The organism is Acidocella facilis ATCC 35904, assembly GCF_000687875.1.
Classification (GTDB): domain Bacteria; phylum Pseudomonadota; class Alphaproteobacteria; order Acetobacterales; family Acetobacteraceae; genus Acidocella; species Acidocella facilis.
Genome location: NZ_JHYG01000007.1, coordinates 1 through 55,459, shown reverse-complemented (window position 1 = coordinate 55,459; position 55,459 = coordinate 1). Strand labels below are relative to the sequence as shown.

Below are 55,459 nucleotides of genomic sequence, written 5' to 3'. Positions count from 1 at the left end.
AGCAGCGGCACACCCAAGGCCGGACCGGCGGCGAACAGCTCCTCGACGAAACTATCCTCCGAGCCGCGGATCGCCTCTGGCGTCAGCCGCGAGGCCTGCAGGAACGCCTCCGGATAGACCCGGCCGGAATGCGGCGAGGTCAGCACAAGGCCGGCCAGCTGCTGCGCCGGGCGGTGGAGGGTGATCGGCGGTGCGTCCATGGGTGCCGCCATTCAACCAGCATGGGGCCGGTTGGGCAAGGGAAACAGTGCCAGCCGCAGCCGTCGCGCCAAGGCCCGCAGCCGCACCGGCGCCAAAACCAGCACGATGCCGATGAAAGCCAACGCCGCAATGCCCGCCTGCAGGATCAGCGCCTGCCCCAACGCCGCCGGCAAGAGCGGCGTGACCACCCAGCCCGCCAGCCGCGCGCCAAGCAGCCCGGCCAGTGGCACCAGCAGCAGCCGGAAGAGCGGCCAGGCCAGATCGCGCTGGCCCTGGCGCAGCGCCAGCAGAAACAGCAAGGAGGAAGCCGCCCCGCGCGCCGCCAGCGCCCAGGCCAGCGCCGCCAACCCGAACGGTGCGGCCAGCCAGCAGGTCGCCAACATGCTCAGCGCATTCACCCAGGCATACCAGGAGACGAGCCCCACCCGCCCCAGCGCGGTGAGCAACGGGTTGATGATGCCGTAGAGGGCGAGGCTCGGCGCCACCAGGCTGAGAATGGCGAAGACCGGCACCGCCCTTGCCCAGCCCGGCCCGAACATCAGCAGCACCAAAGGCCGCGCCGCCGCCCCGCTCACCGCGCTGACGAAGAAGATCAGCAGGCACAGCGCATCGAGAATATGGCGCAACACCAAAGCCCGGCGCGGCGGGTCGTCACGCACCGCCACCAGTACCGGCAGCACCAGCTTGCGGGCGGGCAGAAACGCCACCTCCTGCAGCACCTCCAGCAGGCGCTGGGCGATGCGAAACTGCGCCAGCGCCACCAGCGGCAGCATCAACCCCAGCAGCAACACATAGCCGGTGAGGGCGATGAAATCGACAAAGGCCGCCTCCATCAGCGGGCGCGAAAAGGCGAAGCCGGCGCGCAGCACCGCCCAGCCAGGCGGGCGCGGCGGCACCCAGCGCGCGCAGGCGCTGGCCACCAGCGCATAGAAGCCCACCCCGACCAGACGCTGCGCCACCAGGGCCGCGACGCCCTGCCCGGCATAGGCCAGAGGCAGCGCGCACAGGCCCCCGAGCAGCGTGCTGCCGAGCGAGATCAGCCCGATGGTACGAAACCGGAATTGTGAGCTGAGCCGCGCCGAGGGGACGATGAGACAGCAGGTCATCACCACGCTCAACGCCATCACCCGCAGCACCGCCCGCAGCAACGGCAGATGATAGAGCCGCGCCGCCCACGGCGCGAGCAGCCACAACCCGGCCATGAACAACAGCGCGGTGAGCAGCTGGCTCCAGAACGCCCCGGCCTCCACCGCGCGGTCGCCAGGGCTGGCCTGCACCTGTTCGCCGGCGCCGGAATTGGCCACTATTTTGGCCAGCTCGGACATCGCCGAGGCAATCGCGATCAGCCCGACATCACGCGCCGGCACCACCCGCAGCAGCAAGGCCAGGATGGCAAACCCGGCTGCGCGCTCGGCCAGCACGGTCGCGAAATTCCAGGCCGCCCCGTGCGCGGTGCGCCGTGCCAGGCTCATCCCCGCCTCCGTTACAGAAACGGCATGAAACCAGCACAACCAGACGCTGTCAAAGGGTCAGAGACTCGCCCACAAGCCGAGCAGCGCCAGTGCCAAAGCAGGCGGCATCATCACCGCGCCCAGCGCCAGGAACCGCCAGGCGCTCATCGCCAGCCCCTCGCGGCGCAGCGCATTCAGCCAGAGGATCGTCGCCAGCGAGCCGGTGACGGAGAGGTTTGGCCCCAGATCCACCCCGATCAGCGCCGCCGCCTTCGCCCCGGCCGGGGCCTGGGCGAAGAGATGCGCCGCCAGCAGCCCGACCGGCAGGTTATTGGCGAGATTGCTGAGCAGCCCCAGCCCGGCACCTATTGGCCCAATCCCGGCATGCGCGAAGCCGGAGAGCACCCGCACCAGCCCGGCCTGGTCCAACGCCGCCACCATCACGAACAGCCCGGCCACCAGCGGCAGCACACTCCAAGAGACGCCGCGCAGGGCCTGCCAGGGTGGGGTGCGCGTCAGCAGGCTGACCAGCACCAGGCACCCGGCCCCGAGCAGGAAGGTCAGCGTGCCCAAGGCCCAGCCAAAGGCCGCCGCGGCGATCAGCAGCAGCGCCGCCACCCCGAGCCCGGCCAGCGTCCAGCGCCCGCCGGTGCGCAGTGGCACGCTCTCATCCGGCACCTGCAACCTCTCGCGCAGATGCGCCTTCTGGGTCAGCCACAAGGTCGCGTAACTCGCCAGGATTGCCAGCACCGAGGCCAGACCGAACAATCGCAGCCATTCCCCCAGGCGCGGCATATGCCCATCGAACAGCACCAGATTGGCCGGATTTGAAATCGGCAGCAGGAACGAGGCGGCATTGGCGACGAAAGCGCAGATCAGCAGATAAGGCAGCTTGTCCCGCGCCCCCGCCGCCCCGGCCATGGCGGCAACGGCCGGGGTGAACACCACCGCCGTCGCATCATTGGAGAGCAGCGCCGTAATCACCACCGCCAGCGCGTAAACCAGCGTGAACAGCGCCAGCGCCGAGCCCCCGGCCCAGCGCGCCAGATGCGCCGCCGCCCAGTCGAACACGCCTTCCAGCACCGCCAGCTCGGCCAGCAGCATCATGCCGATGAGAAACAGGTAAACCTGCGTCCCCTGCCCCACCGCCGCCAGCGCGCCACGCGGCGAGAGCGCGCTTAGGCCCACCAGCAGCAATGCCCCGGCCAGAGCCGGCCAAGCCTCCTTCATCCCGAAGGGCCGCGCCATGATGCAGCCCAGGCTGACCGCGACGATCAGCAACACAAGACCAAGGCTCATCTCCGGCGCACGCTGAGAAAATAGCCCAGCCCCACCAGCCCCAAAGCCCCGCCGGCGATGCACAGCCCAATCCAGCCACCTTGCGCCAACAGCACGCCGCAAGCGGCCGAGCCCGCCGCGCCGCCGAGAAAAAACCCGGCCATGAACACGCCATTCAGCCGCGAACGCAGTTCAGGGGCGAGAATATAGATCGAGCGCTGGCTGAGCACGAGATTGGTCTGCACCGCCGAATCCAGCACGATGCCGGCCAGCGCCAGCATCAGCACCGAATGGATCTGCGCCCCCAAAGCCGCGATGAGAAAGGCCAGCATCACGCCCAGCAGCGCCAGGATGGTGCCGGCGCGCGTATGGCCGCGATCCGCCATATGCCCGGCCCAGGGCGCCACCAGCGCCCCCGCCGCGCCCACCAGCGCGAACACCGCGATACCGCGCTGGGTGAAGCCGAACTGTGCGGCCAGATAAAGCGGCACCCCGGTCCAGAACAGCGAGAACCCGGCAAAGCACGCGGCATGCACCAAGGCGCGCTGGCGCAGCACCGCGAAGCGCAGCGGCAGCGTGAACAAGGAGCCCAGCAGCGCGAAATAATGATGGTTCGCCGCCGGCTGCCGATGCGGCAATTTGCGGCTCAGCAGCACCGCCATCCCGGCCATCGCCGCGGCGGAGAGAAAGAACACCATCCGCCAGGAGGAGAACGCCGCGATGGTCGAGGCGACAGGCCGCGACAGCAGGATGCCGAACAGCAGCCCGGAGGTCACCATCCCCACCACCTTGCCGCGCTGATGTTCAGGTGTCAGGTGCGCCGCCAGCGGGATCAGCATCTGCACCGCCACCGAGGTCACCCCGATCAAGGCCGAGACCACCAGCATCACCCGCGCATCCCAGGCGAATCCAGCCAGCAGCAGCGGGATGATCGCCGCCGAGATGGTCAGCACCACCAGGCGCCGATTCTCCACCAGATCCCCCAGCGGCACCAGGAACAGCAGCCCCGCCGCATAGCCGAGCTGGGTCAGGGTCACGATCAGGCTTTCCGCCTGCCCGCCCATATGCAGCGCCGGGCCGATCAACCCGATCAGCGGCTGCGCATAATAAATATTCGCCACGACAATCCCGCAGGAGGCGGCAAGCAACCCGACCATTTGTCGGGACGGAGATGATTCAGACATGGGCCTCGACTTAACGGCGCGGGAAAATTCTGCGAAGCAGCAAATGGGGCGTCCGGCTTGACCGCGCCATAGCTGAGGGGATGATTTCATGGATTTATTGCATGCCGTGCTGTTTGCCATCCTGCAGGGGGCGACGGAACTCTTCCCCGTCAGCTCGCTGGGCCATGCGGTGGTGGTGCCGGCCTTGCTGCATTGGCATGTGGACCAGGCGGCGCCGAGCTTCCTGCCTTTCCTGGTGATGCTGCATCTGGGCACCGCCTTCGGGCTGATCGCCTATTTCTATGTGGAATGGCTGGTGATGGCGCGCGGCGTGCTGGGGCTGGGCTATGAGGCCGAAAACGCCTCCGCCCGGGCGCTGCTGGGCAAGCTGATCGTCGCCACCATCCCGGCGGTGATCATCGGCGCGCTGCTGAAGAAACATATCGCCCATCTCTTCGCCAGCCCGATGATCGCGGCCGGCTTTCTCATCCTCAACGCCATCGTGCTGCTGGCCGGCGAGCGCCGGCGCGGCCAGCCTTTGCGCGGCACCACCATCGGCTATGTGGACGCGCTGATCATCGGCATCTTCCAGTGCCTGGCCTTCCTGCCGGGAATTTCGCGCTCGGGGGCGGCCATCGTCGGCGGGTTGCAGCGCGGCATCTCCTATGCCGGGGCGGCGAAATTCTCCTTCCTGATGGGCACGCCAGTGATCCTCGCCGCCGCCGCCGCCGAAGTGCCGAAGCTGATCAAGGCGCATGAGCTGCATGCGCTGTTCGGCATCTCGCTGGTGGCGGCCATCGTCTCCGGCATCGTCGCCTATGCCAGCACCGCCTTCCTGATGCGCTATTTCAAGGACCATGATGAGTGGGCGATGAAGCCGTTCGCGATCTATTGCGCGCTGGCCGGCGTGGCTTCGCTGGCGCTGCTGTGGGGCGGGCTGTGAGGCGCGCTCTGCTGGCGGCCGCCCTGCTGCTCGCCCCTGCCTTCGCCCCCACCGCCGCCCAAGCCAAGGTCAATCTCGCCGAGGCGCCGATCGGCCGCACCGACCTGCCCTGGTGGAATGCCCGCTGGCACGCCACGCTGGTCGAGAAGGCCGCGCATCCCAACGCCAGGCTGGTCTGGCTGGGCGATTCGATCACCTATTACTGGCAGCGCCAGGGCGGGCATGGCTATGACGACATCAAGCCGGTCTGGGACAAATATTACGGCCCCTATGACGCGCTGGATTTCGGCTTCATCGGCGACACCACCGCCTCGCTGATCTGGCGGCTCGACCATGGCCAGGTGGCAGGGCTGCACCTGAAGCTCGCCATCATCCTGATCGGCGCCAATAATTTCGGCCGGGTACATTGGGACGCCGCGATGACGGTGCCCGGCATCGAATCCGTGGTGGCGAACACCCAGAAGCGCCTGCCCGGGGCGCATATCCTGCTGCTGGGCGTGCTGCCCTGCATTCGCGGCCCCTGGGTGGATGCGCAGACCATCGCCACCAACGCCGATCTCGCCAAGCACTATGAGGGGAATGAAGGCGTCACCTTCGTCGATCTGCGGCATCTGTTCATCAAGGACGGCAAGGTGGACGCCTCGCTCTTTGTCGATCCGCATCTCACCCCACCGGAGCCGGCCTTGCATCCTGACCGTGAGGGCATGACGATGATCGCCCAGGCCATCGCCCCAATCGTGAAAAAATACGAGAACTGACAGCGCTCGGAGTCCACCGCTGCGCCGGCCCATAAAAAAGGCGCCCCGCGAGGGGCGCCTTAAGGTTACTCAGGGAGCAACGTAAAAATTTCAGGCCGCGGGCGCGAGCGCCACGCTATCCACCATCGCCTGGGCGGAGATCAGCGTATCTGAGGCTTCGCGATAGGCGTCGGCATCCTGCAGGTTCACCGCCGCGAAGGCCGCCTCGGCCTCCGCCAGCTTCGCCTGCGCCGCCGCCGGATCGAGATCAGCCTGGCGGATGATCTCGTCCGCCAGCACCGAGCAGCGGCCTTCCGTCACCTCGGCGAAACCGCCGGTGACAAAAAAGCGGTCGGTGATCTTCCCGGCCTCGTAGATATCGACCAGCCCGCCGCGCAGGCTGGTGACCAGCTTGGAATGGCCCGGCAGGATGCCGAGATCGCCTTCCGTCCCCGGAACCACGACCATGTCGACCTCACGGGCCAGCAGCAGCCGCTCCGGGCTGATGATTTCCAGGGCCAAGGGCATGGATCAGGCCTTCGCCGCCAGGGCTTCGGCCTTGGCGATCGCCTCGTCGATGCCGCCGACCATGTAGAAGGCCGCTTCCGGCATATGGTCGTAATCGCCATTCACCAGGCCCTTGAAGGAGCGGATGGTGTCCTCGATGCCGACGAACACGCCTGGCGAACCGGTGAAGACTTCGGCGACATGGAACGGCTGCGACAGGAAGCGCTCGATCTTGCGGGCGCGGGCCACAACCAGCTTGTCATCCTCGGAGAGCTCGTCCATGCCCAGGATGGCGATGATGTCCTGCAGGCCCTTATAGGTCTGCAGAATGCGCTGCACGTCGCGCGCCACCTTGTAGTGCTCCTCGCCGACAATGCGCGGGTCGAGCGAGCGGGAGGTGGAGTCCAACGGATCCACGGCCGGGTAGATGCCCTTTTCGGCGATCGCGCGGTTCAGCACGGTCGTCGCATCCAGATGCGCGAAGGTGTTGGCCGGGGCCGGGTCGGTCAGATCGTCGGCGGGCACGTACACGGCCTGCACGGAGGTGATGGAGCCCTTCTTGGTGGAGGTAATGCGCTCCTGCAGGGCGCCCATATCCGTCGCCAGGGTCGGCTGATAGCCCACCGCGGAGGGGATGCGGCCCAGCAGCGCGGACATTTCCGCACCCGCCTGGGTGAAGCGGAAAATGTTGTCCACGAAGAACAGCACGTCCTGGCCTTCCTGGTCGCGGAAATACTCGGCCATCGTCACGCCGGAGAGGGCGACGCGGGCGCGCGCACCCGGCGGCTCGTTCATCTGGCCATAGACCAGCGCGACCTTGGAACCGTCGGTGGTGCCGTCCTCGTTCAGCTTGATGACGCCGGCATCGATCATTTCATGGTACAGATCGTTACCCTCACGGGTCCGCTCGCCAACGCCCGCGAACACGGACACACCGCCATGGCCCTTGGCGATGTTGTTGATCAGCTCCTGGATGAGCACGGTCTTGCCCACGCCGGCGCCGCCGAACAGGCCAACCTTGCCGCCCTTCAGATACGGAGCCAGCAGATCCACCACCTTGATGCCGGTGACCAGGATCTCGGCGGAACCGGCCTGCTCCTCGAAGGAGGGGGCATCGTTATGGATCGGCGCGCGGGCGGTCGCCACGATCGGGCCGCGCTCATCGATCGGCTCGCCGATCACGTTCAGGATGCGGCCCAGCACACCCGGGCCGACCGGCACGGAGATGGCGGCCCCGGTATCGGTCACGGACTGGCCGCGGACCATGCCGTCGGTGCTGTCCATGGCGATGCAGCGCACGGTGCGTTCGCCGATTTCCTGCGCCACTTCGAGCACCAGACGGCGCTCGCCGATCTGGGTCTCCAGGGCGTTCTGAATGAAGGGCAGCGCGCCGTCGAACTGAACGTCGACAACAGCGCCATTGATCTGGGTCACACGGCCGGTGTTGTTGCTTGTCATGTCTATGTCCTCAAACGGCTTCCGCGCCGGAAATGATTTCAATCAGCTCTCTGGTGATGTTCGCCTGACGGGCCCGGTTATAGCTCAGCGTCAGCTTCTTGATCATCTGGCCGGCATTGCGGGTGGCGCTGTCCATCGCGGTCATCTGCGCGGCGTAGAAGCCCGCGGCGTTTTCCAACAGTGCCGCGTAGATCTGCACCGCCAGATTGCGCGGCAGCAGGCGGTCCAGCAGCGTGCCGTCATCCGGCTCCACCTCGTAATTATGCTCCATCGCGTTATCGTTCGCGCTGGGGGCCGCGGCGGGGATCAGCGGCTGCTCGACCGGCTTCTGCGTCATCACATTGTGGAAGCGGTTGAAGATCAGCGTCACGGTGTCGTACTCGCCGGCCTTGAAGCCGCGAATGACCTCCTGCGCCACCTCTTCCGCATCCGCGAAGGTCACGACCTTCTTGCCGACGAAGTTCTTGGTGCCGGTGATGCTGGCCCCCATGTCGCGGCGCAAACTGTCATTGCCCTTGCGGCCGAGCGCGAAGATCTTAACGGTCTTGCCTTCGGCGGTCAGCTGCGCGGCCTTCTGGCGCACCTGCTTGGCGATATTGGCATTGAAGCCACCGGCCAGACCGCGATCCGCCGTCACCGCCAGCAACAAATGGGTCTGGCGCTTGCCATTGCCCACCAGCAGCTTGGAGGCGTTCGGGTTGCCCGCCTCGGAGGCGGCCAGGGCCGCCAGCATCTCCGCCATGCGCACGGCATAGGGGCGCGAGGCCTCGGCCTGGGCCTGCGCGCGACGGAGCTTGGCCGCCGCCACCATCTTCATGGCGCTCGTGATCTTCTGCGTCGATTTGACGCTGTTGATCCGGTTGCGCAGGGTTTTCAGCGAGGGCATGGGCTTATCCGAAGGTGCGGAGCAGGGTCTCGATGAACGCGATCAGCGCCTTTTCCGTCTCGGGCTTGATCTGCTGGTCGGCCTCGATCGCGTTCACGATCTCGGGCGCGTTCACCTTGATGTCGGAAAGCAGCTGCATCTCGAACTGGCCGATCTTGTCCACCGCGACGCCGTCCAAATAGCCACGGGTACCGGCGAAGACGGAGATCACCTGCTCGGCAACCGAGAGCGGCTTGAACTGCGGCTGCTTCAAAAGCTCGGTCAGGCGCGCGCCGCGGGCCAGTAGCTTCTGGGTGGCGGGGTCGAGATCGGAGGAGAACTGGGCGAAGGCCGCCATTTCGCGGTACTGCGCCAGGTCGAGCTTGATCTTGCCGGCCACCTGCTTCATCGCCTTGATCTGCGCGGCGGAGCCGACGCGCGAGACCGAGAGGCCGACGTTAATGGCCGGGCGGATGCCCTTGAAGAACAGCTCGGTCTCCAGGAAGATCTGGCCGTCGGTGATCGAGATCACGTTGGTCGGGATGTAGGCGCCCACGTCGCCGGCCTGGGTTTCGATGACCGGCAGCGCCGTCAGCGAGCCCGCGCCATACTCGTCGGACATCTTGGCGGCGCGCTCGAGCAGGCGCGAATGCAGGTAGAACACGTCGCCCGGATAGGCTTCGCGGCCCGGCGGGCGGCGCAGCAGCAGGGACATCTGGCGATAGGCGACCGCCTGCTTGGACAGATCGTCATAGCCGATCAGCGCATGCATGCCGTTATCGCGGAAATATTCGCCCATGGCGCAGCCAGTATACGGGGCCAGATACTGCATCGGCGCCGGGTCGGAGGCGGTGGCGGCGACGACGATGGAGTATTCCATCACGCCGTATTCCTCCAGCGTGCGCACCAGCTGGGCGACGGTGGAGCGCTTCTGCCCGACCGCGACATAGATGCAGTACAGCTTCTTGCTCTCATCGCCAGAGGCGTTGACCGCCTTCTGGTTGATGATGGTGTCGACGATCAGCGCGGTCTTGCCGGTCTGGCGGTCGCCGATGATCAGCTCGCGCTGGCCACGGCCGACGGGCACCAGCACGTCGATCGCCTTGATGCCGGTCTGCATCGGCTCATGCACGGATTTGCGGGGGATGATGCCCGGCGCCTTGGTCTCGACCAGGCGGCGCTCGGCGTACATCACCGGGCCCTTGCCGTCGATCGGGTTGCCCAGCGCGTCAACGACGCGGCCCAGCAGCCCCTTGCCCACCGGCACGTCGACGATCTGGCCGGTGCGGGTGACGGTGTCGCCCTCGCGGATGGTCTTGTCGTCGCCGAAGATCACCACGCCGACATTGTCGGCTTCCAGGTTCAGCGCCATGCCCTTGAGGCCGGAGCCGGGGAAATCCACCAGCTCGCCGGCCTGCACATTGGCGAGACCGAACACGCGCGCGATGCCATCCCCCACGGAGAGGACCTGGCCGGTCTCGGCCACATTGGCTTCGGTGTCGAAATCCGCGATCTGACGCTTCAGGATCTCGGAGATTTCGGCGGGACGGATCTCCATATCAGGCAGCTCCCTTGAGAGAATAATTCAGCCGGTTAAGGCGCGATTTGAGGGTGGTGTCGTAGAGCTTGTCGCCGATCTGCAGGCGCAGACCGCCGAGCAGCCCGGCATCGAGCTTTTCAATCAGCCGCACCGTGCCATGGCCAGCTTCGGCCAGGCGGGCGGTGAGCTGGGCGCGCTGGGTATCGGACAAGGCGTGGGCGGAGGTGACCACCGCGACGGCCTCGCCACGCTTGGCGGCGGCATAGGCGCCGAAGCCCTGGATCAGCATCGGCAGGTCGCGCAGGCGGCGATTCGCGGCGACGACTCCGACAAAATGCCGCACCAGTGTCGACACGCCCTGCGCCGCCAGCGCCTCATCCAGCGCCTTGCCGGCCTGGGCGATGTCGGTCAGCGGGTTGGCGATCAACGCGGCGAGAGGCTTGCTCTCCTTGATCAGGCGGCCCAGCGCCGCGATCTGCTCGACGGTCTGGTCCAGCGCGCCTTGCTCATGCGCCAGCGCGTACAGCGCCGCGGCGTAACGCCCGGCCAGGCCAGTGACACGATTATCCGTGATATCGACCAAAGTTTATCCTGCCTTGTTGCCGTGCTCTGAAATATAATGCCTCTTGCAAGGCTTGGCGGGGCAGTAACATAGGGTTTCCGCCGCAGCAAGGCCATAAGTGCCCCGCCCCCGCAAACGGCGCATCAAGCCCTTGGTTTGTGTCAGTTTGGCGCAGAGAGTTCCGCCTCCGCGCGCAGCCTCGCCACCACCGGCCCGGTTTCATTGTAAGAATGGCACGTATTCAGCAGTGCCGGCGCCAGGCCCGGCTTGTCCTTGCCCTCTCCCCCGTCGGGCCCGTGATTGAGCACGGAATAGCGGGTCTGGTAGGCGGTGGTGGCCACCGGCTGCAGCAATTCGCGCAGATGTGTGCAGCCCTCAACCCCGCCCACGCGCTGCGCGGCGGCGCGCAAAAACCCCTTGCCGATCTTCAGGCCGACCAGCCGCGCCATATTCGGCGCGGTTTGCGGGCATATATTATAGGGTGTCGAATCCATCGCCGCCTCGCAGGCGACGATTTCCATCTCCTCGACGGTCAGGGTCATGCGAATCCACATATCATGCAGCGGCACCCCGGCGGGGATGCCGGCGCGGTCGATATTGGCCATGCTGTAGCTCTTCACATCGGTCATCCGCGCCTCGACCTCGATCAGCCCGTCCTCGCGCAGATAGCCTTGCAGCGTCACCTCGCGGGTGTGCAGCAGGCGGCGGGGGGCGGTGGCGGCGGAGAGAGGCATACTTGTTTCCTATGGCTGGGCCCGGCGCGGGCAATCTTGCCAAAATCCATGCCATGGCCAAAAGGGTCAGCACAATTGCCGATAAGGATGATCAGCCATGGACGGGCAGGCAAAGCCGCGCCGCTATAGCCACGTCGAGCGCCTGCGCGTCGTCCAGGGGGTGATGCTGTGCATGCTCCTGGCCGCGCTGGACCAGACCGTGGTGCTGCCCGCCATCCCGCAAATGGCGCAAAGCCTGCACGGCCAGACGCATCTCTCCTGGGTGGTCTCGGCCTATCTGCTCGCCTCCACCGCCACCACCCCGCTTTATGGCAAACTCTCGGACCAGTTCGGCCGTGCCAAGGTGCTGGGCCCGGCTCTCGTCGCCTTCGTGCTCACCAGCCTCTTCTGCGCCATGGCCTGGTCGGTGCCGGCCTTGCTGCTGGGCCGGGCCTTGCAGGGGCTGGCCGGCGGCGCGCTGATCACCGTCTCCCAGGCGGCGGTGGCGGATGCGGTGCCGCCGCGCGAGCGCGGGCGCTACCAGGCCTATTTCGCCTCGATGTGGGCGCTGGCCTCCGGCGCGGGGCCGGTGGTGGGCGGCTGGCTCGCGCAGAATCTCTCCTGGCGTTATATTTTCTGGGTCAATCTGCCGCTAGGGCTGTGCGCCCTGGCGCTATGCATACGCGGGCTGAAGGATCTGCCGATCAATGGCCGTCGCGGCCGGTTCGATCTCAGCGGCGCGGGGCTGCTGATCGGCGCCAGCACATTGCTGCTGCTGGCGATCAGCCTGGGCGGGGTGGATCTGCGCTGGCTCTCCTGGCCGGAAGCGGGGCTGGTGCTGGCCGGCCTGCTCGGACTCCTCGCCCTGCGCGTCCAGCAGCGGCGCAGCCCGCACCCGCTGATGCCCTCCGGCCTGCTGATCCGGCTGCGCGGCACCATCGCCCTGGCGGCGCTGAATAATTTCGCCCTGTTCGGCGCCATCTTCATGTTCCCCCTGCTGCTGCAGCGCTTCTTTCACGACAAGCCGGCCCAGGCCGGCATCGAGCTGGTGCCATTCCTGCTCACCGGCGTCGCGGGGGCCTATACGGCCGGACAGATCGCCCGGCGGACGGGCAAGCTGCGGGCGATGTTCGTCACCGGCACCAGCCTCGCCTCCACGGCATTTCTGGTGATGACGCTCAACCCGCTCCTCGCCCCGGTGCCGGTCTCGGCACTGATTGGCTTCGGGGTGGGGATGCTGCAGCCCACCACCATCCTGGCGGTGCAGGCGCTGACCGATCTGCCGGAAATCGGCATCGCCACCGGCATGCTGCTGCTGTTGCGGGCGATTGGCGGGGTGTTCGGCGCCACCTTGGCCGGCGCCGCCCTGGATGGCGGCTTTGCCGACCCGGTCAGTGGCTACCGGCTGGGCTTCGGGCTTTGCCTGGCGATGGCACTGGGCGGGCTGGCTTTGAGCTGGCGGATGCGCGAGATCACGCTGCATAGCGGCCCCTGAGACAGCCAGGCGCCGCACACCGCCCGGGCGCTCAGTGGCCCAGCGTCGGAAACACGAAATGCACCAGCAGCACCGCGGAGAAAATCAGGGTCAGCCCGCCGAGAAACGCCCCGAGCACGCGCATCACCATCATCACCGCCAGCGCCACGATGAAAATCAGAATACAGACCTGCCATTGCGGCTGATAGATCCCAAGGCCCTGCATGCCGGCCAGCAGAATATTATCGATGCTCGCCGCGATACCCAGCACCAGCCCGATTATGCCCCAGAACATGCCATTGACCGCGCCGCCGCCCATTGCACCCCTCTCCTGGCATGGTTCTGCCATCTCGAATGCCGCAAAAGCCACTCAAGTTTTAGTGATTCATTCCAGATTTTTAACTTTTTTGAGCGCCGGCAACCGCTTGATCCAAAGCAGCCACGGCGATAGGGCCAATGCCACCCAGCCGAGCGCCATTCCCGCATAGGGCCAGCCGGGTGGGTAATACCGGAAAAACGGCCCAGGCCGGCGCAGCGCGGTGTGAGCGTTCGCGTTCAAGTCAGATATCCAGGCGTTCATCTGCGCCTAGAATGGGGCGCTTTGCCCCACACTTATGCTATTCACGCATCCCCCCTCGCACTCTGGCGTGAAACGCTTGCGCGCAAGCACATTTCGCCGTAACCCCGGTGCCCGAACTTTTATTTTTGGAGTAAGCGTCATGTCCTACAGGGTTGCGGTCGTCGGTGCCACCGGTGCGGTGGGGCGCGAGATCCTGAAAACCCTTGCCCAGCGGGACTTCCCCGTCTCCGAGGTGGCCGCCCTGGCCTCCGGCCGTTCCGCCGGGCAGGAAGTCTCCTTCGGCGAGGATAAGGTGCTGAAGGTGCAGAATCTGGAAACCTTCGATTTCACCGGCTGGGACATCGCTTTGTTCTCCCCCGGCGCCTCCGTCTCCGCCATTCACGCGCCGCGCGCGGGGGCGGCCGGCTGCGTGGTGATCGACAACACCTCCCAATTCCGCATGGACCCGGACGTGCCGCTGGTGGTGCCCGAGGTGAACCCGCAGGATATCGCCCTGCACACCAAGCGCAACATCATCGCCAACCCGAACTGCTCGACCATCCAGATGGTGGTGGCGCTCAAGCCCCTGCATGACCGCTTCAAGATCAAGCGCGTGGTGGTGAGCACCTACCAGTCCGTCTCCGGCGCCGGCAAAGAGGGCATGGACGAACTCTACAACAACACCAAGGTCTCCTTCGTGAACGAGAAGGGACGCGCCCAGGTGTTCCAGAAGGATATCGCCTTCAACGTCATCCCGCAGATCGACGTGTTCATGGATGACGGCGCCACCAAGGAAGAGTGGAAAATGGCGGTCGAGACCAAGAAGATCCTCGACCCCAACGTGCCGGTGATCGCCACCTGCGTGCGCGTGCCGGTGTTCATCGGCCATTCCGAGGCGGTGTTCGTCGAATTCGAAAACCCAGTCTCGGTGAAGGAAGCCCGCGAGGCGCTGGCCAAGGCGCCGGGCATCGTCGTCGAGGATAAGCGCGAGCCGGGCGGCTATATCACCCCGATCGAGTGCCAGGGCGAGGACGCGACCTTCGTCTCGCGCCTGCGCAAGGACCCGACGGTGGAGAACGGCCTGGCCTTCTGGTGCGTCTCCGACAATCTGCGCAAGGGCGCGGCGCTGAACGCGGTGCAGATCGCCGAGGTGCTGATCAAGCAGAAGCTGCTGAAGAAGCAGGCGGCGTAAGGGCGCACTGCACGACGAAAAAGAGCGGCCTCGGGCCGCTCTTTTTTTGGCAAAGACTCTGGGGCGCTTTTTGAAAAAAGCGCCCCAGACCCCCCAAAAACTTTTGATTTTTCAGCGCGGGCGGGGCGTGTCGTCCCAGGGTTTGCGGTTAACCTCTTCCAACGCTTCGGCGTGGGAGAGGCCGATATCGCCAAGCATGCGCGCATCCATGCGCATGATCGCCCGCCGCCCCACGATCACATTGCGCATCCGCATGATCCGCGCCCAGAGCCCGTTCGGCCGCGTCACCGGGTGCGGCGATGCCGCCGCCTTTACCCGCTCGGCAATGCTCAGCTTGGTCTTCACTCCGTGTGTTGTTTCACTGACGGAAAATCTAGGCGCACGGGTTGAATAAGAAAAACGAATTGTTGTTATCGTAAAAATCACATAATCTTATCCTATGCCCCTCCCCGCCGGTCTCGATCCCGATCTGTTGCGCGCCTTCATCTATGTGGCGGAGGAGCAGAACTTCACCCGCGCCGGTGCACGCGTGGGCCGCACCCAGGCGGCGATTTCCATGCAGATGCGCAAGCTGGAGGATATTCTGGGCAAGACGCTGCTCAAGCGCGGCCGGGGCGAAGGCATCGAGCTGACGCCGCACGGGCAATATCTGCTCTCCCGCGCGCGCGAGCTGCTGGTGCTCAATGATTCCATCTGGTCCGCCTTCCAGGCGCCGGAGATCAGCGGCAAGGTGCGTCTGGGCACCCCGGATGATTACGCCCTGCAATTCCTCCCCGGCGCGCTGCGTCGCTTCGCCCAGACCCATCCGGCGGTGGAGGTGGAGGTGGTCTGCCTGCCCTCAACCGAGCTGATGGGCCGGCTGAAGGCCGGGCAGCTGGATCTGTCGCTGATTTCCGAAGGGCATGAGACGCGCAACTGGCCGGCTCAAGAGCTGATTCGTGGCCCGCTGGCCTGGATCACCTCGACCCGCTTCGCCCCGCACAAGCTGGACCCGCTGCCTCTGGCCCTGGCCGAGCATGATTGCAGCTGGCGGCGCGCCGCCTTGCGCGGGCTGGATGAGGCCCACCTGCCCTATCGCATCGCCTATGTCTCGGGCAGCGCCATCGGCTCGCTGGTGCCGGTTCTGGCCGGGCTAGCGGTGACCTGCGGCATTCCCAACCGGCTGCCGGAAGGCACCCGTGCCTTACGCCCAGGCGAGGACGGGCTGCCGAAACTGCCGGATTTCTGCGTGCTGATGCTGAAGGGCAAAAACGCCCCGCAGCCGGTGACCGACCGGCTGGCCGAGCATATCGAGGACGAAGCAAGGCGCGAGGCGCAAACCGCCGGCTGGGCGGCTTAGCCTCGCCTGAAGCGCGAAGCTCTAATTCCCGGTGCTGGTCAGCTCGATCTGCGCCGACACGCTGGCGCTGATGGTCACCTTGTCAGGTGCCAATTGCGGCGCCGCGGCGGCGGCCTTCATCATCATCACCCTGGGGCCGGGCGGCAACGGCGCGGAGGCGCCATTCACGCTCAACTGCTTCAGCGCGCCGACCTTTTTATGCAGCGTATCGGCAATATCCGCCGCCTCGGCGCGCAGATGCGCCAACGCGTCGCGGATCGCATCGCGCTGCGCGCTCTGCCGCCCGGCATCGGAGAGGTCGCCGCTGAGCCCGTTGAGCAGCAGCCCATCCGCCTGCAACTGGCCGAGCAAATCGGTAAACGCCTTGTCCGGCACGCCGCCTTTATCCGGCTGGGTCAGGGTCAGGCTCTGCGTCGCGGTGAATTGCGGCCGGGTTTGGCCGTTCGGGGTGCTGGCGTAGCTGTTATAGCCGCCGGTGGTGGCCACCACATTCGGCAAGGCCTTTGCCGCGGCCAGCGCCTTGCTCATCGCCTGGTTCACCTTGGCCTGGGCGGCGGCGGCGTTCGGCGCATCCGCCTGCACATTGAACTGCGCCACCGCCTCATCCGGCTCGACCTTGACGCTGCCTTCGGCACTCAGCAACAGATTGGTCTGCGCGGGCGCGGTCTGCGCCGCGGCGGGCAGCGCCAGCGCGCTGAGAACCGGAACCAGATAGATGATTTTCGGTGCCATATGTCGCTCCTCCAGCAAAGCGACTCGAATTTAGGCGCAAACCCCAGCCCGCGCCAGAACGCGCCTTGCACCAAGCCTAGCTAAAATTATTTCGAATTGCTATATATTGCGATAAAAGAATACCGAAACCATTAAAAATGGCCTCGTCGGAGCGTATCATTCGGGTTTATCAATGTCCTTTCAATGTTGCCGATCTTCTGGATCAAAATAATGCTCACCATATCATCGAAACCTTTGCGAGCGTTTCCCCGCCCCTGGTCGAGAACAGGGAACGCTACTCCCCCATGCTGATCGATTTCACCGGCGACAAAGGCTTGGCGCTCTACGCCAAGACCATGACCACGCTGATCGACGGCCTCGCCAGCTGCACCGGAAGGCTCTTCGAAAGGCCGATTTCCGGGCAGGTCTTCGTCTGGGCCACGCGGGTCGGTGACAGCAGCAAGCATAAGAGCACCACGCTCAGCGGCGTGCGTGGCGGCATGCAACAGCTCAGCAACAACACCGTCAAATTTGGGCTGGTCAAGACGACGAGCGGGGTGGAGGGGCTGACGAACTGGCTGAGGGGCACGTCAAAGAAGCCCCTCACGAATAAGGTACTCAGCGGTCTCGATTACGACCAGTATCTCCAGCGCGATGGCGGCGGCGTGAGCCGTGGCGTCCTTAATCAACGGCAAATGAACATGGCGGAAGGCCATGCCACCGCGCTGATTATCCCGGCCAAATTCAGGAATGAATTCAGCATGGATGTCATCTCGCCGATCGATAACGGGAAGGTCACGATGGCCTCCATCGCCAAGCTGGTGCGGGTGATGAAGACCAAGCTCGACAAGGCCGGGCCCAGCCGGGAAGGCGGGATTTACGACTGAGCCGTGCCCTCAGCCGGCCAGCATGGCCTCGGCCCGAAGCAGATCGGCGGCGGTGGTGATCTTGAAATTATCCTCCGCCCCGAGCACCATCTCCACCCGCAGCCCGGCATGCTCGGCGATCATCGCATCGTCGGTGAAATCCGTCTCCGGCGCGGTCTGCACCGCGTGGCGGTGGGCCTTATAGATATCCTGGAAGCGAAAGCCCTGCGGGGTTTGCGCGCGCCAGAGCCCGGCGCGGCTGACCGTTCCCGCGACCACCCCGTCCTGCACGCGCTTGAGCGTATCGGCGAGCGGCACGCCGACGATGGCCGAGGCGCCGCGCCCGAGCACCTCCAGCACCGCCGAGATGGTCTCCAGCGCGATGAAGGGGCGCACCGCGTCGTGGATCAGCACATTATCCGGCTTCAACACAGCGATCGCTTCCAGCCCCAGCCGCACGCTATCCTGCCGCTCCTTGCCGCCGAAGCGCACGGCGAGCAGCTTCTCCAGACCGTCCGTGGCCTCGCCATACAAAGCCTGATCGTCCGGGTGGATCAGCACCTGCACCGCGTCGATTTCCGGATGGCGGGTGAGGGCCTGGATGGTGTGGCGCAGAATCGGCGCGCCTTTGAGCGGCAGATATTGCTTCGGCAACGGCCCGCCCACGCGATAGCCCCGCCCCGCCGCCACAATCAGCCCGATATTCATAGCCCCTGCCCTTCTCACCCAAATTTGCAAAAGTTTTTGGGGGTGTGGGGACTTTTTTCAAAAAGTCCCCACAAACGTTCGGGGTGGTGGCAGCGTCGTCGTCACCACCCCGAACAACTTAACCCAACGCCGTTTTCTGGGCCTTGAACAACTCCGCCGTCCCCTGCCGGGCCAGGCCCAACAGCTTGTTGAAGGCGGCCTCGTCAAAGCTGGATTTCTCCGCCGTCGCCTGGATTTCCACAATCCCGCCCGCCGCCGTCAGGATGAAATTCGCATCCGCATCCGCCGCCGAATCCTCGGCATAATCCAGATCCAGCACGGGGTTGCCCTGATAAATCCCACAGGACACCGCCGCCACCTGCCCCAGCATCGGCATGGATTTGATCACATTTTTCGCCTTCAGCTGCCGGAAAGCCAGCACCATCGCCACATAGGCGCCGCTGATCGCCGCACAGCGCGTGCCGCCATCGGCATTCAGCACGTCGCAATCCAGCGTCACGGTGATCTCGCCCATCGCCTTGCGGTCGATCACGGCGCGCAAGCTGCGCCCGATCAGCCGCTGGATCTCCTGGGTGCGGCCGGATTGCTTGCCCCGCGCCGCCTCGCGCTCGCCGCGCGTATGGGTGGCGCGCGGCAGCATACCGTACTCAGCCGTCACCCAGCCCTCGCCCTGGCCACGCATGAACGGCGGCACCCGCCCCTCGACGCTGGCGGTGCACAGCACCTCGGTACGCCCCATGCGGATCAGCGCCGAGCCCTCGGCATGATGGGAAAACCCGGTCTCGATGGAGACCTGGCGCAGGGCGTTGAATTCTCTGCCGGAGGGCCGCATGATCTGACTCCTTACATTTTGCTGCGCCGTGCTATTATCCGAGCCTAGCCCGATGGACCATAGACAGAAATCCCCTCCCCCCCGGCTCCCGCCCGGGCTCGACATACGCTCCGCCGCCGTGCTGCGCGAAATCGTCGAACAATATGTCGAAACCGGCGAGCCGGTGGGCAGCCGCACCCTTTCGCGCCTGCTTCCGCACAAGCTTTCGCCCGCCACCATCCGCAACGTGATGGCGGACCTCACCGATGCCGGGCTGCTCTTCTCCCCCCACACCTCCGCCGGCCGGCTGCCGACGGATCGCGGCCTGCGGCTGTTCGTGGACGGGCTGCTGCAATTCGGCGAGCTTTCGGAGGAGGAGCGGACCAATATCAACCTCGCCCTCGCCGGCTCCGGCCGCTCGATGCAGGATACGCTGGCCCAGGCCTCCACCTTGCTCTCCGGCCTGTCCGCCGCCGCCGGGCTGGTGCTGGCCCCGAAGGGCGAAGGGCCGGTGAAACATATCGAATTCGTGCCGCTCTCGCCGGGGCGCGCGCTGGTGGTGCTGGTCTCCGCCGATGGCCAGGTGGAAAACCGCATCATCGAAACCCCGCCCGGCCTGCCGCCCTCGGCCCTGCAGCAGGCCAGCAATTTCCTCAACGCCCAGCTCGCCGGCCTCACCCTCACCGAGCTGCGCGGCCGGGTACGCGCCGAGCTGACCGCCGACCGCAGCGCGCTGGACGAGCTGACCAGCGCCGTCATCGAAGCCGGGCTCGCCACCTGGGGCCAGGAAGGGCGCTCCGGCTCGCTGATTCTGCGCGGCCAGGGGCGGCTTCTGGAGGATATCGACCAGCTCGAAAAACTCTCCGCCATCCAGGCTCTGTTCGAGCGGCTGGAAACCGAGGAGACGCTGCTGAAGCTGCTGGATCTGGCCGAGGAATCGGACGGGGTGCGGATTTTCATCGGCGCCGAATCGGGGCTGTTTGGCTCCGCCGGCGTCTCGATGATCGTCGCCCCGGCGCGCAATGCGCAGGACCGGATCGTGGGCGCGATCGGGGTGATCGGGCCGACGCGGATCAATTACGGGAAGATCATTCCGGTGGTTGATTATACCGCGCGGGTGATCGGGCGGTTGCTGGGGTAATAAAAAAGGCCGGTGCCCTGGCACCGGCCCGTGCGGGGAACTTTTTGGAAAAAGTTCCCCGCACCCTCAAAAACTTTTGTCAGTTTCCGTTTTTGCCGTCGCCCAGGGCGATGCCGACGAACAGAGCCTGGCCCTGGCGTACGATGCGCAGCGCCACCGCATCCGCCCCGCCCTTGCGCGCGGCCTTGATCGCGTTCACCGCCTCATCCGGGCTGTTCACATCCGTGGCGCCGACTCCGACCAGCAGATCGCCCTGCTGCAGCCCGGCCTGATCCGCCGGCGAGTTCGGCTTCACATTCACGATCACCGCGCCCGAGGCATCATCCGGCAGGTTGAGCTGGTTGCGCAGATCCGGCGTCAGCGGCGCCAAGGTCACGCCCAGCGCCGCCGGCGAGGCATTCTGCTGGCTGCCGCCATTGCCGCTATTGCCGTGCTCGAAGCTGGCATCCGGGTTGCTCGGCATCTCTTCCACCGCGACGCTGACATCCTGCGACTTGCCACCATGCAGATAGGTGATGTCGGCCTTGCCGCTCGGGTCGATATTGGCGATGTCCTCGGCCAGATCGCCCGGATTGGTCACGGCCTGGCCGTTCACGGCGGTGATCACGTCGCCCGCCTTCAGCCCCGCCTTGGCGGCCGGGCTGTTCGGCGCCACGGCGGCGATCAGCGCGCCATCCTTGTTCGGGTTGCTCATCGGCAGCTTCAGCGCCTGCGCCATCTGCGGCGAGATCATCTGCGCGGAAACGCCGAGGAAGCCGCGCGTCACCTTGCCATGCGCCACCAGCTGGGTGACCACGCGCTTGATCATGTCGGAGGGAATGGAGAAGCCGATGCCGACCGAGCCGCCGGAGGGCGACAGGATGGCGGTATTGATGCCGATCACCTGGCCTTTCTGGTTGAACAGCGGCCCGCCGGAATTGCCTTCATTGATCGGCGCATCGGTCTGGATGAAACGGTCATACGGGCCATCGCCGATATCGCGGCCCAGGGCGGAGACCACACCCGTCGTCACCGTATTGCCCAGCCCGAACGGGTTGCCCATCGCGATCACCCACTGGCCGGGCTCGACATCCTTGGAATCGCCCAGCTCGACATAGGGCAGCGGCTTCTTCGCGTCGATCTTCAACACCGCCAGATCGGTCTTGGGATCGGTGCCGAGAATCTTCGCCGGGTAGGTATCGCCGTTGGAGAGCGTCACCGTCACGGTCTTCGCGCCCTTCACCACATGGTTATTGGTGACGATGGTGCCGTTGGCATCGATGATGAAGCCCGAGCCCTTGGCCTCAATCGCCTGCGGCTGCTGCTGCGGGCCACTGAAGCCAAAAGGAAAACCGGGCGGAAAGCCAGGGATCTGCGGAAAGCCCGGCGGCAAGCCGTTCTGCGCCTGGGGCCCGGAGCTGCTGTCATCGGCGGCCTGGTCCAGTTTCAGCTTCACATCGACGGAGACCACCGCCGGCATCACCGCTTTCACCAGGGGCGAGAAATCTGGCACCGGGGTGAAATTCTTCTGCACCACCTGGGTCGCGTCCATGGACGGGTCGGCGGCCATGGCCGGCACAACGCTGACAGCAGCCAGGGCCGTGGCGCCCAGCAGGGCAAAAGCGGAAGCCGTGGCACGCGTCCGGTATTGTTTGATCATGATCTATCTCCTGCGTCTGACTGGACAATGGGGCCGCTGAACGGCGATGTGTGACTTAAATGCCACTAGGGGGGCGCGATCTCAATTGTAACAGCCCCGGGGGTTACATTTCTTCACCCCCCATGCGCGCTCGTTTCAATCCGCGGGGAGATTGTTTCAGATCAGCGCCAGATTTGCCGCGAAATGCCCGGAAAACCCGGCCTCAGCGGTTCATCAGCACCGAGAGATGCGCGTTTTCCAGCACATGCCGGGTAATCCCGCCCAGGATCAGCTGGCGCAGGCGTGAGGAGGTGGAATAGGCCCCCATGGTCAGCAGATCCGCATTGAAGGCGCGCGCCGCCGCCAGCAGCCCGGCGCCGATATTGCGCTCCACCGACGTGAACATGGCGATGTCGGCCTCGACGCCGTGATGCGAGATATAGTCGCGCACCTCCTGCGCGCTGGGGCCGGGGCGGGTATAATCCTCGCACACCAGAATCCGCACCGCTTCCGCCTGGCGCACGAAGGGCATGGCGGAGGCGAGGGCCGAGGCCGCATAGGAGGTGCCATTCCAGGCAATGGCGATGCGCTTGCCGATGCTGGCGGGCGGCGCCACCGGTGCCAGCAGCACCGGGCGGCCGGAATCGAACAGCACCGCATGCAGCGCCTCGGCGGCGGAGACATCCTCGCCGGAGAGCGGGTGCGGCACGATGGTCAGGTCCGCCAGACGCGCTTTATGCGCCACCAGCTGCTCCTCGCGCCCGGTGAGGGTGGTGAAGCTGGCACTCGGCTCATTGGTGCCACGATGCGCGGCGGCAATCGGCACCACGGCGGCTTCCGTCGCCTCCGCGAAAAGCGCCTGCAGCCCGCGCACACGCACCCCGCCCTCGCGTTCGGTCGCACTCATCATGTCCTCGATCAGCGCGCCCGACAGCCCTTCCCCCGCGAACGGGGCGATCTCACGCGTGTCGGACTGGATATGCAGCACCTCCAGATGCGCATTCCACATGCGGGCCAGCAGCAGCCCGGCCTGCAGCGCCGCCGCGGCGGACTCCATGCTGCTGACAGGAAGAAGGAATTTGCGAACCGACATGCTTTCAAGCCTTCAAGAACAGAACCGTAACCGGATTATACTGCACTTAAGGCCTCAAGTGGCAAACTCAAAGCAAATCGCGCAGCCTGAACCAGCTCGTCGCCAGCACCAGAGCCGGGGTGCGCAGCGCCTCGCCACCGGGGAAACGCGCATGCGGGATGCGGGCGAAGACGTCAAACCGCTCCGCCTGCCCCGCCACCGCCTCCGCCGCCAGCTTGCCGGCCAGGCCGGTGAGGGCCAGCCCATGCCCGGAGAAGCCTTCCAGGAACAGGATATTGCGCCCCAGCCGGCCGAAATGCGGGGCGCGGTTGCGGGTGATGTCGACGAACCCGCCCCAGGCGAACTCCACCTTGGCATCTTTGAGCTGCGGGAACACCTTCACCGCCCGCGCCAGCATCGCCGCCCCCAGATTACGCGGCGGGCGCTTTGAATAAGAGACGCGGCCGCCGAAGAGCATGCGGTCATCCGCCGAGCGGCGATAATAATCCAGCACGAAATTCAGATCCGCCACTGCCTCGTTGCCGGGAATGAGCGCGCGCACATCGGCCCGCGGCTCGGTCGCCATCACATAGGTGCCGACCGGCATGACATAGCCGCGCAGGCGCTTTTCCAGCCCCTCCAGATAGGCCCCGCCGGCGATGATGAGATGCTTCGCCCGCACCCGGCGGGCACCGACATGCAAGGTGACAATATCGCCCTCCTCGATGCGCGCAACCGGGCTGCCCGCAAACATCCGCGCCCCGGCCGCCTGCGCCGCGTTGGCCAGGCCCAGCGTGTAGTTCAGCGGATGCACATGCCCGGCGAGCTTATCCTCCAGCGCCGCAATATAGCGCGGGCTGGCGAGACGGGCGCGCAATGCCGCCCCTTCCAGCAGCGCCCCGACGGGCGCACCGAGTTTCGCCAGCGCCTCCTGCTCCTCGCGCAGCTCCCGCACATGGCGGGGCTTCAGGGCGGCATGCAGATAGCCGTGGCGCGGATCGCAGGGGATATCATGCTGGGCGATGCGGGCATAAAGCAGATCCACCGCCTCCACCGACATGTCCCACAGCTTGCGCGCCTCCTGGGCGCCGACGAGCTGGGTGATTTTATGCTGCCCGGCGCCAAAGCCCGGCAGCACCTGGCCGCCATTGCGTCCGGACGCGCCCCAGCCGATCTGTTTGGCTTCCAGCAGCACCGGCCGAAAGCCGCGCTCGGCCAGATGCAGCGCCGCGGAAACGCCCGAGATGCCGCCACCGATAATGGCGACATCCGTCTCAATATCCTGATCCAACGCCGGCGCGGCACAATCCACACGCCGCGTGGCATGGTAATAATTGTTATCCATCCGAGGGCCTAAAGTTTTAGAAGTTTTTGGGGGTGTGGGGACTTTTTTCAAAAAGTCCCCACAGACGTTCGGGGTAGTGGCACCGTCGTCGCCACCGCCCCCAACGTTTTCGCCGCTTTTTTGTAAAAAAGCGGCACCAAAAAACTTTTAGACGTTCAGCAACAGATGCTCGCGCTCCCAGGACGAGATCACCCGCAGATAGGTCTCGTATTCCAGCCGCTTCACCGCCACCAGTACATCGACAATCTGGTCGCCCAACACCTCGCGGATTTCCGCCGAGCGGTCCATCAGATCCAGCGCATGGGACAACTCGCGCGGCAGCGTGTACTCACCCGCGTAAGCGGAGCCGATCTGCTCAGGCGTACCCTGCAACTCCTGCACCATACCAAGATAGCCGCAGGCCAGCGTCGCCGCGAAAGCCAGATACGGATTCGCATCCGCCCCCGGCACCCGGTTTTCCACGCGCATCGCCGCCGCATCGCCAAAGGGCACGCGCAACCCGCAAGTGCGGTTGTCATAGCCCCATTGCAGATTGATCGGCGCGTTGGAAAAACGCGTGAGCCGGCGATAGGAATTCACATTCGGCGCGAAAATCGGCATGGTCGCGGGAATATATTTCTGCAGGCCGGCGAGATAGCTCTTGAACAAGGGGCTGGCCTTACCGTCGGCGCCAGCGAAGAGGTTCTTGCCGGTTTTCGGATCGACGATGCTCTGATGCACATGCATCGCACTGCCCGGCTCATTGCTCATCGGCTTGGCCATGAAGGTGGCGTAGATATTATGCCGCAGCGCCACCTCACGCACCGTCCGCTTGAACAGGAACACCTGGTCCGCACGGTGCAGCGGGTCGCCATGCAGCAGGTTGATCTCCACCTGCGCCGCCCCTTCCTCATGGATCAGCGTGTCGAGATCCATCTCCTGCAGGTCGCAGAAATCATACATTTCCTCGAACAGCGGATCGAACTCGTTCACCGCGTCGATCGAGTAGGCTTGCCGTCCGCTCTCCTGGCGGCCGGAGCGGCCAACCGGCGGCACCAGCGGGTAATCAGGATCGGTATTGCGCCCGACCAGATAGAATTCCAGCTCCGGCGCCAGCACCGGCTGCCAGCCACGCTCTTCGTAAAGCTTCAGCACACGCTGCAGGACTTGCCGAGGCGCGATCGGCACCGGCGTGCCGTTCGCGTATTGGCAATCATGGATGATCTGCGCGGTCGGCTCATGCGCCCAGGGCACCAGCCGCACGGTGGAGGTATCCGGCACCAGCTTGATGTCGATGATCGCGGGATCGGTCAGCTTGTCGGTCGGGTCATCCGGATATTCGCCGGTGACGGACTGAATGAAAATCGCCTCCGGCAGACGCGGCGCGCCGCCTTTGATGAATTTCTCCGCCGGCATGATCTTGCCGCGGGGAATGCCGGTAATGTCGGGCACCAGGCACTCGACTTCGGTGATCCGATGTTCCTCGAACCAGTCTTTCAGATTGATCTGTTCACTCATGTTATCCTCATGAAAAGGCGCGGCACCTCCAAAAAGGCGCCGCGCGCGCGGGTTATTGCAGTACGCTGGTCCAGATCTGGTTGAACAGCTTGTACTTGGCGCCGGTGAGCGGGGCCAGGAACTGCAGATTCTTCATCTGTTCAGCGGTGGGCGTGATCAGCTCAGAGCTCATGATGCCAGAGAGCTGCGGCTGCGCTGCCGCATTCGGGCTGGCATATTGGTTGAAGTTGGAGAGCGAGGCGCCGACGCTGGCATCCAGTATGTAGTTGATGAACTCGTTGGCGAGATCAGGATGCGGGGCATGGGCGGGAATGGCCATGGTATCCACCCAGATTTCGGAGCCCTGCTTGGGCAGGTAGAATTTCAGCTTCAGGCAGGTGCCATCGGCCTTGCAGCCCGCGATATCACCATTATAGGCCATGGAGGCGGCGATGAGCCCGTGCTTCATCTGGTCGCGCGCCGGCGTTTCATCGACGAAGCCGGCGAAATTCGGCCGCGCCTTGGTCGCCTTGATCAGCTTCGCCGCCTCGATCCATTGTTTCGGATCAGAGCAGTTGAAGCCATAGCCGAGATAGGCGCAGGCGGCGCCGATCTGGTCACGCCCCTCGCCTTTCGGAATCACGAACGGATAGTTCGGATTCACCTTCGGGTCGAAGAGGATCCCCCAGCCATCGCCAGGATCCTTGATCTTGGACGGGTCATAGACAATACCGGTGGTCCCCCACTGGTAGGGGATGGAATATTTGTCGCCCGGGTCGTAGGTCGGGTTCTGGAAGCGGGCGGCGAGGTTCTTGAAATTGGTCAGCGCCGTATGATCGACCGGCTGCAGCAAGCCCTCATCGACCATTTCCGGCACGTAGTAGGAGGACGGCACCACCACGTCATATTGCGAATCGCCGCCGGCGCGCAGCTTCGCCTCCATCTCGGCGTTGCTCTCGTAATCCGTCTCGACGACTTTGCAGTTACATTGCAGCTCGAACCCGTCGATGATCGATTCCGAAATATAATCGGACCAGATGAACAGATTCAAAGTCGGCTGGTCGGCCTTCGCCATTTGCGGCGCGACCAGCCCCAGCGCCAACGCGCCGGCGGCGAGGAGGGAGAGGCGTTTCATCAGATGGTTCCTTTTGCTGCGAGTTCGGCGCCGCGGGCGCGGTGCCTGGTGATGATGAAATGAAGCACGGCGAGAAGAATGACGGCACCGATCATCAACGTGCCGATGGCGTTGATCTCGGGTGTAACACCCTTGCGGGCGATGGCGCCGTAAATATAGATCGGCAAGGTGACGCTGCCGGGGCCGGCGGTGAAGAAGCTGATGGTGAAATCATCGATCGACAAGGTGATGCCAAGCAGGAAACCGCCGATGATCGCCGGCTGCACCACCGGCACGATCAGGTGCCAGAAGCTCTTCAACCCGTTGGCATAGAGATCATGCGCGGCATCGAACAGATTCTGGTCCAGCCCGGCCAGGCGCGCGAACACGGTCAGCGTCACGTAGGGGACCTGGAAGGTGATATGCGCGATCATCATCGTGCCCAGCCCGGCGCCGAGCAGGCCGGTGAAGCGATGCACGAAATTGAAGAAAATCAGCTCCGAAATACCAAACACCAGGCTCGGCATGATGATCGGCGTGTAGATGATCAGGCTGGGCATATTCGCCAGCACGCCCTTCGCGCCGGGCGTGCGAAAGCGCGAGAGCCCATAGCCCAGCAACACCCCCAGCACGGTGGAGATGATCGCCGAGCCGATCGCCAATATCAGCGAACGGCGCAGGGCGGCGAAGACGCTATGGTCGTGCAGCATCACCCCGTAGGCATAGACCGAAAGCCCCTGCGTATGCGGCGCCGGGGCGAAGGAATACCAGGCCACCAGCGCCAGGGGCGTGTAGAGCAGCACATAGATCGGCCAGGAAAAACCGGCCAGCGCGCGGCGGACATTGCGCGGGATCATATCGACGCCTCCTCGGCCCCGCCCAGCCTGCGGCTGAGCACCCGGAAGGCGACAAGCCCAAGCCCGGTGACGACGAGCATGATCAAGGTCAGCGCCGCACCATAGGGCCAGTCCGGCGTTTCGGTGAATTGGTTGGCGATCAGCGAGCCGATCATCAACGCCTTGTCGCCACCCAGCAGTTGCGGCACCACGTAATCGCCGAAAGCGGGGATGGCCACGAAGATGACACCCGACAAAAGCCCCGGCAGAGTCTGGGGAAATACGGTATGGAAAAACAGCTTGGCCCCAGAGGCGTAGAGATCCCGCCCGGCTTCCACCAGCGTCCAGTCCAGCTTCTCCGCCGAGGCGTAGAGCGGCACGATCATGTAGGGCAGGTAATTATAGGCAAGCCCGGTGGTCACCGCGAAACTGCCCGGGGCGATGCCCAGATCAGGTGCTACCAGATGCAGATGATGCGCCACCCAGGTCAGCGGCGCGTTCGGCCCCAACAGTTCCAGCCAGGCATAGGTGCGCACCACCTGGTTGGTCCAGCTCGGCAGCACGATGAACAAAAGCAGCAGCGGCCTGATGGGTTCAGGACGTGACAGGATGAAGAACACCAGCGGGTAGGACAACACCGCCGAGACCAGCGTGGCGATGCCCGCCTGCTGGAGCGAACGCAGCAGGATGGAGATATTGCCCGCATCCCAACCCAGCAGCGAAAACCCCGCCACCTGCTGGAACGGCTGCAGCGACAGCGGCAGGATCGGCGCCCCATAATCATCGGCGCTCATGAAGGCGATGCCCAGCAGCACCAGGCTCGGGATCAACAGAAACAGAACGATCCAGAATAATCCTGGGCCGGATGTCATCCACAGGCGCCTTCGCTGGCGCGCCTGCTCCAGCGCCACTTCGGTGACAGCGCCGCTCATGGCTCGATCAACATGATGTTCTCGGGCTTCAGCTCAACGACGATCTTCTCCCCCGGCCGCCAGCTGCGCTCGGCCGCCTGGTTGTTGGTGTCGTAAGCGAGCACGAATTTATTCTCACCGACCTCGACGCGATATTGCGTCGCCGCCCCCATATAGATCGCTTCGCGGATGATGCCGAAAAACTGGTTGGGCCGGCCATAAGGCGCGGCATCCTCGCTATAAAGCCAGATCTTTTCCGGCCGGATCATCGCCATGCGCGCCGCCGGCAGCATTTCGGAAATGGTGAGCCGCCCCAAAGGCGTTTCCGCCTCATGGTCGCTGATCGGGGTGATCTGCCAGATATTGGAGAGCCCCAGAAACTCCGCGACAAAGACATTGCGCGGCCGCTCATACACATCCAGCACCGGGCCGATCTGCTGGATCCTGCCCTTGCTCATCACCGCCATCCGGTCGGACATCACCAGCGCCTCGTGCTGGTCATGGGTGACAAAGATGAAGGTCATGCCAAGGCGTTTCTGCATGCGCAGCAGCTCGATCTGCAATTCCGCGCGCAGCTTCGCATCCAAAGCGGAAAGCGGCTCGTCCAGCAGCACCACTTCCGGTTCATTCACCAGCGCGCGCGCCAACGCCACACGCTGGCGTTGGCCGCCAGAGAGCTGTGCGGCCTTGCGCTTGGCGAAAGCGCCGATCTGCATCATCTCCATGATCGCATCGACACGCTGCTTGCGCTCGGCCGATTTCACCCCGCGCATGCGCAGGCCAAAGCCGATATTCTGCTCGACATCGAGATGCGGAAACAGCGCGTAGGACTGGAACACCGTATTCACCGGGCGTTCATGCGCCGGCACGGACTGCATCTCCCGCCCGGAAATCAAAATCCGCCCCTCATCGGGCGTCTCGAAACCCGCGATCATCCGCAAGAGCGTGGTCTTGCCGCAACCCGAGGGGCCGAGAAGGGTGAAGAATTCGCCGGCCTTGATCTCAAGGTCGATATGATCGACAGCCGGAATCGTGCCGGCGAAAATGCGCGTAATCCCGCTCAGCGAGATTGCACCGCGCGCCCCCGTCTGGGCTTCGGTACCTGCGATGGCTAACGTGGAGGACATCAGCCTTTCCTCCGCCAACAGCCTGAAATTTGATTATTCTTATACGGCTTTCTGGTCCACAGCACGCAAACCCTCAAGTTTTGTTAATGCCGCACTCTCGCTTAACTGCCTGAGAGGCGTCAAGAATATTCGGTAGGACTTTTCGCCGAACGGACGGCTTTTTGTTGCAACAGGCCGAGGTTTATAGGTAAATTGTTGAAAATACTAAACGCAAGGATCGAAGTTTTATGTCAGTGCCCCTCCCGGCCGAAACCAGTACGGACGATATCGGCACGCGCTTGAAGCTGGTCCGGCAGATTTTCGGGCTGACCCAGCGCGAACTTGCGCGCCGCGCCGGGGTGACCAACGGGGCGATTTCGCTGATCGAACAGAACCGGGTCAGCCCCTCGATTTCCTCGCTGAAGAAAATACTCGATGGCATTCCGCTGACCCTGGCGGATTTCTTCACATTGGATTTCTCACCTTCGGACGAGGTGTTCTTCACCGCCGCGGAGCTGACCGAGATCGCCTACCAGCCGGAAATGTCGATGCGTCTGGTCGGGCGCAAGGCTAAGGGCCGGGCGCTGGGCATGCTGCGCGAAACCTACCAGCCGGGGGCCGATACTGGCGATACGATGCTGCGCCATGAGGGCGAGGAATGCGGCATCATCGTCTCGGGCAGCCTGACGGTGACGGTGGGGGTGCAGGAGCGCGTGCTCAATCCGGGCGATGCCTATTATTTCCGCTCCGATATTCCGCACCGTTTCCGCAACCAGGGCGAGGAACCCTGCGTGCTGATCAGCGCCAACTCGCCGCCGACCTTCTGATGGCGCTCCTCACCGGCGGCTGTCTGTGCGGGGCTGTGGCCTATCGGCTGGAGCATCTGCCCGGCGATGTGGCGGATATATGTTTCTGCCGGGAATGCCGGAAAGCCTCCGGCGCGGCGGGGCTGCCCTGGGTGCAGGTGCCCCCTGCCCGCTTTGCGGTAACCAAGGGCGCGGCGCGCGGCTTTGCGTTTTCCAAGGCGGCGATGCGTTGGTTCTGCGGCGATTGCGGCACACCGCTTTACATGACGGACCCGGAGGGGCGCTCGGTAGGGGTGACGCTGGGCTCGCTGGACGAGCCGGAGGCAATCCGCCCGACCACGCAGGGCTGGGTGTGCGAGCGTGTGTCCTGGCAGGGATTGGATGCGGGGCTGCCAGCGTTCGAAAAATCCCCGCCTTATGATTTATAGAAGTTTTTGGTGCCGCTTTTTTCAAAAAGCGGCGAAAAGCGTTTGGGGTGGTGGCAGCAGCGGTGCCAACATCCCAGACGTTTCGTGGCCCTTTTTGAAAAAAGGGCCACACCCCAAAAACTTTTATTTTTTGCGCTGCGCGTAGGCGAGCAGCACCGGGGCCGCCAGCACTAACGCCGTGACATTCCACATCACGAAATCCAGATTGGCCAGCCCCTCGATCGCCACATCCACCACCGCCAGCACCGCCAGCCCGCCACCAGCCAGGCATTCCTCCCAGCCCAACGCCGGCCGGTCCTTGGTCCAGAGCCGCAGCACCGAGGCCATCGCCGGCACGATGAACACCGCCATCGGCGCATCCCGATAGCGCCCATCGAACACCAGCAGCGCCTCAAAAACCGCCGCCGAGGCCAGGAACAAGAACCAGAGCCCGCCATAATCCAGCCCCGGACGCATGCGCCGCCAGCCCGCCAGCGCCTGCGCCCCGCTGCGCGCCGGAGCCACCGGGCGGCGCGCCAGAATCGCATCCGCCCGGCGCAACGCCAGCACCGCCAGCAGCGCCTGCAGCGGCAAATTCACCAGCGCATCCAGCCGCAGCCAGTTATCATAGAGCATCGGCAGCGTGCCCATGCAGGCAATGGCAAAGCCGTTCCCCAACGCAAAGGCCGGCACCGCCAGCCGCAGATTGCGAAACCCGACCGCGGCGAACAGCAGGCAGCCCGAAAGTGCTGCCAGCGCCGCATACCAGGGCCAGGAGGGATGCTCGACCACCGGCCCATTCAGCGGGAATTTCTGCACCCGGTCGGCGTTCCAGATGCCCCAATTGGCCCCGGCCACGCCCTCATCCTCATATTTCCAGTTCTGGTCGAACGCCTCGATCAGGTTGTAATCCACCCCCTCCTTGGCCGCGAGCCCGACGAAGCGGCGCAGAAACACCGCCTCATTCACCCGCGAAGGTGCGGCCGGCCCGCGCCAGCGCCCGCGCGAGGGCCAGCCGGTCTCGCCGATGGAAATCTGCTTGCCGGGGAACAGCCGCTTGAAATGCGCCGTGGTGGAATCGATCTCCGCCAGCGCGTCATCCACCGAAAGCGGGGTATTTTCCCAATAAGGCAGGAAATGGATCATCACGATATCCACATGCGGCGCCACTTGTGGGAATTGCTCCCAGAAATCCGTGACATCCGCATAGGCCACCGGCTGCTTCACCTGGGCGCGGACGCTGTCGATATCCTTGATCAGATCATCCACCGAGAGATCCCGGCGCAGCAGCACCTCATTGCCGACAATCACCCGGGTGACGGTATCTGGATAAGCCTTCGCCTCGGCGATGCCGATGGCCATTTCCTTGGCGTTATCGGCCGGGTTGGCGCTGAGCCAGATGCCCAGCCACATTTTCAAGCCGGCCTTCTTCGCCAGCCCGGCAATATCGGTCCCGGCCTTGATCCGCGCCAGCGTCTCCGCCGGCGTGCCCTCGATGGCCGAATAGGTCCGGATGCCATCCGCCTGACCTTTGATCAGGTTGAGGTCGCGTGAAATTTCCGCAGGGGTGGGAAAATCCTTGTCCATCGGCGTCTGCCAGGCCTGGTAGGGGGCATAGGACAAGGAGTTGAACTTGCCGGCCGGCATGGTCACATCTCCAGCCTGAGGCTGATTCGGCCCCCGCCAGAGCAGAATGGTGAGCAGGCTGAGCAGCACGCAGGTGGAAAGACCTTTGATCATGGCCAATGGCTTAGCCAATGGCCCGGTTTTGGAAAAGAGACATGACCGACGAGACGAATGACCAGGACCTCACCCGCATCCTCACCGGCACCAGGCGCATCGCCCTGGTCGGCGCCTCCGCCAAGCCGGACCGGCCTTCTTATGGGGTGATGCGCTTTCTGCTCAACCATGGCTATGACGTGGTGCCGGTGAACCCGGCGCTGGCGGGGGCGGAGATCCATGGCCGCAAAGTGGTGGCCACGCTGGCGGAAGCCGCGCCGTTCGACATGCTGGACGTGTTCCGCCGCCCCTCGGAGGCGCTGGCGCCGGTGCGCGAGGCGATTGGCCTGCACGCCAAGACGGTATGGATGCAATTGGGCGTGATCAACCAGAAAGCCGCCGAGGAGGCGCGGGCCGCCGGGCTGAATGTGGTGATGAATCGCTGCCCGGCGATGGAAATGCCACGTCTGGGCGTCGCCGGCCCCATAACCTGAATTCTCAAAAGTTTTTGGTGCCGCTTTTTTCCAAAAAAGCGGCAAAAACGTCTGGGGTTCTGGCAACGCCGATAACCCACCCAAAACCTTTATAAACTTTCCTGCCGGCTGAACCTCAGGCCGGCAGCGCCAGCGCCGGCTTCGCCCATTCGCGCAGCCAGGGCAGCACATCCTCCCCCGCCATCGGCCGGGCGATGGAATAGCCCTGGGCGATTCGGCAGCCGAGCCCGAGCAGGGTCGGCCAATCATCCCGGCGCTCAACGCCCTCGGCGACGAAATCCGCCCCCAGCGCCTCGCAGAACATCGCCAGGCTGCGCACCAGCGAGGCGTTGAAGCGATTCACCTCCAGATCTGTCACGAACGCGCAATCCAGCTTGATTTCCGGCACCATGAATTCGCGCAGATAAGTAAAAGAGGTATATCCCGCGCCGAAATCATCGATCGAGAGGCTCACCCCATGGTCGCGCAGCTGATGGACCATGGCCTGCCCCTTGGCGAGATTGACCAGCAGCGCGGTCTCCGTCAGCTCCAGCGAAATGCGCGCGGCCGGCACCTCGTAAAACGCCAGCTGACGCAGCAGCCGGGGCACGAACTCGTCATCCTCCAGCATACGCGCGGAGATATTGATCGCGATTTTGAGGAAATGGCCGCGCGCCTGCCATAAAGCGCATTGCCCCAGCGCCAGCTCGATCGTCTTGTCGGTAAAGGCGGCGAGCAGCGGCGAGCCTTCAACCGCCGGCACGAAATGATACGGGCCAATCAGCCCTTTGCGCCCATGCTGCCAGCGCACCAGCGCCTCGAAACCAACCACTTCGCGCGTATCCAGCCGGATTTTCGGTTGGTAATACATGATCAGCTCATTCCGGCGAATCGCCTGCGCCATTTCGGCCAGCATCCCGTCCTGGCCGGGCAAGGCGGCAGCACATTCCCCGCCCTCGCCACGTCCACCCATGGAAGGGGACGCGTACGGGCAAATTGCGTGTTGAGCCTGATAAAGCCCGGTATCCGCTGACACTTGAGCCTTCCCTTCACCGCCGCCACTGAAATACCAGCCCCCGCAACGGGACTGACGAGCAGACGCGAAGTTTCGCAGGAAAAGCTTAAGCCCCGGTAATCATTCCAGCGCTCGACGGTATGTCTAGAAAAATTTTGAAGGTTGGTGGGTGCACAAGGATTCGAACCTTGGACCTACTGATTAAGAGTCAGCTGCTCTACCAACTGAGCTATGCACCCAACCTGTGCGGCACCGTGAGGCGCTGCGGTGGGCGGCTCTATAACGGCTGATTTTGAGCTTGAAAAGCCCCCAGGGGAAAGTTTTTGTCGATCGGGTCCAGCCCGCCCAAAATGCCCCCGGGCATTGACCTTAACGCATTGGTCATATCCAATAGGCGCATGATTACGGCTTTTTTAAGGAACACGTGCACATGGCCTATGCACTGCAGCAACTGATCAACGGCCTGACCCTCGGGATGATCTATGGTCTGATCGCCATTGGCTATACAATGGTCTACGGCATCATCGGCATGATCAATTTCGCGCATGGTGATGTTTTTATGATCGGCGCCTTCGTCGGCATCATCGTCTTGACAGCCTTGTCCACCGTCACCTCCGTGCCCGTGGCCCTCGCCGCGGCCTTCGTCATTTCAGCCTTCATCTGCGCTGTGTACGGCTTCTCCATCGAGCGCGTGGCCTACCGGCCGCTGCGCGGCTCCTTTCGCCTGGCGCCGCTGATCTCGGCCATCGGGATGTCGATCGTGCTGGAAAATTACGTGCAGGTGAGCCAAGGCGCGCTGGAGCGGGCGATTCCCAACCTGCTGCCCGGCGGCATCGTGCTGCTGAAGCAGGGCGATTTCGTTGTGCAGCTGACCTGGATGCAGCTCGCCATCATCATCGTCACCCTCGTGCTGCTGGCGGCCTTCACCTATCTGGTCACCAAAACCCCGCTGGGCCGGGCGATGCGCGCGGTTGAGCAGGATGCGAAAATGGCCGCCCTCCTGGGCGTCAACACCAACCGCACGATCAGCCTCACCTTCGTCATCGGCTCGGCCCTGGCCGCCTTCGCCGGGGTGATGTTCCTGCTCTATTACGGGGTGATCGATTTCTATATCGGCTTCAATGCCGGCATCAAAGCCTTCACCGCGGCGGTGCTGGGCGGCATCGGCTCGCTGCCGGGCGCGGTGCTGGGCGGGCTGTTGATCGGGCTGATCGAGGCGTTCTGGTCCGGCTATGCCACCGTCGCCTATAAGGACGCGGCGGTCTATTCGATCCTGGCCATCGTGCTGATGTTCATGCCCTCCGGCCTGCTCGGCCGCCACGAGATCGAGAAGGTCTGATCATGCTGGAAGATCTCAAAGATGCGGGCCTCTGCGCATTTTTCGCGCTGCTGATTTTCGCCCCCTTCCTCGGCGTGCATCTGGGGGACGGCACCTCCGGCAATCTCACGCTCGGCCCAACGCCGGAGCGGCTAGCGCTGGCGGTGGCCGCCACCTTCATCGCCCGCATGGCGATGCTGGCCTGGCACAGGCTGCGCAGCAAGCGCACCGCCAAGCCCAGCAATGGCGCCGCCGCCGCCCGGGCGGCAAAATATATCGGCCCGGTGCTGCTGGCGGTGGCGATCATCTTCCCGCTGCTGCCCGGCATGCCCAACGCCTATATCGATCTCGGCGTGCTCATCCTCACTTACGTGATGCTGGGCTGGGGGCTGAACATCGTCGTCGGCCTCGCCGGCCTGCTCGATCTCGGCTACGTCGCCTTCTACGCGGTCGGCGCCTATTCCTTCGCGCTGCTGGCCTCGAATTTCGGGCTCGGCTTCTGGGAGTGCCTGCCGCTGGCCGGCATCCTCGCCGCCTTCTGGGGCGTGTGCCTGGGCTTTCCGGTGCTGCGGCTGCGCGGCGACTATCTGGCCATCGTCACCCTCGCTTTCGGGGAAATCATCCGGCTGGTCATCACCAACTGGGTCTCGCTCACCGGCGGGCCCAACGGTCTGCTCGGCATGCCAGCCCCTAGCCTGTTCGGGCTGAAATTCTCCATGGCCGGCGGCCCGGGCACCTTCGCCGGCTTCTTCGGCGTCGACCCGATGCCCTGGCAGAAAACCGCCTATCTCTTCTATGTGATCCTGGCGCTGGCGCTGCTCACCAACTGGGTGACGCTGCGGCTGCGCAAACAGCCCCTGGGCCGCGCCTGGGAGGCGCTGCGCGAGGATGAGATCGCCTGCCGCTCGCTTGGCATCAATGTGCGCAACACCAAACTCACCGCCTTCGCCATCGGCGCGATGTTCGGTGGCTTCGCCGGCTGCTTCTTCGCCGCCCGGCAGAGCTTCATCAGCCCGGACAGCTTCACCTTCATCGAATCCGCCACCGTGCTCGCCATCGTGGTGCTGGGTGGAGCTGGCAGCCAGCTCGGCGTGGTGCTGGCCGCCTGCGTGATGATCGGCATTCCCGAATTGCTGCAAAGCTTGCAGATCTACCGCATGCTGATCTTCGGCCTGGCGCTGGTGACCATCATGGTGGTGCGCCCGCGCGGCTTCATCTCCATCCGCCGCCCCTCGGTCTCGTTGGGCAAAGCGAAAATGATCGGCGCGGAATTGCGCGCCGAAGGCAAGGGCTGAGCCATGACCATTCTCTCCGTCTCCAACCTGACGATGCGTTTTGGCGGCCTCACCGCGGTCAATAACGTGTCCTTCGCCGCTGAGCGCGGCCATATCACCGCCGTCATCGGCCCCAACGGTGCGGGCAAGACCACGCTCTTCAACTGCATCACCGGCTTCTACAAGCCGACCGAAGGCAGCATCGCGATGTCGCCCAGCCTGGGCAAAATCGTCCGTCTGGAGAAGCTGGCCGGCCACCAGGTCGCCTCCAAGGGCAAGGTGGCGCGCACCTTCCAGAATATCCGCCTGTTCGGCGGCATGACGGCGCTGGAAAACCTGCTGATCGCGCAGCATAACAAGCTGCAATCGGCAACCGGCTTTGGCGTGCTCGGCGTGCTCGGGCTGGGCGGCTATCGCAAGGCCGAGAAACAGGCGATCGAGCTGGCCAAGCATTGGCTCGACCAGACCGGGCTGATGGCCCGCGCCGACGATCCCGCCGGCGCCCTGCCCTATGGCGACCAGCGCCGCCTGGAAATCGCCCGCGCCATGTGCACCGAACCCGCCTTGCTGTGCCTGGACGAGCCGGCCGCCGGCCTCAACCCGCGCGAATCCGCCGGGCTCAACCAGCTGCTTCTGAAAATCCGCGATGAAGGCTGCTCGCTGCTGCTCATCGAACATGACATGGGCGTCGTGATGAAGATTTCCGACCATATTATCGTGCTCGACCACGGCAAGAAGATCGCCGATGGCAGCCCGACCGAGATCCGCAACGACCCAGCCGTCATCGCCGCCTATCTCGGCGAGGGCGACGAGGACGACCCCGACGCGCCGGTGGCGGAGAGCGTGGCATGAGCAATGTTCTCGAACTCCAGGGGGTGAGCAGCTTTTACGGCCCAATCCAGGCGCTGCGCGATGTCTCCATCGAGGTGCCGGAAGGCGAGATCGTCACCCTGATCGGCGCCAATGGCGCCGGCAAATCCACGCTGATGATGACCATTTTCGGCATGCCCAAGGCCAAGACCGGCCGGGTGCTGTATTATGGCGAGGACATCACCACCCTTCCCGCCTTCCAGATCGCCCGCAAGGGCATCGCCCAGTCGCCGGAAGGGCGGCGAATTTTCCCGCGCATGAGTGTCGAGGAAAACCTGCTGATGGGCGCGCAGGTGATCGATTACGAAGATTACGACGTGAACCTGAAAAAGATGTTCGCGTTGTTCCCCAGGCTGCAGGAGCGCTTCGCGCAACGCGCCGGCACGCTCTCTGGCGGCGAACAACAAATGCTGGCCATTGCCCGCGCGCTGATGAGCAAGCCGAAATTGCTGCTGCTGGACGAGCCCTCGCTGGGCCTGGCTCCGCTGGTGATCAAGCAGATTTTCGGTGCCATCCGCGACCTCAACCGGGAAACCGGGCTCACCGTTCTGCTGGTCGAGCAGAATGCCAACCAGGCGCTGCGCCTGGCGCACCGCGCCTATGTTCTGGTCAATGGTCAGCTGACCATGCAGGGCACTGGCGCGGAACTGCTCGCCAAGCCCGAAATCAGGGCCGCCTATCTCGAAGGCAGCCATTGATACGGCCCATTTTTTGGGCTCATACTCGTTTTGCACCTTGTCTAAGATCGTCACCATAAACAACAGGAGCAGACTTTGCGTAACATCCTTTTTGGCACCGCCGCGCTGCTGGCGCTCGGCACCGGCCTCGCCCATGCGCAGATCAAGATCGGCATGGCCGGTCCCCTCACCGGCTCCAACGCCGCCTTCGGCGTGCAGATGAAGACCGGCTTCGACCTCGCGATCTCCGACATCAACAAGGCCGGCGGCGTGCTCGGCAAGCAGCTGGTGCCGGTGCCGGTGGACGATGCCTGCGATCCGAAGCAGGCCGTCTCCGCCGCCAACACGCTGGTCTCCGATGGCGTGGTGATGGTTGACGGGCATTTCTGCTCCGCCTCCTCGATCCCGGCCAGCAAGGTCTATGAGGATGCCGGCATCCTGCAGATCTCCCCGGCCTCGACCAACCCGGCCTATACCGATGATGGCAGCCCCTACACCTTCCGCACCTGCGGCCGTGACGACCAGCAGGGCAAGGTGGCCGCGGAATATATCGCCAAGCATTTCCCCAAGGCGAAGATCGCCGTGCTGGACGATAACTCCACTTACGGCAAGGGCATTGCCGACCAGGTGCGGCTGAACCTGAAGAAGCTGGGCGTGAAGGTGGCCTACAACACCTCCTACACCGCCGGCGACAAGGACTACTCCGCGCTGATCTCGCGCATGAAGGAGCAGGGCATCACGCTGGTCTATATGGGCGGCTATTATTCGGACATGGGCCTGATCATGCGCGAAGGCGTCACCCAGGGCTTCACGCCGCAATATTTCTCGGAAGACGCGGCCGTGACCTCCGCTTTGTGGCAGGTGGCCGGCAGCGCCGCTGAAGGCATGCTGATGACCTTCCCGCCACCGGCCGAGAAGGACCCGGCCGCCGCCAAGGTCGTCGCCGAGCTGACCGCCGCGAAGGAAGACCCGTCCGGCTATGTGCTGTACTCCTACGCCACCGTGCAGGTCTGGGCGGAAGCCGCCAAGAAGGCCGGCACCACCAACCCCACCAAGGTTGCGAAAGAGCTGAAGGCGGGCGGGCCGTGGAACACCGTGCTCGGCCCGGTGAAGTTCGACTCCAAGGGCGACGTCGTCAACGCCGCCTACGCCATCTACAAGTGGCATGACGGCAACTACGCCATGTACGCGCTGAAGCCGTAAGGCCTGCGCCCAGAAAACGGAAAAGCCCGGCATTATGCCGGGCTTTTTTATGTCGGGCGGAATCTGGCCGCCCCGCAGGCTGTCGACCGGATTAACCCAAGATTTTTAGCCTAACCCTCCCCATCCCGCCGATACGGCCCCTCGGCCGCCATCGCCTCCATCGCGCTCAGCATTTCCTCGCGCTCGGCCGCGACAAATTCCGCCACCGCCGCGCGCAGGCCGGGATGTTCGATATAATGCGCCGAATAGGTCGGCTTGGGCAGGTAGCCGCGCTGGATCTTGTGCTGCCCCTGCGCCCCCGCCTCCACACGCTTCAGCCCATGCGCGATGGCGTAGTCGATCGCCTGGTAATAGCAGAGCTCGAAATGCAGGAAGGGCACATCCTCCAGCGCCCCCCAGTTGCGCCCGTACAGCACGCCGTCGCCGCGCAGGTTGAGCGCCCCGGCGATCGGCTTGCCGTTCCGCTCCGCCAGCATCAGCACCACGCGCTCCCCCAGGCGTTGGCCCAGCAGCGGGAAGAATTCCGGGGTCAGATACGCCCCGCCCCATTTGCGCTCGACGGTGGAGAGGTAGAATTCATAGAATATCGCCCAGATCGCCGGCGTCAGCTCCGGCCCGCGCAGCGCCCGGAAGGTCAGCCCCGCCTGGGCGTCGCGCCGCTCACGCCGGATCGCCTTGCGCTTGCGCGAGGACAGCGCGGCCAGGAAATCCTCGAAGCTCTCATAGCCTGGATTTTCCCAGTGAAACTGCATGCCCAGCCGCTGCAGCCAGCCGGCACGGCCCAGCCCCTCCCACTCCGCCTCGGTGCAGAAGGTCACATGCGCGGATGAGGTTTTGGTGGCGTTGCACGTCGCCTCCAGCGCCGCCGCCATCACCTCCGGCGTCGCCCCCAGCAGCCTTGGCCCCGGCACCGGGGAGAAAGGCGATGCCACCTGCAATTTCGGATAATAGCGCCCGCCGGCGCGCTCGAAAGCATTCGCCCAGCCCTGGTCGAACACATATTCGCCGTAGGAATGGGTTTTCGCATAGGCCGGCGCCACCGCCTGCAGCCCGCCCGCCGCGTCGCGCAGCGCCAGATGCCGCGGATGCCAGCCGCTACGCCCGCCGACAGAGCCGCTTTCCTCCAGGCTTGAGAGAAACGCATAGGAGATAAACGGGTTATCCTCCCTGAAGCACCCGTCCCATGCCTCTTGCCCGATCTCGGCAATCGTCGGAAAAATCTCAAGCTGTAGAGATGTCTCACCGTCCATGCCCTACCATATGCGGTGGTGGCGGCATTTCGCTAGCAGGAACAGGAAGCACAGACGCATGGCTGATGGACAGACCCCGACCCGCACCCCGGTGAACCTCGCGGATTACCGCCCGCCCGCCTTCCTGGTGGATAAGGTTTCGCTGGATTTCGAGCTGGCGCCGGAGGCGACCATCGTGCATGCGCGCTTGCAGCTTCGCCGCAACGCCCCGGGCCCGCTGAAGCTCGATGGCCGCAAGCTGGAGCTGCTCTCCATCGCGCTGAATGGCGAGGCGCTGGGCGATAATCGCTACACGCTGGATGCGAGCAGCCTGACCCTGCCCGAGCTGCCCGACGAGGCGGTGCTGGAGACCAGCGTGCGCATCGATCCCGCCGCCAATACCGAGCTTTCCGGCCTCTATATGTCTGGCTCCGGCTTCTTCACCCAATGCGAGCCGGAGGGGTTCCGCAAGATCACCTTCTTCCCGGACCGGCCGGACGTGATGGCGCGCTACCATGTGCGCATGCGCGCGGATGCGGATAAATTCCCCATCCTGCTCTCCAACGGCAACAAGCTGGCAAGCGGCGTGGAAAACGGCAAGGCCTATGCGGAGTGGGAAGACCCGCACCCGAAACCCTCTTATCTCTTCGCGCTAGTGGCGGCGGATCTGGTGGCGGTGAAGGATGAGTTCACCACCGCCTCCGGCCGCAAGGTGGAGCTGGGCGTGTGGGTCGAGCGCGGCGACGAGACGCGCTGCGATCACGCCATGGGCGCGCTGAAGCGCTCGATGAAATGGGACGAGGAGGTTTTCGGCCTCGAATATGACCTCGATATTTTCAACATCGCCGCGGTCTCGGATTTCAATGCCGGGGCGATGGAGAATAAGGGCCTCAACATCTTCAACACCGCCTATGTGCTGGCCGATTCCAAAACCGCCACCGATGCGGATTTCCAGAATGTCGAGCGCGTCATCGCGCATGAATATTTCCATAACTGGACCGGCGATCGCGTCACCTGCCGGGACTGGTTCCAGCTCTCGCTGAAAGAGGGCCTCACCGTCTTCCGCGACCAGCAATATATGTCGGACCAGTTCTCGGCGGCGGTGAAGCGCATCGCCGATGTCCGGCTGCTGCGCGCCACCCAGTTCCGCGACGATGCCGGGCCTCTGGCGCATCCGGTCCGCCCGGCCAGCTATCTGGAAATCAACAATTTCTATACCACGACGATTTACGAAAAAGGTGCGGAGATCGTGCGGATGTACCGCACCATCATCGGGCCGGAGGCATTCCGGCGCGGCATGGATGAATATATCGCCAAGAACGACAACTCCGCCGCGACGGTGGAGGATTTCTGGGCGGCGATGCAATCCGCCACCGACATCGACCTGAAGCAGCTAATGCTCTGGTACGGCCAGGCCGGCACGCCGGAGGTGAGTTTTGAGGAAGCCTGGGACGAATCCTCCAACACCTTCACCCTGACCTTGCACCAGCACTCCGCCCCCACGCCCGGACAGCCCGAGAAGCAGGCGCTGCTGATCCCGGTCGCCATGGCGCTGCTGGATGAGAAAGGCGCCGAGCTGCATGCCGAAACCCTGCTGTTGCGCGAAGAATCGCAGCGCTTCGATTTCGAACTGAAACAGGCGCCGAAGGCCGTCTCGCTATTCCGGCATTTCTCCGCCCCGGTGAAGCTGAAAGGCCAGAGCTGCGAGCGTCTGGCCTTCCTGGCGGCGCATGATGGGGATCTGTTCAACCGCTGGGACGCGTTGCAGCGCTACGCCAGCGCGGTGCTGCTGGACGCTGTGGCCGCCCATCAGCAGGGCAAGGGCTTCAGCCTGGATGCCGGGCTGAAAGACGCCATCGCCGCGATTCTGGCCGATGCCAAACGCGACCCCGCCTTCGCCGCCGAGGCGCTGGTGCTGCCGATGGAGAGCCTGCTCGCCGACGATATGGAGGTGGTGGACCCGGATGCCATCCATGCCGTGCGCCAGGCCGCCCGCAAGGCGCTGGGGATGGCGCTGAAGGCGGAATTCCAGGCCGTGTATGACGGGTTTGCCGGCGCCGCGCCGGAGGATGTCTCCGGGGGCGCCATGGGCGCGCGGGCGCTGCGCAATGCGGCTCTGGGCTATCTCACCGCCGCCGGCGAGAGCGGCCCAGCCGCCACCCAGTTCGCGAAGGCCGGCAACATGACCGAGCGCCTGGCCGCCCTCGCCTGCCTGGTGGACACGCAAGGCGCGGCCCGTGACCAGGCACTGGCGGCCTTCTTCGAAGAATGGCAATCCACCCCGCTGGTGCTGGATAAATGGTTCGCCGTGCAGGCCCGCAGCAATGCGCCGGACACTCTGGCCCGGGTGCAGGCCCTGGCCACGCACGAGGCGATGGATCTGCGCAACCCCAACCGGGTGCGCGCCCTCATCGGCGCCTTTACCGGCAATCCGGCGGTGTTCCACGACGCATCCGGCGCCGGCTACAAGCTGCTGGCGGATTTCGTGCTGCGGCTGGATGAGACCAACCCGCAGATCGCCGCGCGGCTGGTCACCGCCCTTGGCCATTGGCGGCGTTTCGATGCCGCGCGCCAGGGGCTGATGAAGGCTGAGCTTGAACGCATCCTGGCGCGTGAACATCTCAGCCCCAACACATATGAGCTGGCCGCGAAGGCGCTGGCGTAAGGAGTGACGCAATGATCGAGCTTTATTACTGGACCACGCCGAACGGCCATAAGGTCAGCATCTTCCTCGAAGAGGCCGGGCTGGACTACAAGATCTTCCCCATGAACATCTCCAAAGGCGAGCAGTTCAACCCGGATTTCCTGGCCTTCGCGCCGAATAACCGCATCCCGGCGATCCGCGACATGGCACCCGCCGATGGCGGCGCGCCGCTCGGCATTTTCGAGAGCGGCGCGATTCTGGAATATCTGGCCGACAAGACCGGCCAGTTCCTCCCCAAAGCGCCGCGCGCGCGCTTTGAGGTGCTGCAATGGCTGTACTGGCAGATGGGCGGGCTGGGGCCGATGGCCGGGCAGAACCATCATTTCGTGCAATACGCGCCCGAGCGCATTCCTTACGCGATGGAGCGCTATGTGAAGGAGACCAACCGTCTCTACGGCGTGCTCAACAAGCAGCTGGAAGGGCGTGATTATATCGCCGGCGAGTACTCCATCGCGGATATGGCGAGCTATCCCTGGATCGTCCCCTATGAGCGCCAGCAGCAGAAGCTTGAGGATTTCCCACATCTGCAAGCCTGGTTCGCGCGCATGAGCGCGCGCCCGGCGGTGCAGCGCGCTTATGAGAAGGCCAAGGCGATCAACAGCGCGCCAACCGTGACCCAGGATGCCAACAAGATCTTGTTCGGCCAGACGGCGCGATGAACCGCACCCTCTACGATCTCACCGCCGCCGACGGCACCCGCTTCTCCCCCTATTGCTGGCGGGTGAAGCTGGCGCTGGCGCACAAGAACCTCGCTTACGAAACCATTCCCTGGCATTTCACCGAAAAGGAGGCGCTTGCCGCATCCGGCCAGGGCAAGGTGCCGGTGCTGCTGGATGGCGCCAACATCGTCTCCGACAGCCAGATCATCGCCGATTACCTGGAGCGCACCTACCCGAACGAGGCCTCCTTGTTCGGCGAGCCGCCAGCCCGGGCGCTGAGCATGTTCGTCAAGCAATGGGCGGAGACGTCGCTGCACCCCGCCCTGGCGCAGGTGGTGGTGGCGGATATTCACCGCCGGCTGCACCCGAAGGATCAGGAGTATTTCCGCCTGACCCGCGAGGCGATGCTGGGGCGCCGGCTGGAGGAGTTCGACGCCACCCGGCATCTGGCGCTGGAACGGCTGGACCTGGTGCTGCGGCCATTACGCAAGCTGCTGACCGACCAGGCCTTTCTCGCCGGCGAAGCGCCGAACTGGGCGGACCATATCGTCTTCGGCGCGCTGCAATGGGGGCGGCTGATGTCCTCCACACCGCTATTTCAGCCGGGCGACGCGCTCCTGGGCTGGATGCAGCGGGTGCTGGGGACGTATGGGCTGGAAGACGCCACACCCGCCGCCTGAAATTTGCGGAAGGTTTTGGGGGCGTCGGCGCCGAAGGTTCCAACGCTGCACAGCAGCGTTGGAAGGTCGCCGACGGGATGGGGAGTTTTTTCAAAAACTCCCCATGAATGTCCGGGGGGGTGACGACGGCATTGCCAAGCATGCCGGTGTTTCGCCCGAAAACTTTATTTATTCCAAAACGTCATCAGCAGCCCGCCGGCCAGGATCAGCACCCCGCCCGCCAGAACCGGCAGGCCAGGGCGCACGCCGAAAGCGAACAGATTGATCAGCTGCGCCACCACGAAAAACAGCGCCACATAAACGCCCAGCAGCCGCCCGAAATCCCAGGGCGGCAAATTCACCGTCACCCCATAGATGAACAGCACCAACGCCGCCGCGCTGAAAAACCCCAGCCGGACGGGCAGCGCATGGGCGTGGAGTGCCGTCCGGGCCAGCGCATCGCCGCCGGCTTCCAGGCAGGCCGCCAGGATCAGCAGCCCCAGAGCGGCAATATGACTCACAGGCTTTTCCGGTACTGGATGAAATCCGCCCGCTCGGCGAGCTTTTCATAAAGCGCCTGGGCGGTCTTGTTGCCCTCCTGCGTCACCCAATAGACCCGGCCCACGCCGCGCCCGCGCGCCAGCTCATACACCGCCTCGATCAGCGCCCGCCCCACCCCCTGGCCGCGCGCCGCCGGCGCGGTGAAGAGGTCTTCCAGATAGCAGACATCGCTCACCGACCAGGTGCCGCGATGAAACACGCAATGCACCAGCCCCAGCAAGGCGCCCTCGCCCTCGGCAACCAAGGCAACCATCGGCTCGGCCGGGTCGAGCAGGCGCTGAAAGACGATCTCGGTCACCTCGCCGGGCAAATCTTCCTCATAGAACCGCAGATAGCCCTGCCACAGCGCCTCCCAGCCGGCGCGGTCTTCAGCCTCCAGCGGGCGGATGCGCAGGCTCATGCCGCCAGCCCGGCGATTACCGCCTCGAATTGCAGAAAGAACCGTGCCGCGGTGAAGCCGCGCACCGCCTGCGCCGCCGCCTGCCCCAGCTGCGCACGCAAGCCGGGATTACCGGCCAGCAGCGCCAGATTGGCGGCCAGCAGCTCGATATGCCCAACCGGCGCCATCAACGCATTTTGCCCATGGGTGAATATGCCGCGATGCACCGGTAAGTCGGAAAGCAGCAACGGCTTGGCGAACTGCGCCGCCTCATAGGCGGACAGGCCCTGGGTTTCGCTGGACGAGACCAAAGCGCTGATATCGGCGGACTTGATCCAGGCCAGAGCGGTTTCCGGCGGCACCTCGCCGGTGAGGATGAAGCGTGAAGGCTCGGCCTCGGCCAGGCGCCGCGCCGCCTCATCCAGCTCATAAATCCGCCCGCACAGCACGCATTCTATATCCAGCCCGGCGGCGGCCACGGCGCGGATCAGATCACCGCCGCGCTTGCGCGGCTCCACGCTACCCACCTGCACCAGCCGCAAGGGCCGGGCTTTCGGCCGCACCGCCGGCAGGCTCTCCGGCAAGGGGGGCAGCCCGTTCGGGATGATGTGAAATTTCCGCGGTGGCAGCGCGTAGGTGAAGGAGCGATAGATTTCCGCCTGATAGGCGGTCTGGTACACCACCGCCGCCGCGATGCCGAACGCCTGCCCGAGCGCCGGATTTTTGAGCAGGATGCGCAGCCCCACCTCCGCCTCGTGCAAAAACCAGATGGTCGGCACCCGGCCCGCAATGTCGATCACCGCCTGGGTGGTGCCGATGCCGTTGGCGATGGCGATATCGAACGCGCTCAACGCCGCCCCGGTGGCGATGCCGATCCCAAGCGCCTCATAGGCGGCCTTGATCGGCCCGTCTTCCGGGTTGGCGGGCAGCACCGTCAGGCTATGGCCGCGCGCCTGCAAATGCGCCGCCAGCCGCAGCAGCACCGTGCTGGCCCCCGTGATGGTGAATTCATGGTTGACCAGCAGGATGCGCATGCGGCCCTCAGGCGAGGCGGGAGAGCGCCGCCGAAAGGCGCGTCACCTCATTGCCGAAGCTCTGCTCGCGCTCGCGATGCTCTTCGAGGATCGCTTCCGGGGCGCGGGAGGTGAAATCGGCATTGCCGAGCTTGGCCTGCACCTTTTTCAACTCGCTCTCGGCCTTCGCCAGCGCGGCGGCGAGGCGCTTCTTCTCGGCTTCGAGGTCGATCAGCCCTTCCAGCGGCAGGATGATCGTGGCCTCGCCCAGCACCGCCTGGGCGGCATTCTTCGGCACCGGACCGTCGAGCGGGCCGATTTCGGAGGCGCGGGCGAGACGCGAGATCGCCTCGAAATTCTGCTCTGCGCGGGCCAGCGTCTGCGGGCTTGCATCCTGCAGCAGCACCGGGGATTTCAGCGAGGGCGGCACGTTCATCTCGGAACGGATCGAGCGGATTTCGGAGATCAGCGCGATCAGCCAGTTGGTCGCCTCCAGCGCCTGCGCCTCGTCCTGCACCACAACCGGAGTCGGCCAGGGCGCGGAGATCAGCGAACAGGCCGCGCCATAGCCGAAATGGTCCCACAGCGCCTCGGTCACGTAGGGGATCAGCGGGTGCATCAGCCGCAGCAGCACGCCCAGCACATAGGCGGCGGTGTCGCGGATTTCGGCGGCATCCTCGGAGGCGAAACCCGGCTTCGCCAGCTCGATGAACCAGTCGCACACATCGCCCCAGGCGAAGCGGTAGCAGGCCCCGGCATAATCGTTGGGGCGATACGCATCCAAGCCGGCGGTGGCGGCATTGATCGCCTCATTGGCGCGGGCCAGCACCCAGCGGCAGAGCGGCAATTTCGCGTTCTCCGGTTTGAAATCCGGATTCGGCTTCACCCCGTTCATTTCCAGGAAACGCGCCGCGTTCCAGATCTTGGTGATGAAGCCGCGATTGGTTTCGACGATCTTCGCCCCCAGCTTCACATCCCGCCCCTGCCCCGCCGCAGCGGCGACGGAGTAGCGCAGCGCATCGGCGCCGTATTCGTCGATCAGGGTCAGGGGGTCCAGCACATTGCCCTTGGATTTGGACATTTTCTGGCCCTTCTCGTCGCGGACCAGCCCATGGATATAGATGGTGCGGAACGGCACATCGCCCATGAAATGCAGCCCCATCATCATCATCCGGGCGACCCAGAAGAAGATGATGTCAAAGCCGGTCACCAGCGTGTCGGTGGGGTAGTATGTCTTGAGCTCGTCAGTCTGTTCCGGCCAGCCGAGGGTCGAGAACGGCCACAGCGCGGAGGAGAACCAGGTATCCAGCACGTCCTCATCCTGGGTCAGCGCCACGCCGTCCCCGGCCTGGGCCTGAGCGGCCGCCTCGTCGCGCGCCACGTACACCTTGCCCGCCTCGTCATACCAGGCCGGGATGCGATGGCCCCACCAGAGCTGGCGGGAAATGCACCAGGGCTGGATGTCGCGCATCCAGGCGAAGAAGGTGTTTTCCCATTGCTTGGGCACGAAATTGATCCGCCCCTCTTCTACCGCCTTGATCGCCGGCTGCGCCAGCACATGGGCGTTGCAGTACCATTGGGTAGTGAGGAAGGGCTCGATGACAGTGCCGGAACGGTCCCCATAGGGGACCATATGCGGGTGCGGCTTCACCTCCACCAGCAGCTCCTGCGCCTCCAGCTCGGCGACGATCAGTTTTCGTGCGGCAAACCGGTCCAGCCCGTCGAGCGAACGCACGAAATCCGGCATCTCGCCAAGTTCAGCCAGCGTGATGCGGCCCTGCTTGTCGAGCATCGAGGGCATCTCCAGCCCGTGCCGCTTGCCGACCTCGAAATCGTTGAAATCATGCGCCGGGGTGATCTTCACCGCACCCGTGCCTTTTTCCGGGTCGGCATACTCATCGGCGACCACCGGGATCTTCCGGCCGGTCAGCGGCAAAGTGACGATCTTGCCGATCAGATGCTTGTACGTCTCGTTCTCGGGATGCACGGCCACGGCGGTATCGGCCAACATCGTCTCCGGCCGGGTGGTGGCGACGATGATCTCCTCGTCCCCCTCAACCGGATAGCGAATATACCACATATGGCCCTTCACATCCCGGCTCTCGACCTCAAGGTCCGAGATCGCGGTCTGCAAGGCGGTGTCCCAGTTCACCAGGCGCTTATCCTGGTAGATCAGCCCTTCCTCGAACAGCCGCACGAACACTTCGCGTACCGCGACGGAGAGCCCCTCATCCATGGTGAAGCGCTCACGCGCCCAGTCCGGTGAGGCACCGAGGCGGCGCAGCTGGCGGGTGATGTTGCCGCCAGATTCCGCCTTCCACTGCCAGACCCGGGAGAGGAAGGTCTCACGGCCGAGTTCCTTGCGGGAGACGCCTTCCTTATCCAGCAGCCGCTCCACCACCATTTGCGTGGCGATGCCGGCATGGTCGGTGCCCGGCTGCCAGAGCACGTCGCGCCCCTGCATGCGCCGGAAACGGACCAGAATATCCTGCAGCGTCATCGTCAGCGCATGGCCCACATGCAGGCTGCCGGTGACGTTCGGCGGCGGGATCATGATCGTGTAGGGTTCGGCGTCGCGGTCCGGCTGGGCGGCGAAGGCGCCGGAGGCTTCCCAACCGGCATAAAGCCGCGCCTCGCAGGAGGCCGGCTCGAAACTCTTATCCAATGTCGTCACGTCAAAACCTCAACGCCCGGGCCCGGGCGAGCTTACTGGGAAAACAAAAACCGGCGGGGCGCGCCGGGGCGGGCTTGGGGGGGCGCCTTACGGCCGTTCCCCCCGTCTTTGAAAAGGCTCGTCTGGGGAGGGGATCAGCGCTGCGCCTGTTCGATCACACGATTGATCTCGGCGCGGACCATGCGCTCCACCAGGCTCGGCAGATGCGTATCCAGCCAGGCCTTCAGCACCGGCTTCATCTCCTCGCGGACGATATCCTCGATGGTGACACCGGCGCGGCCGACGCCAGCGGCGCGCTCGGCGCTGACACTGCGCACCAGCGCGCCGATCGAGTTGCTGATATCGGACACGGCCTGATCGCCGACCAGCCCTTCCGGGCCCTGAAACTGCTCGTCCATGGTCTCATCCTTCTGGCTGGGCTGGGGGTCGAAATAAGAGGGCTCGGCCTGCATCGGAAACAGCGTCTCGGATGCGGGCTGGGCCGAGAAAATCGAGGGCGGTTGAGGAGATTGATAAATCGGCTCATGCGGCGGCGGATAGGCCGGCTGCGCGGGCGCGGAGTCGTAAAACGGCACCGCCGGTTCCTGGGGGTAAGCCGGCGCCGCCGGTTCTTGATAATAAGCCGGCGGGGCCTGCTCGTCAGCGGGCGGAAACGGCGTTTGCTGCCAGACCGGGGTCGGCACCGGCTCGGGCTCGACATGGATGGTGATCGGCGCGGGTTCCAGGGCAGGCGGCGGCTCGAAGCTCGGGGCCTGGGCGAAATGCCCGGGCTGCGGCAAGGACGGCTCTTCCGGCGAAATGACCGGGTCCGGTGTGCGCGGCGGTTCGGTGGCGGAGGCGGGCAGTTCGGGCGAGAGTATGCGCATGCTGGCGCGCAGCACCAGCTCGTCAGACGCCGGCTGGCGCTTGCCGCCGCTCTCTTCTTCGGACAGAATCCGCCGGATAGAGGCGAGGATCTCCTCCATCGAAGGTTCCGCCGCGCTGGCCGGGCCGGGGCGGTTGGAAATGCCGTCGCCGTCGCTCATCCTGCCTCCTTCTAGAGCAACATCCGATCAAACCGACTCGTTCGACCGGATAAATTTGCTCGCTAATATCAAGCCTAGAGCCTCGCGCGAAAAGCGTGAGGCTCTAGGGCGCGGTCTGCCCCGAATCAGATACCGGCACCACCGGCGGGACAGGCGGGGCGTTCAGCAGCTCGCCATCTGGCGCGATGCCCGCCCGCCGATCCGCCGCCGCACCCGTTCCGAATCCGGCATACTTAACTGCGTCGTAATATTTCTGATCATCATACGCATGTACAGGCAAATTCAAGTCCCGCGCGGTCAATCGGCCGATCGCGGCGGCGATGGCGTAGGAATAATTCACCATCTGCGCGATATTCTGCACCTGCTGCACCTGGGAGGTGAGCACCGCCTGCTGGGCATTGAGCACATCCAGCGTGGTGCGGGTGCCAACCAACTCCTCGCGCTCCGTCCCGTCCAGGGCGATCGCGTCGGCCTTGATCTGCGCATTGCTGGCCAGCACCGCGGCGCGCGATGAGACCATCCCCTCCCAGCTCTGGGTCGCCTGCGAATAGGCCTTGCGCTGCGCCACCAGCACGGCGGCGAAAGCCTGCTGCTCCTTGGCCTTGGCCTGGCGGATGGCGGCATATTCCGAGCCGCCCTGATAGAGCGGCACCGTCAGCTGGCCGATGAAGGAGGCGCCGCTGGTATAGGTGTTCTGGCCGGAACTGCCGGATTGCTTATAGGCCGAGGCCTGCACAGAGAGCTGCGGCATCAGCGCCGAGAAGGCGACATCCACCGCATCCTTCTGCGAGGCATCATTGAATTCCGCGGCCACCACGTCCGGATTATTGGCCACCGCCACCTTGCCGGCATCCGCCTTGCCGCTGACCGGCAACACCAGAGGCTGCGGCGGCGCCAGCGCATCGGCCGGATATTCACCCACCAGCTGCCGGAAATTCTCCCGGGCGATGCGCAGATTGCCCTGCGCCACCTGCACCTGCTCCTGGGCCTGCGCCAGCGAGGCCTGGGCCTGGGCCACCGAGGTCATGGTGATCTCGCCGAGATTGAACTGGGTCTGGGTATCGTGCAGCTGCTTGGTCAGCACGTCCTGGTTGCTCTGCTGCAAGGCGAGCAGCTTCTGGTCAGCCACCACCGCGACATAATCCTGCACGACATTCTGGAAGATCGTCTGCTCCTGGGAGAGCAGCTGCGCGCGGGCGGCGGCGACATCGTTCTTCGATTGCCGGGTCTGGGCGATGGTTTTGCCGCCTCTATAGATCGGCTGCGTCACCGTGACCTGGGCGGTCTTCTCCGTCCCGTTTTCCGGCACCTTGCTGGAGTTGGTCACGTATTTTTGGGTCAGCGGATCGAAGGAGGTGGTGTTGTATTTCTCGGCGCCGGTGACACGACCAAACTGCCCCTGCAACTCCACCGTCGGCTTCCAGCCGGCCAGCGCCGTGGGCACCTCTTCATCCGCCTGGCGCAGCGCCGCGCGCTGCTCCTGCAGGGTGGGGTTGTTATAATAGGCCGCGACCAGCGCATCGGTGAGATTTGCGGGCGGGGCGGCGAAGGCGGCGGCGGGCAGCATCGCCAGCGCCACGCCGGACAGCCAGAACAGGCGCGGCAAGGCTCTGCCCTCCCGGTTCAAAATACGAAGGCGGGGGCTGGCGCGAATTGCGGCAGCAGCCGGGCCGCGCAATCGAACACCGGCAGGCTGGTATAGCCACCCGGTACCGCTTCGGCGATCACCGCGCGCCCGATGGCGCCGGGGGCGGCGTCATCCGCCAGAATCGTCACCACCCGGCCTTGCGGGGTGAGCTGCGCGGCCAGAATTGCAGGGATTTCCACTACCGCGCCTTCGATGACGATGACATCGTAAGGGCCGGCGGCCGGCCAGCCGGCGGCCAGTGGGCCGCTCACCGCCTGCACCAGCGGCGCGTGCGCGGCCAGGGCGCCATTATTCAGGCACGGCTCTTCTTCCAGCGCCACCACATCGGCCCCGGCGAGGCTCAGCAACGCCGCGAGATAGCCGCTGCCGGCGCCGATCACCAGAATATGCAGCTTCTGCTGGGTGGAAGCGGAGGGCGCCAGGGCCATCTGCGCCAGCCGCGCCGTGACCATCGGCTTGAGCATATACCGCCCCTCGCCCAGCTTCAGATCGGCATCTGAATAGGCCTGGGCGGCCACCGGGGCGAAGGCTTCGCGCGGCAGCACGCGCATGGTGCCGATCACCCGCAGATCATGCACATGGTTGGGGCGGACCTGCGAATCCACCATATTGCCGCGCGCCGTCGCAAATTCATCGGTATGAGCCATGGTACCTTTCCGCTTCGCAAGTGCGAACCTTATAGCGGCGGGGCGGTGGCAAACTCAACTGCGGCGGTTCCACCCGGCCGCCTGCGCAGATTTTTGGCAAAGCCGTGAAACCCGGCTTGACCGACGCCCCCCGCCCGAGGATATAGGGCCCACACCAAGCCGGTCCGGTGGCAGAGTGGTGATGCAGCGGACTGCAAATCCGCGAATGTGGGTTCGATTCCCGCCCGGACCTCCATTTATTGGTGCCCCCGACAGCGTCCCTCCGCCACAAGCCGAGGATGCGCGCCCCGACGCCGGCCAACGCGGCTTGTTCTATACAATCCCCACCGAGGCTCTAAGATGGGCCATGCTCGAAGCCCCGCGACTCTGGAAATCTCCTCTCTGTCTGGGACTGCTCGCCGCTCTTTCGGGGTGCGGGACAGCGCCAACGCCGCCGGCGCCGGTCTTATCCCCCCCTGTCGCGGAGCCTTTTTCGCTGCAAACGCCGATCGACCAGATCGCGGCGGATCCGCGCGGCAAGGCGGTGCTGGAGCGCGATCTGCCGGGGATGATGGCCAGCCCCCATTATCAGATGTTCAACAGCATGAGCCTGTCGGATCTGGCCCCGCTCTCCGGCGGCCGGCTGACCCCGGAGAAGCTGAAAAAAGTCCAGGACGATTTGCTGGCCCTGCCCCCCAAGGCTGTCACCCCATCGCCATGACTTTCCGCAAACCACCGGTATTTCAACGATAAAATTTGACTTGCGCGGCCCGGACGAGACAATTTGAGGGGCTTAGACTGCGGATTCGTCATGCCCGAGACTTTTAGTGTTTTTCGCCCCCTTTTGGCTGCCGCTTTGATCACGCTCGCCCTCGCGGCGGCTGGCCCGGCGCGGGCGCAACCCGTGACCACCATCGCCCCGGCGCCCCAGCAGGCGGGGCAGAATGCTCAGCTCGCTGTCTCGCCCGCCGACCCGGCGGCGCAGGCCCTCCACCTCGCCGACGAGATGAAGCTGGCCCTCGGCACCCAGGATGTGGCGGTGCCGCAGGCGGAACGCGACCGCGCCATCGCCCTCGCCCGCAAGGCGCTGCAGACCCGCAATGTGGCGATCGATCATCCGCAGCTGGTGATGGTGGTGGACCGCGCGGTGAAGGTGCAGCGCCTGCTGGTGGTGTTCGCCCAGCCCGGCGCCGCATGGGAAGTACTGGGGGCGGTAAAAGTGAGCACCGGCCGGCCGGGCCAGGCCGAGCATTTCAAGACCCCGGTGGGGGTGATGATCAATGATGGTAGCATCCCCGGCTATCGCGCCCAGGGCACGGTGAACCAGAACGGCATTCGCGGCATCGGCGCCAAGGGCTTGCGGGTTTATGATTTCGGCTGGTCCACCACCGCCGATTGGCGCCATCCCGGCCAGGTGGCGGTGGTGCGGCTGGAAATGCACGCGACCGACCCGGTCTATCTGGAACCCAAGCTGGGCACGCCGGAGTCCGAGGCCTGCATCCATATTCCGACCAAGTTCAATGTCTTCATCGACCATAACGGGCTGCTCGACGCGGATCTGGCGCCGAAGGCAGCAAGCGATCCGGAAATCGCCTGGCTGTTCGGACCGGACCATGTGCAATCGCCGCTGGCCGGGGACAAGCTGGTGGTAGTCGACAGCTCCGAGCCCGACGCGCCGCTGTCCGACCCGCAGGAGGCGCAGCAGATCGAGCAGAACTGGGCGAATTACATGAAGAGCATCAATCACAGCTGAGCCAGGGCGGCGGTGATTATCGGGCTCCGCCCCGGCGCCCGCGGGCGGGAGATCATGACGGGCTCCTCATCCAGAGGTCAGGATTGCCCGGGCGCGGTTTGCTAGAAGGGGGCATGAAAAATCATAATCCCCGCCAGGAACCCGCCAAGAGTACACCAGCCCCGCGCCCGCAGACCAGCCCGCCGACGGGCGGGGAAGATTTGAACGCCAAGCCGCAGCGCAAGCGGATCACCCAGCCGGCGGAGATCGAGACCGAGGATACGGCGCAGAATCCCGCCAGCTTCGCCGGGTTCTGAGCCATTCGCCGGATCACCACCAATATCCCGGCGCGGCTCGACCGGCTGCGCTGGAGCCGCTTTCACGCGCTGGTGCTGGCAGGGCTCTGGGCGAGCTGGATGCTGGACGGGCTGGAGGTTACCATCATCGGCGCGCTGGGCGCGGTGCTGACCAGCCCGCACACGCTGAATCTCAGCCCGCAGGCGGTGGGGGCGAGCGGCTCCTGTTATCTCGCCGGGGCCGTGGCCGGGGCCTTGCTGTTCGGGGCGGCGACAGACCGGTTTGGCCGGCGGCGGATTTTCTTCCTCACGCTGGGTTGCTATCTGGCCGGGGTGGCGCTGAGCGCTTTTGCCTGGAACGGCGCCGCGCTGGGGGCCTTCCGGCTGCTGACGGGGCTGGGCATCGGCGGGGAATATGCCGCGGTGAATTCGGCGGTGGATGAGTTGATCGTAACCGCTGCGAGCGCCCCACCTCGCGGCGCGGGTTTATTTGCTGGACACTGCCTCCCTGAATTTGGGTGAGGTGATATTGTGGATAATGACGGTCCTAATGGCAGGCATCAGCACAGTCCTGAGGACGTTGATTACCGCCGGGTTGAGGTGATCACGGGCCGGCGGCGGCGGCGGGATTGGACGGCGGATGAGAAGGCGGAGATTCTTACCGCGTGCATGGCGCCCGGAATGAAGATCGCGGCGGTGGCGCGCCGTTATGGGGTCAACCGTGGTTTGCTTTGGACGTGGCGCCGGCAGGCGATGGATGATTTGGTGGCGGCGACAGCGCCGCATTTTGTCCCG

At 64.7% G+C, this 55,459-nt stretch carries 57 protein-coding genes and 2 tRNA genes (1 of these 59 cut by a window edge); 24 read left to right on the top strand and 35 right to left on the bottom strand.

Annotated features, from left to right (window positions below; all coding sequences use genetic code 11):
- The 4 genes in view from T331_RS0110600 to T331_RS0110585 are tightly spaced (at most 57 nt apart) and all read right to left on the bottom strand, a layout consistent with a single transcriptional unit that may run on beyond the window.
- Window positions 1-200, bottom strand: partial view of an N-formylglutamate amidohydrolase gene (locus tag T331_RS0110600; protein WP_244876934.1) — the 5' portion only. 673 nt of this gene lie to the left of the window's left edge; only the first 200 of its 873 coding nucleotides appear in the window; it begins with the start codon at window positions 198-200; its stop codon lies beyond the left edge, outside the window.
- Between the two features lie 12 nt (window positions 201-212).
- A complete protein-coding gene (locus T331_RS18080; RefSeq protein WP_051622317.1) occupies window positions 213-1,673 on the bottom strand; it encodes an oligosaccharide flippase family protein in 1,461 nt (486 codons plus the stop codon).
- Window positions 1,674-1,730: 57 nt separating this feature from the next.
- Entirely contained in the window at window positions 1,731-2,951 is a 1,221-nt protein-coding gene (locus tag T331_RS0110590) for an SLC13 family permease (protein WP_035179928.1), read from the bottom strand.
- Window positions 2,948-4,087 (bottom strand): MFS transporter, encoded by a 1,140-nt coding sequence (locus T331_RS0110585; protein WP_211248713.1) that lies wholly within the window; start codon window positions 4,085-4,087, stop codon window positions 2,948-2,950. Before T331_RS0110585 ends, T331_RS0110590 begins: the two co-directional genes overlap by 4 nt.
- 115 nt (window positions 4,088-4,202) lie before the next feature.
- Here T331_RS0110585 and T331_RS0110580 point away from each other — a divergent pair, with 115 nt between their 5' ends.
- Window positions 4,203-5,036 carry an undecaprenyl-diphosphate phosphatase gene (locus tag T331_RS0110580; protein WP_026439992.1) on the top strand — a complete coding sequence of 278 codons (834 nt, stop codon included), beginning with the start codon at window positions 4,203-4,205 and terminating at the stop codon, window positions 5,034-5,036.
- The gene (locus tag T331_RS0110575) at window positions 5,033-5,794 is read left to right on the top strand and encodes a GDSL-type esterase/lipase family protein (protein WP_026439991.1); all 762 of its coding nucleotides are present in this window, start codon (window positions 5,033-5,035) and stop codon (window positions 5,792-5,794) included. The genes T331_RS0110580 and T331_RS0110575 overlap by 4 nt, the downstream gene beginning before the upstream one ends.
- Before the next feature lie 90 nt (window positions 5,795-5,884).
- Here T331_RS0110575 and atpC read toward each other — a convergent pair whose 3' ends face one another.
- From atpC to T331_RS0110545, 6 genes are all read right to left on the bottom strand, one after another.
- Entirely contained in the window at window positions 5,885-6,301 is a 417-nt protein-coding gene (gene atpC, locus T331_RS0110570; protein ID WP_026439990.1) for an ATP synthase F1 subunit epsilon, read from the bottom strand.
- A 3-nt stretch (window positions 6,302-6,304) separates the two neighbouring features.
- Complete coding sequence (atpD, locus tag T331_RS0110565) at window positions 6,305-7,738, bottom strand: F0F1 ATP synthase subunit beta (RefSeq protein WP_008492404.1); 1,434 nt, start codon at window positions 7,736-7,738, stop codon at window positions 6,305-6,307.
- A 10-nt stretch (window positions 7,739-7,748) separates the two neighbouring features.
- Window positions 7,749-8,624: a F0F1 ATP synthase subunit gamma gene (locus T331_RS0110560; protein ID WP_026439989.1), complete on the bottom strand. Its 876-nt coding sequence runs from the start codon at window positions 8,622-8,624 to the stop codon at window positions 7,749-7,751.
- A 4-nt stretch (window positions 8,625-8,628) separates the two neighbouring features.
- Entirely contained in the window at window positions 8,629-10,161 is a 1,533-nt protein-coding gene (atpA, locus tag T331_RS0110555; protein WP_008492401.1) for a F0F1 ATP synthase subunit alpha, read from the bottom strand.
- A gap of 1 nt (window position 10,162) precedes the next feature.
- Entirely contained in the window at window positions 10,163-10,726 is a 564-nt protein-coding gene (gene atpH, locus T331_RS0110550) for an ATP synthase F1 subunit delta (RefSeq protein ID WP_026439988.1), read from the bottom strand.
- Between the two features lie 140 nt (window positions 10,727-10,866).
- Window positions 10,867-11,439, bottom strand: a complete 573-nt coding sequence (locus T331_RS0110545) for a DUF2889 domain-containing protein (protein WP_008492398.1) — start codon at window positions 11,437-11,439, stop codon at window positions 10,867-10,869.
- A gap of 97 nt (window positions 11,440-11,536) precedes the next feature.
- Here T331_RS0110545 and T331_RS0110540 point away from each other — a divergent pair, with 97 nt between their 5' ends.
- A complete protein-coding gene (locus tag T331_RS0110540; protein ID WP_051622316.1) occupies window positions 11,537-12,913 on the top strand; it encodes an MDR family MFS transporter in 1,377 nt (458 codons plus the stop codon).
- Window positions 12,914-12,944: 31 nt separating this feature from the next.
- Here T331_RS0110540 and T331_RS0110535 read toward each other — a convergent pair whose 3' ends face one another.
- Window positions 12,945-13,211 carry a hypothetical protein gene (locus tag T331_RS0110535; protein ID WP_026439986.1) on the bottom strand — a complete coding sequence of 89 codons (267 nt, stop codon included), beginning with the start codon at window positions 13,209-13,211 and terminating at the stop codon, window positions 12,945-12,947.
- A 66-nt stretch (window positions 13,212-13,277) separates the two neighbouring features.
- Window positions 13,278-13,451 carry a hypothetical protein gene (locus T331_RS19925; protein ID WP_155992685.1) on the bottom strand — a complete coding sequence of 58 codons (174 nt, stop codon included), beginning with the start codon at window positions 13,449-13,451 and terminating at the stop codon, window positions 13,278-13,280.
- Window positions 13,452-13,611: 160 nt separating this feature from the next.
- Between T331_RS19925 and T331_RS0110525 the strand changes: the two genes are divergently transcribed.
- On the top strand, window positions 13,612-14,643 hold the full coding sequence (locus T331_RS0110525; protein WP_026439985.1) for an aspartate-semialdehyde dehydrogenase: 1,032 nt from the start codon (window positions 13,612-13,614) through the stop codon (window positions 14,641-14,643).
- Between the two features lie 111 nt (window positions 14,644-14,754).
- On the opposite strand, the gene T331_RS20285 is transcribed toward T331_RS0110525, so the two are convergent.
- Window positions 14,755-14,988 carry a DUF1127 domain-containing protein gene (locus T331_RS20285; RefSeq protein WP_026439984.1) on the bottom strand — a complete coding sequence of 78 codons (234 nt, stop codon included), beginning with the start codon at window positions 14,986-14,988 and terminating at the stop codon, window positions 14,755-14,757.
- 94 nt (window positions 14,989-15,082) lie between these two features.
- On the opposite strand from T331_RS20285, the gene T331_RS0110515 reads away from it, so the two are divergent.
- The gene (locus tag T331_RS0110515) at window positions 15,083-15,982 is read left to right on the top strand and encodes a LysR substrate-binding domain-containing protein (RefSeq protein ID WP_026439983.1); all 900 of its coding nucleotides are present in this window, start codon (window positions 15,083-15,085) and stop codon (window positions 15,980-15,982) included.
- A 21-nt stretch (window positions 15,983-16,003) separates the two neighbouring features.
- On the opposite strand, the gene T331_RS0110510 is transcribed toward T331_RS0110515, so the two are convergent.
- Window positions 16,004-16,714: an SIMPL domain-containing protein gene (locus T331_RS0110510; protein WP_026439982.1), complete on the bottom strand. Its 711-nt coding sequence runs from the start codon at window positions 16,712-16,714 to the stop codon at window positions 16,004-16,006.
- Between the two features lie 137 nt (window positions 16,715-16,851).
- On the opposite strand from T331_RS0110510, the gene T331_RS0110505 reads away from it, so the two are divergent.
- Complete coding sequence (locus T331_RS0110505; RefSeq protein ID WP_026439981.1) at window positions 16,852-17,580, top strand: hypothetical protein; 729 nt, start codon at window positions 16,852-16,854, stop codon at window positions 17,578-17,580.
- 9 nt (window positions 17,581-17,589) lie between these two features.
- On the opposite strand, the gene ispD is transcribed toward T331_RS0110505, so the two are convergent.
- Together ispD and rph are read right to left on the bottom strand one after the other, a co-directional pair.
- Window positions 17,590-18,267, bottom strand: a complete 678-nt coding sequence (gene ispD / locus T331_RS0110500) for a 2-C-methyl-D-erythritol 4-phosphate cytidylyltransferase (RefSeq protein WP_026439980.1) — start codon at window positions 18,265-18,267, stop codon at window positions 17,590-17,592.
- 118 nt (window positions 18,268-18,385) lie between these two features.
- A complete protein-coding gene (gene rph / locus T331_RS0110495) occupies window positions 18,386-19,099 on the bottom strand; it encodes a ribonuclease PH (RefSeq protein WP_026439979.1) in 714 nt (237 codons plus the stop codon).
- Window positions 19,100-19,151: 52 nt separating this feature from the next.
- Between rph and hrcA the strand changes: the two genes are divergently transcribed.
- A complete protein-coding gene (gene hrcA, locus T331_RS0110490) occupies window positions 19,152-20,219 on the top strand; it encodes a heat-inducible transcriptional repressor HrcA (RefSeq protein ID WP_008492387.1) in 1,068 nt (355 codons plus the stop codon).
- Between the two features lie 79 nt (window positions 20,220-20,298).
- On the opposite strand, the gene T331_RS0110485 is transcribed toward hrcA, so the two are convergent.
- The 8 genes from T331_RS0110485 to T331_RS0110450 all read right to left on the bottom strand — a co-directional run bounded on the left by T331_RS0110485 (window position 20,299) and on the right by T331_RS0110450 (window position 29,718).
- The gene (locus T331_RS0110485; protein WP_026439978.1) at window positions 20,299-21,858 is read right to left on the bottom strand and encodes a Do family serine endopeptidase; all 1,560 of its coding nucleotides are present in this window, start codon (window positions 21,856-21,858) and stop codon (window positions 20,299-20,301) included.
- A gap of 202 nt (window positions 21,859-22,060) precedes the next feature.
- Window positions 22,061-22,930: a universal stress protein gene (locus T331_RS0110480; RefSeq protein ID WP_008492384.1), complete on the bottom strand. Its 870-nt coding sequence runs from the start codon at window positions 22,928-22,930 to the stop codon at window positions 22,061-22,063.
- 67 nt (window positions 22,931-22,997) lie between these two features.
- The gene (locus T331_RS0110475; RefSeq protein WP_026439977.1) at window positions 22,998-24,254 is read right to left on the bottom strand and encodes an NAD(P)/FAD-dependent oxidoreductase; all 1,257 of its coding nucleotides are present in this window, start codon (window positions 24,252-24,254) and stop codon (window positions 22,998-23,000) included.
- A gap of 147 nt (window positions 24,255-24,401) precedes the next feature.
- The gene (locus T331_RS0110470) at window positions 24,402-25,751 is read right to left on the bottom strand and encodes a glutamine synthetase family protein (protein WP_008492382.1); all 1,350 of its coding nucleotides are present in this window, start codon (window positions 25,749-25,751) and stop codon (window positions 24,402-24,404) included.
- Between the two features lie 52 nt (window positions 25,752-25,803).
- Window positions 25,804-26,865: a polyamine ABC transporter substrate-binding protein gene (locus T331_RS0110465; RefSeq protein WP_026439976.1), complete on the bottom strand. Its 1,062-nt coding sequence runs from the start codon at window positions 26,863-26,865 to the stop codon at window positions 25,804-25,806.
- Complete coding sequence (locus T331_RS0110460) at window positions 26,865-27,701, bottom strand: ABC transporter permease (RefSeq protein WP_008492380.1); 837 nt, start codon at window positions 27,699-27,701, stop codon at window positions 26,865-26,867. The genes T331_RS0110465 and T331_RS0110460 overlap by 1 nt, the downstream gene beginning before the upstream one ends.
- Window positions 27,698-28,612: an ABC transporter permease gene (locus T331_RS0110455; protein WP_008492378.1), complete on the bottom strand. Its 915-nt coding sequence runs from the start codon at window positions 28,610-28,612 to the stop codon at window positions 27,698-27,700. Before T331_RS0110455 ends, T331_RS0110460 begins: the two co-directional genes overlap by 4 nt.
- A complete protein-coding gene (locus T331_RS0110450) occupies window positions 28,609-29,718 on the bottom strand; it encodes an ABC transporter ATP-binding protein (protein WP_008492377.1) in 1,110 nt (369 codons plus the stop codon). Before T331_RS0110450 ends, T331_RS0110455 begins: the two co-directional genes overlap by 4 nt.
- Window positions 29,719-29,945: 227 nt before the next feature.
- On the opposite strand from T331_RS0110450, the gene T331_RS0110445 reads away from it, so the two are divergent.
- Together T331_RS0110445 and T331_RS18075 are read left to right on the top strand one after the other, a co-directional pair.
- Entirely contained in the window at window positions 29,946-30,524 is a 579-nt protein-coding gene (locus tag T331_RS0110445; RefSeq protein ID WP_008492376.1) for a cupin domain-containing protein, read from the top strand.
- A complete protein-coding gene (locus T331_RS18075) occupies window positions 30,524-30,931 on the top strand; it encodes a GFA family protein (RefSeq protein WP_035179923.1) in 408 nt (135 codons plus the stop codon). Before T331_RS0110445 ends, T331_RS18075 begins: the two co-directional genes overlap by 1 nt.
- A 123-nt stretch (window positions 30,932-31,054) precedes the next feature.
- Here the strand turns inward: T331_RS18075 and T331_RS0110435 are convergent, their stop codons facing one another.
- Window positions 31,055-32,650, bottom strand: coding sequence for a glycoside hydrolase family 17 protein (locus tag T331_RS0110435; RefSeq protein WP_035179921.1), 1,596 nt, complete (start codon window positions 32,648-32,650; stop codon window positions 31,055-31,057).
- 41 nt (window positions 32,651-32,691) lie between these two features.
- Between T331_RS0110435 and T331_RS0110430 the strand changes: the two genes are divergently transcribed.
- Entirely contained in the window at window positions 32,692-33,123 is a 432-nt protein-coding gene (locus T331_RS0110430) for a CoA-binding protein (RefSeq protein ID WP_026439973.1), read from the top strand.
- Between the two features lie 115 nt (window positions 33,124-33,238).
- Here T331_RS0110430 and T331_RS18070 read toward each other — a convergent pair whose 3' ends face one another.
- Window positions 33,239-34,075: an EAL domain-containing protein gene (locus T331_RS18070; RefSeq protein WP_081822214.1), complete on the bottom strand. Its 837-nt coding sequence runs from the start codon at window positions 34,073-34,075 to the stop codon at window positions 33,239-33,241.
- 205 nt (window positions 34,076-34,280) lie between these two features.
- Window positions 34,281-34,356: transfer RNA gene (locus tag T331_RS0110420), tRNA-Lys, on the bottom strand.
- Between the two features lie 191 nt (window positions 34,357-34,547).
- Here T331_RS0110420 and T331_RS0110415 point away from each other — a divergent pair.
- From T331_RS0110415 to T331_RS0110395, 5 genes are all read left to right on the top strand, one after another.
- On the top strand, window positions 34,548-35,456 hold the full coding sequence (locus tag T331_RS0110415) for an ABC transporter permease subunit (protein WP_026439972.1): 909 nt from the start codon (window positions 34,548-34,550) through the stop codon (window positions 35,454-35,456).
- A gap of 2 nt (window positions 35,457-35,458) precedes the next feature.
- A complete protein-coding gene (gene livM, locus T331_RS0110410) occupies window positions 35,459-36,730 on the top strand; it encodes a high-affinity branched-chain amino acid ABC transporter permease LivM (protein ID WP_026439971.1) in 1,272 nt (423 codons plus the stop codon).
- Window positions 36,731-36,733: 3 nt separating this feature from the next.
- Window positions 36,734-37,561, top strand: a complete 828-nt coding sequence (locus tag T331_RS0110405) for an ABC transporter ATP-binding protein (protein WP_008492367.1) — start codon at window positions 36,734-36,736, stop codon at window positions 37,559-37,561.
- The gene (locus T331_RS0110400; protein WP_008492366.1) at window positions 37,558-38,277 is read left to right on the top strand and encodes an ABC transporter ATP-binding protein; all 720 of its coding nucleotides are present in this window, start codon (window positions 37,558-37,560) and stop codon (window positions 38,275-38,277) included. Before T331_RS0110405 ends, T331_RS0110400 begins: the two co-directional genes overlap by 4 nt.
- 75 nt (window positions 38,278-38,352) lie before the next feature.
- Entirely contained in the window at window positions 38,353-39,459 is a 1,107-nt protein-coding gene (locus tag T331_RS0110395) for an ABC transporter substrate-binding protein (RefSeq protein WP_026439970.1), read from the top strand.
- 110 nt (window positions 39,460-39,569) lie between these two features.
- On the opposite strand, the gene T331_RS0110390 is transcribed toward T331_RS0110395, so the two are convergent.
- Window positions 39,570-40,709, bottom strand: a complete 1,140-nt coding sequence (locus T331_RS0110390; protein WP_051622315.1) for a GNAT family N-acetyltransferase — start codon at window positions 40,707-40,709, stop codon at window positions 39,570-39,572.
- Window positions 40,710-40,767: 58 nt separating this feature from the next.
- On the opposite strand from T331_RS0110390, the gene pepN reads away from it, so the two are divergent.
- The 3 genes from pepN to T331_RS20550 are packed head-to-tail and all read left to right on the top strand — an operon-like array spanning window position 40,768 to window position 44,731.
- Window positions 40,768-43,353, top strand: a complete 2,586-nt coding sequence (gene pepN / locus T331_RS0110385) for an aminopeptidase N (protein WP_026439968.1) — start codon at window positions 40,768-40,770, stop codon at window positions 43,351-43,353.
- An 11-nt stretch (window positions 43,354-43,364) separates the two neighbouring features.
- Window positions 43,365-44,051 (top strand): glutathione binding-like protein, encoded by a 687-nt coding sequence (locus T331_RS0110380; protein ID WP_026439967.1) that lies wholly within the window; start codon window positions 43,365-43,367, stop codon window positions 44,049-44,051.
- Window positions 44,048-44,731 (top strand): glutathione S-transferase N-terminal domain-containing protein, encoded by a 684-nt coding sequence (locus T331_RS20550; protein WP_026439966.1) that lies wholly within the window; start codon window positions 44,048-44,050, stop codon window positions 44,729-44,731. Before T331_RS0110380 ends, T331_RS20550 begins: the two co-directional genes overlap by 4 nt.
- 164 nt (window positions 44,732-44,895) lie before the next feature.
- On the opposite strand, the gene T331_RS0110370 is transcribed toward T331_RS20550, so the two are convergent.
- The 7 genes from T331_RS0110370 to T331_RS0110340 form a co-directional block, all read right to left on the bottom strand.
- Complete coding sequence (locus tag T331_RS0110370; protein WP_008492360.1) at window positions 44,896-45,231, bottom strand: hypothetical protein; 336 nt, start codon at window positions 45,229-45,231, stop codon at window positions 44,896-44,898.
- On the bottom strand, window positions 45,228-45,671 hold the full coding sequence (locus T331_RS0110365) for a GNAT family N-acetyltransferase (RefSeq protein WP_008492359.1): 444 nt from the start codon (window positions 45,669-45,671) through the stop codon (window positions 45,228-45,230). Before T331_RS0110365 ends, T331_RS0110370 begins: the two co-directional genes overlap by 4 nt.
- Entirely contained in the window at window positions 45,668-46,684 is a 1,017-nt protein-coding gene (locus T331_RS18065; protein ID WP_051622314.1) for a glycosyltransferase family 4 protein, read from the bottom strand. The genes T331_RS0110365 and T331_RS18065 overlap by 4 nt, the downstream gene beginning before the upstream one ends.
- Window positions 46,685-46,691: 7 nt before the next feature.
- The gene (locus T331_RS0110355; RefSeq protein ID WP_026439965.1) at window positions 46,692-49,328 is read right to left on the bottom strand and encodes a valine--tRNA ligase; all 2,637 of its coding nucleotides are present in this window, start codon (window positions 49,326-49,328) and stop codon (window positions 46,692-46,694) included.
- Window positions 49,329-49,471: 143 nt separating this feature from the next.
- On the bottom strand, window positions 49,472-50,362 hold the full coding sequence (locus T331_RS0110350) for a DUF2497 domain-containing protein (RefSeq protein WP_026439964.1): 891 nt from the start codon (window positions 50,360-50,362) through the stop codon (window positions 49,472-49,474).
- Between the two features lie 103 nt (window positions 50,363-50,465).
- Entirely contained in the window at window positions 50,466-51,968 is a 1,503-nt protein-coding gene (locus T331_RS0110345; protein WP_026439963.1) for a TolC family outer membrane protein, read from the bottom strand.
- Window positions 51,969-51,985: 17 nt separating this feature from the next.
- On the bottom strand, window positions 51,986-52,657 hold the full coding sequence (locus T331_RS0110340) for a protein-L-isoaspartate O-methyltransferase family protein (RefSeq protein ID WP_026439962.1): 672 nt from the start codon (window positions 52,655-52,657) through the stop codon (window positions 51,986-51,988).
- 161 nt (window positions 52,658-52,818) lie between these two features.
- Between T331_RS0110340 and T331_RS0110335 the strand changes: the two genes are divergently transcribed.
- The 6 genes from T331_RS0110335 to T331_RS20615 all read left to right on the top strand — a co-directional run.
- Window positions 52,819-52,892, top strand: a tRNA-Cys gene (locus tag T331_RS0110335).
- A 111-nt stretch (window positions 52,893-53,003) separates the two neighbouring features.
- Window positions 53,004-53,357 carry a hypothetical protein gene (locus T331_RS18060; protein ID WP_051622313.1) on the top strand — a complete coding sequence of 118 codons (354 nt, stop codon included), beginning with the start codon at window positions 53,004-53,006 and terminating at the stop codon, window positions 53,355-53,357.
- A gap of 135 nt (window positions 53,358-53,492) precedes the next feature.
- The gene (locus T331_RS18055) at window positions 53,493-54,389 is read left to right on the top strand and encodes a L,D-transpeptidase (RefSeq protein ID WP_155992684.1); all 897 of its coding nucleotides are present in this window, start codon (window positions 53,493-53,495) and stop codon (window positions 54,387-54,389) included.
- 113 nt (window positions 54,390-54,502) lie between these two features.
- Window positions 54,503-54,685, top strand: coding sequence for a hypothetical protein (locus T331_RS0110320; RefSeq protein WP_008492350.1), 183 nt, complete (start codon window positions 54,503-54,505; stop codon window positions 54,683-54,685).
- 72 nt (window positions 54,686-54,757) lie between these two features.
- A complete protein-coding gene (locus T331_RS0110315; protein WP_026439961.1) occupies window positions 54,758-55,186 on the top strand; it encodes an MFS transporter in 429 nt (142 codons plus the stop codon).
- Between the two features lie 9 nt (window positions 55,187-55,195).
- A partial coding sequence (locus T331_RS20615) for a transposase (protein WP_211248712.1) occupies window positions 55,196-55,459 on the top strand: 264 nt, incomplete at its 3' end.

Excerpts from the sequence above, each read along its gene's own strand:
- T331_RS0110470 (WP_008492382.1), bottom strand. The coding sequence starts at position 25,751 with ATGAGTGAACAGATCAATCTGAAAGACTGGTTCGAGGAACATCGGATC.
- ispD (WP_026439980.1), bottom strand. The coding sequence starts at position 18,267 with ATGAATATCGGGCTGATTGTGGCGGCGGGGCGGGGCTATCGCGTGGGC.
- T331_RS0110415 (WP_026439972.1), top strand. The coding sequence starts at position 34,548 with ATGGCCTATGCACTGCAGCAACTGATCAACGGCCTGACCCTCGGGATG.
- atpA (WP_008492401.1), bottom strand. The coding sequence starts at position 10,161 with ATGGAGATCCGTCCCGCCGAAATCTCCGAGATCCTGAAGCGTCAGATC.
- T331_RS0110320 (WP_008492350.1), top strand. The coding sequence starts at position 54,503 with ATGAAAAATCATAATCCCCGCCAGGAACCCGCCAAGAGTACACCAGCC.
- T331_RS0110430 (WP_026439973.1), top strand. The coding sequence starts at position 32,692 with ATGACCGACGAGACGAATGACCAGGACCTCACCCGCATCCTCACCGGC.
- T331_RS0110525 (WP_026439985.1), top strand. The coding sequence starts at position 13,612 with ATGTCCTACAGGGTTGCGGTCGTCGGTGCCACCGGTGCGGTGGGGCGC.
- T331_RS0110540 (WP_051622316.1), top strand. The coding sequence starts at position 11,537 with ATGGACGGGCAGGCAAAGCCGCGCCGCTATAGCCACGTCGAGCGCCTG.
- T331_RS0110485 (WP_026439978.1), bottom strand. The coding sequence starts at position 21,858 with ATGATCAAACAATACCGGACGCGTGCCACGGCTTCCGCTTTTGCCCTG.
- T331_RS0110340 (WP_026439962.1), bottom strand. The coding sequence starts at position 52,657 with ATGGCTCATACCGATGAATTTGCGACGGCGCGCGGCAATATGGTGGAT.
- T331_RS0110460 (WP_008492380.1), bottom strand. The coding sequence starts at position 27,701 with ATGATCCCGCGCAATGTCCGCCGCGCGCTGGCCGGTTTTTCCTGGCCG.
- hrcA (WP_008492387.1), top strand. The coding sequence starts at position 19,152 with ATGGACCATAGACAGAAATCCCCTCCCCCCCGGCTCCCGCCCGGGCTC.
- T331_RS18070 (WP_081822214.1), bottom strand. The coding sequence starts at position 34,075 with ATGGGTGGACGTGGCGAGGGCGGGGAATGTGCTGCCGCCTTGCCCGGC.
- T331_RS0110365 (WP_008492359.1), bottom strand. The coding sequence starts at position 45,671 with ATGAGCCTGCGCATCCGCCCGCTGGAGGCTGAAGACCGCGCCGGCTGG.
- T331_RS0110480 (WP_008492384.1), bottom strand. The coding sequence starts at position 22,930 with ATGTCGGTTCGCAAATTCCTTCTTCCTGTCAGCAGCATGGAGTCCGCC.
- T331_RS0110560 (WP_026439989.1), bottom strand. The coding sequence starts at position 8,624 with ATGCCCTCGCTGAAAACCCTGCGCAACCGGATCAACAGCGTCAAATCG.
- T331_RS0110350 (WP_026439964.1), bottom strand. The coding sequence starts at position 50,362 with ATGAGCGACGGCGACGGCATTTCCAACCGCCCCGGCCCGGCCAGCGCG.
- T331_RS0110455 (WP_008492378.1), bottom strand. The coding sequence starts at position 28,612 with ATGAGCGGCGCTGTCACCGAAGTGGCGCTGGAGCAGGCGCGCCAGCGA.
- T331_RS18060 (WP_051622313.1), top strand. The coding sequence starts at position 53,004 with ATGCTCGAAGCCCCGCGACTCTGGAAATCTCCTCTCTGTCTGGGACTG.
- T331_RS0110505 (WP_026439981.1), top strand. The coding sequence starts at position 16,852 with ATGGCCTCGTCGGAGCGTATCATTCGGGTTTATCAATGTCCTTTCAAT.
- T331_RS0110450 (WP_008492377.1), bottom strand. The coding sequence starts at position 29,718 with ATGTCCTCCACGTTAGCCATCGCAGGTACCGAAGCCCAGACGGGGGCG.
- T331_RS0110475 (WP_026439977.1), bottom strand. The coding sequence starts at position 24,254 with ATGGATAACAATTATTACCATGCCACGCGGCGTGTGGATTGTGCCGCG.
- T331_RS0110390 (WP_051622315.1), bottom strand. The coding sequence starts at position 40,709 with ATGGACGGTGAGACATCTCTACAGCTTGAGATTTTTCCGACGATTGCC.
- T331_RS0110400 (WP_008492366.1), top strand. The coding sequence starts at position 37,558 with ATGAGCAATGTTCTCGAACTCCAGGGGGTGAGCAGCTTTTACGGCCCA.
- T331_RS0110515 (WP_026439983.1), top strand. The coding sequence starts at position 15,083 with ATGCCCCTCCCCGCCGGTCTCGATCCCGATCTGTTGCGCGCCTTCATC.
- T331_RS18065 (WP_051622314.1), bottom strand. The coding sequence starts at position 46,684 with ATGCGCATCCTGCTGGTCAACCATGAATTCACCATCACGGGGGCCAGC.
- T331_RS0110545 (WP_008492398.1), bottom strand. The coding sequence starts at position 11,439 with ATGCCTCTCTCCGCCGCCACCGCCCCCCGCCGCCTGCTGCACACCCGC.
- atpD (WP_008492404.1), bottom strand. The coding sequence starts at position 7,738 with ATGACAAGCAACAACACCGGCCGTGTGACCCAGATCAATGGCGCTGTT.
- pepN (WP_026439968.1), top strand. The coding sequence starts at position 40,768 with ATGGCTGATGGACAGACCCCGACCCGCACCCCGGTGAACCTCGCGGAT.
- T331_RS0110510 (WP_026439982.1), bottom strand. The coding sequence starts at position 16,714 with ATGGCACCGAAAATCATCTATCTGGTTCCGGTTCTCAGCGCGCTGGCG.
- T331_RS0110405 (WP_008492367.1), top strand. The coding sequence starts at position 36,734 with ATGACCATTCTCTCCGTCTCCAACCTGACGATGCGTTTTGGCGGCCTC.
- T331_RS18080 (WP_051622317.1), bottom strand. The coding sequence starts at position 1,673 with ATGAGCCTGGCACGGCGCACCGCGCACGGGGCGGCCTGGAATTTCGCG.
- T331_RS0110580 (WP_026439992.1), top strand. The coding sequence starts at position 4,203 with ATGGATTTATTGCATGCCGTGCTGTTTGCCATCCTGCAGGGGGCGACG.
- T331_RS0110585 (WP_211248713.1), bottom strand. The coding sequence starts at position 4,087 with ATGGTCGGGTTGCTTGCCGCCTCCTGCGGGATTGTCGTGGCGAATATT.
- T331_RS0110445 (WP_008492376.1), top strand. The coding sequence starts at position 29,946 with ATGTCAGTGCCCCTCCCGGCCGAAACCAGTACGGACGATATCGGCACG.
- rph (WP_026439979.1), bottom strand. The coding sequence starts at position 19,099 with ATGCGGCCCTCCGGCAGAGAATTCAACGCCCTGCGCCAGGTCTCCATC.
- T331_RS0110465 (WP_026439976.1), bottom strand. The coding sequence starts at position 26,865 with ATGAAACGCCTCTCCCTCCTCGCCGCCGGCGCGTTGGCGCTGGGGCTG.
- livM (WP_026439971.1), top strand. The coding sequence starts at position 35,459 with ATGCTGGAAGATCTCAAAGATGCGGGCCTCTGCGCATTTTTCGCGCTG.
- T331_RS0110380 (WP_026439967.1), top strand. The coding sequence starts at position 43,365 with ATGATCGAGCTTTATTACTGGACCACGCCGAACGGCCATAAGGTCAGC.
- T331_RS18075 (WP_035179923.1), top strand. The coding sequence starts at position 30,524 with ATGGCGCTCCTCACCGGCGGCTGTCTGTGCGGGGCTGTGGCCTATCGG.
- T331_RS0110435 (WP_035179921.1), bottom strand. The coding sequence starts at position 32,650 with ATGATCAAAGGTCTTTCCACCTGCGTGCTGCTCAGCCTGCTCACCATT.
- atpC (WP_026439990.1), bottom strand. The coding sequence starts at position 6,301 with ATGCCCTTGGCCCTGGAAATCATCAGCCCGGAGCGGCTGCTGCTGGCC.
- T331_RS0110590 (WP_035179928.1), bottom strand. The coding sequence starts at position 2,951 with ATGAGCCTTGGTCTTGTGTTGCTGATCGTCGCGGTCAGCCTGGGCTGC.
- T331_RS0110535 (WP_026439986.1), bottom strand. The coding sequence starts at position 13,211 with ATGGGCGGCGGCGCGGTCAATGGCATGTTCTGGGGCATAATCGGGCTG.
- T331_RS20550 (WP_026439966.1), top strand. The coding sequence starts at position 44,048 with ATGAACCGCACCCTCTACGATCTCACCGCCGCCGACGGCACCCGCTTC.